Annotated in this window: 55 protein-coding genes and 4 tRNA genes (2 of these 59 only partly in view); 28 read left to right on the plus strand and 31 right to left on the minus strand. The window is 52.6% G+C overall.

Features of this window, described 5'->3' with window-relative positions; all coding sequences use genetic code 11:
- The 10 genes from OGV89_RS11150 to mltB all read right to left on the minus strand — a co-directional run.
- Positions 1 to 49: transfer RNA gene (locus OGV89_RS11150), tRNA-Arg, on the minus strand (it extends 77 nt beyond the left edge of the window).
- Between the two features lie 39 nt (positions 50 to 88).
- A tRNA-Arg gene (locus OGV89_RS11155) sits at positions 89 to 165 on the minus strand.
- A gap of 90 nt (positions 166 to 255) precedes the next feature.
- Positions 256 to 332, minus strand: a tRNA-Arg gene (locus OGV89_RS11160).
- A gap of 3 nt (positions 333 to 335) precedes the next feature.
- Positions 336 to 428, minus strand: a tRNA-Ser gene (locus tag OGV89_RS11165).
- Between the two features lie 341 nt (positions 429 to 769).
- Positions 770 to 955, minus strand: a complete 186-nt coding sequence (gene csrA, locus OGV89_RS11170) for a carbon storage regulator CsrA (protein ID WP_000906486.1) — start codon at positions 953 to 955, stop codon at positions 770 to 772.
- 237 nt (positions 956 to 1,192) lie between these two features.
- The gene (gene alaS, locus OGV89_RS11175; RefSeq protein ID WP_016150875.1) at positions 1,193 to 3,820 is read right to left on the minus strand and encodes an alanine--tRNA ligase; all 2,628 of its coding nucleotides are present in this window, start codon (positions 3,818 to 3,820) and stop codon (positions 1,193 to 1,195) included.
- A 128-nt stretch (positions 3,821 to 3,948) separates the two neighbouring features.
- Positions 3,949 to 4,449, minus strand: coding sequence for a recombination regulator RecX (recX, locus tag OGV89_RS11180; RefSeq protein ID WP_286558643.1), 501 nt, complete (start codon positions 4,447 to 4,449; stop codon positions 3,949 to 3,951).
- An 86-nt stretch (positions 4,450 to 4,535) separates the two neighbouring features.
- Positions 4,536 to 5,600 carry a recombinase RecA gene (gene recA / locus OGV89_RS11185; RefSeq protein ID WP_003037330.1) on the minus strand — a complete coding sequence of 355 codons (1,065 nt, stop codon included), beginning with the start codon at positions 5,598 to 5,600 and terminating at the stop codon, positions 4,536 to 4,538.
- A 92-nt stretch (positions 5,601 to 5,692) separates the two neighbouring features.
- Positions 5,693 to 6,190, minus strand: a complete 498-nt coding sequence (pncC, locus tag OGV89_RS11190; protein WP_016150876.1) for a nicotinamide-nucleotide amidase — start codon at positions 6,188 to 6,190, stop codon at positions 5,693 to 5,695.
- A gap of 192 nt (positions 6,191 to 6,382) precedes the next feature.
- Positions 6,383 to 7,462: a lytic murein transglycosylase B gene (gene mltB, locus OGV89_RS11195; RefSeq protein WP_003037336.1), complete on the minus strand. Its 1,080-nt coding sequence runs from the start codon at positions 7,460 to 7,462 to the stop codon at positions 6,383 to 6,385.
- Between the two features lie 265 nt (positions 7,463 to 7,727).
- Between mltB and srlA the strand changes: the two genes are divergently transcribed.
- From srlA to gutQ, 7 genes are all read left to right on the plus strand, one after another.
- Entirely contained in the window at positions 7,728 to 8,291 is a 564-nt protein-coding gene (gene srlA, locus OGV89_RS11200) for a PTS glucitol/sorbitol transporter subunit IIC (RefSeq protein WP_003037339.1), read from the plus strand.
- Complete coding sequence (gene srlE, locus OGV89_RS11205; RefSeq protein WP_048217212.1) at positions 8,288 to 9,259, plus strand: PTS glucitol/sorbitol transporter subunit IIB; 972 nt, start codon at positions 8,288 to 8,290, stop codon at positions 9,257 to 9,259. The genes srlA and srlE overlap by 4 nt, the downstream gene beginning before the upstream one ends.
- A 13-nt stretch (positions 9,260 to 9,272) precedes the next feature.
- Entirely contained in the window at positions 9,273 to 9,635 is a 363-nt protein-coding gene (gene srlB, locus OGV89_RS11210; RefSeq protein ID WP_003846051.1) for a PTS glucitol/sorbitol transporter subunit IIA, read from the plus strand.
- A gap of 17 nt (positions 9,636 to 9,652) precedes the next feature.
- Positions 9,653 to 10,432 carry a sorbitol-6-phosphate dehydrogenase gene (gene srlD, locus OGV89_RS11215; protein WP_003037345.1) on the plus strand — a complete coding sequence of 260 codons (780 nt, stop codon included), beginning with the start codon at positions 9,653 to 9,655 and terminating at the stop codon, positions 10,430 to 10,432.
- A gap of 55 nt (positions 10,433 to 10,487) precedes the next feature.
- On the plus strand, positions 10,488 to 10,847 hold the full coding sequence (gene gutM / locus OGV89_RS11220) for a transcriptional regulator GutM (RefSeq protein ID WP_171862144.1): 360 nt from the start codon (positions 10,488 to 10,490) through the stop codon (positions 10,845 to 10,847).
- A 137-nt stretch (positions 10,848 to 10,984) separates the two neighbouring features.
- A complete protein-coding gene (srlR, locus tag OGV89_RS11225) occupies positions 10,985 to 11,758 on the plus strand; it encodes a glucitol operon DNA-binding transcriptional repressor SrlR (protein ID WP_003037350.1) in 774 nt (257 codons plus the stop codon).
- Positions 11,751 to 12,716, plus strand: a complete 966-nt coding sequence (gene gutQ / locus OGV89_RS11230) for an arabinose-5-phosphate isomerase GutQ (protein WP_003037353.1) — start codon at positions 11,751 to 11,753, stop codon at positions 12,714 to 12,716. Before srlR ends, gutQ begins: the two co-directional genes overlap by 8 nt.
- Here gutQ and norR read toward each other — a convergent pair.
- The gene (norR, locus tag OGV89_RS11235) at positions 12,713 to 14,233 is read right to left on the minus strand and encodes a nitric oxide reductase transcriptional regulator NorR (RefSeq protein WP_286558646.1); all 1,521 of its coding nucleotides are present in this window, start codon (positions 14,231 to 14,233) and stop codon (positions 12,713 to 12,715) included. The two genes, gutQ and norR, sit on opposite strands and share 4 nt — an antisense overlap.
- Before the next feature lie 188 nt (positions 14,234 to 14,421).
- On the opposite strand from norR, the gene norV reads away from it, so the two are divergent.
- The gene (norV, locus tag OGV89_RS11240) at positions 14,422 to 15,870 is read left to right on the plus strand and encodes an anaerobic nitric oxide reductase flavorubredoxin (RefSeq protein ID WP_286558647.1); all 1,449 of its coding nucleotides are present in this window, start codon (positions 14,422 to 14,424) and stop codon (positions 15,868 to 15,870) included.
- The gene (gene norW, locus OGV89_RS11245; protein ID WP_172750189.1) at positions 15,867 to 17,000 is read left to right on the plus strand and encodes an NADH:flavorubredoxin reductase NorW; all 1,134 of its coding nucleotides are present in this window, start codon (positions 15,867 to 15,869) and stop codon (positions 16,998 to 17,000) included. Before norV ends, norW begins: the two co-directional genes overlap by 4 nt.
- 161 nt (positions 17,001 to 17,161) lie before the next feature.
- Here the strand turns inward: norW and hypF are convergent, their stop codons facing one another.
- From hypF to OGV89_RS11260, 3 genes are all read right to left on the minus strand, one after another.
- A complete protein-coding gene (hypF, locus tag OGV89_RS11250; protein WP_286558650.1) occupies positions 17,162 to 19,402 on the minus strand; it encodes a carbamoyltransferase HypF in 2,241 nt (746 codons plus the stop codon).
- Between the two features lie 143 nt (positions 19,403 to 19,545).
- Positions 19,546 to 20,091, minus strand: a complete 546-nt coding sequence (gene hydN / locus OGV89_RS11255; RefSeq protein WP_003037366.1) for an electron transport protein HydN — start codon at positions 20,089 to 20,091, stop codon at positions 19,546 to 19,548.
- A gap of 145 nt (positions 20,092 to 20,236) precedes the next feature.
- Positions 20,237 to 21,250 (minus strand): LacI family DNA-binding transcriptional regulator, encoded by a 1,014-nt coding sequence (locus tag OGV89_RS11260; protein ID WP_049002952.1) that lies wholly within the window; start codon positions 21,248 to 21,250, stop codon positions 20,237 to 20,239.
- A gap of 264 nt (positions 21,251 to 21,514) precedes the next feature.
- Here OGV89_RS11260 and ascF point away from each other — a divergent pair, with 264 nt between their 5' ends.
- The 3 genes from ascF to OGV89_RS11275 all read left to right on the plus strand — a co-directional run bounded on the left by ascF (position 21,515) and on the right by OGV89_RS11275 (position 24,828).
- Positions 21,515 to 22,969, plus strand: coding sequence for a PTS cellobiose/arbutin/salicin transporter subunit IIBC (gene ascF / locus OGV89_RS11265; protein ID WP_061549719.1), 1,455 nt, complete (start codon positions 21,515 to 21,517; stop codon positions 22,967 to 22,969).
- A gap of 22 nt (positions 22,970 to 22,991) precedes the next feature.
- Positions 22,992 to 24,416 carry a 6-phospho-beta-glucosidase gene (locus OGV89_RS11270; RefSeq protein WP_032938383.1) on the plus strand — a complete coding sequence of 475 codons (1,425 nt, stop codon included), beginning with the start codon at positions 22,992 to 22,994 and terminating at the stop codon, positions 24,414 to 24,416.
- A 172-nt stretch (positions 24,417 to 24,588) separates the two neighbouring features.
- Positions 24,589 to 24,828, plus strand: coding sequence for a SymE family type I addiction module toxin (locus OGV89_RS11275; RefSeq protein WP_003037379.1), 240 nt, complete (start codon positions 24,589 to 24,591; stop codon positions 24,826 to 24,828).
- A gap of 56 nt (positions 24,829 to 24,884) precedes the next feature.
- On the opposite strand, the gene hycI is transcribed toward OGV89_RS11275, so the two are convergent.
- The 9 genes from hycI to hycA form a co-directional block, all read right to left on the minus strand.
- Positions 24,885 to 25,355 (minus strand): hydrogenase maturation peptidase HycI, encoded by a 471-nt coding sequence (hycI, locus tag OGV89_RS11280; protein WP_003037382.1) that lies wholly within the window; start codon positions 25,353 to 25,355, stop codon positions 24,885 to 24,887.
- Positions 25,348 to 25,758, minus strand: a complete 411-nt coding sequence (locus tag OGV89_RS11285; protein ID WP_003037385.1) for a formate hydrogenlyase maturation HycH family protein — start codon at positions 25,756 to 25,758, stop codon at positions 25,348 to 25,350. Before OGV89_RS11285 ends, hycI begins: the two co-directional genes overlap by 8 nt.
- Positions 25,755 to 26,522, minus strand: a complete 768-nt coding sequence (gene hycG, locus OGV89_RS11290; RefSeq protein WP_003037388.1) for a formate hydrogenlyase subunit HycG — start codon at positions 26,520 to 26,522, stop codon at positions 25,755 to 25,757. The genes OGV89_RS11285 and hycG overlap by 4 nt, the downstream gene beginning before the upstream one ends.
- The gene (hycF, locus tag OGV89_RS11295; protein WP_003846595.1) at positions 26,522 to 27,064 is read right to left on the minus strand and encodes a formate hydrogenlyase subunit HycF; all 543 of its coding nucleotides are present in this window, start codon (positions 27,062 to 27,064) and stop codon (positions 26,522 to 26,524) included. The genes hycG and hycF overlap by 1 nt, the downstream gene beginning before the upstream one ends.
- Before the next feature lie 9 nt (positions 27,065 to 27,073).
- A complete protein-coding gene (hycE, locus tag OGV89_RS11300; RefSeq protein ID WP_003037393.1) occupies positions 27,074 to 28,783 on the minus strand; it encodes a formate hydrogenlyase subunit HycE in 1,710 nt (569 codons plus the stop codon).
- Between the two features lie 17 nt (positions 28,784 to 28,800).
- Complete coding sequence (locus tag OGV89_RS11305) at positions 28,801 to 29,724, minus strand: respiratory chain complex I subunit 1 family protein (RefSeq protein ID WP_003825914.1); 924 nt, start codon at positions 29,722 to 29,724, stop codon at positions 28,801 to 28,803.
- Positions 29,725 to 29,726: 2 nt separating this feature from the next.
- Positions 29,727 to 31,553, minus strand: coding sequence for a formate hydrogenlyase subunit 3 (hycC, locus tag OGV89_RS11310; protein ID WP_016150886.1), 1,827 nt, complete (start codon positions 31,551 to 31,553; stop codon positions 29,727 to 29,729).
- The gene (hycB, locus tag OGV89_RS11315) at positions 31,550 to 32,161 is read right to left on the minus strand and encodes a formate hydrogenlyase subunit HycB (RefSeq protein WP_003037401.1); all 612 of its coding nucleotides are present in this window, start codon (positions 32,159 to 32,161) and stop codon (positions 31,550 to 31,552) included. Before hycB ends, hycC begins: the two co-directional genes overlap by 4 nt.
- Positions 32,162 to 32,304: 143 nt before the next feature.
- A complete protein-coding gene (gene hycA, locus OGV89_RS11320) occupies positions 32,305 to 32,763 on the minus strand; it encodes a formate hydrogenlyase regulator HycA (RefSeq protein WP_003840271.1) in 459 nt (152 codons plus the stop codon).
- A 198-nt stretch (positions 32,764 to 32,961) separates the two neighbouring features.
- On the opposite strand from hycA, the gene hypA reads away from it, so the two are divergent.
- The 6 genes from hypA to flhA all read left to right on the plus strand — a co-directional run bounded on the left by hypA (position 32,962) and on the right by flhA (position 38,907).
- Positions 32,962 to 33,333 (plus strand): hydrogenase maturation nickel metallochaperone HypA, encoded by a 372-nt coding sequence (hypA, locus tag OGV89_RS11325; protein ID WP_003037406.1) that lies wholly within the window; start codon positions 32,962 to 32,964, stop codon positions 33,331 to 33,333.
- Between the two features lie 103 nt (positions 33,334 to 33,436).
- Positions 33,437 to 34,309 (plus strand): hydrogenase nickel incorporation protein HypB, encoded by an 873-nt coding sequence (hypB, locus tag OGV89_RS11330; protein WP_003037409.1) that lies wholly within the window; start codon positions 33,437 to 33,439, stop codon positions 34,307 to 34,309.
- Positions 34,300 to 34,572, plus strand: a complete 273-nt coding sequence (gene hypC, locus OGV89_RS11335) for a hydrogenase 3 maturation protein HypC (protein WP_003037411.1) — start codon at positions 34,300 to 34,302, stop codon at positions 34,570 to 34,572. Before hypB ends, hypC begins: the two co-directional genes overlap by 10 nt.
- A complete protein-coding gene (gene hypD, locus OGV89_RS11340; protein ID WP_003037413.1) occupies positions 34,573 to 35,694 on the plus strand; it encodes a hydrogenase formation protein HypD in 1,122 nt (373 codons plus the stop codon).
- Entirely contained in the window at positions 35,691 to 36,701 is a 1,011-nt protein-coding gene (gene hypE, locus OGV89_RS11345; protein WP_003037416.1) for a hydrogenase expression/formation protein HypE, read from the plus strand. The genes hypD and hypE overlap by 4 nt, the downstream gene beginning before the upstream one ends.
- 127 nt (positions 36,702 to 36,828) lie before the next feature.
- Complete coding sequence (gene flhA, locus OGV89_RS11350) at positions 36,829 to 38,907, plus strand: formate hydrogenlyase transcriptional activator FlhA (protein WP_003840276.1); 2,079 nt, start codon at positions 36,829 to 36,831, stop codon at positions 38,905 to 38,907.
- A 39-nt stretch (positions 38,908 to 38,946) separates the two neighbouring features.
- Here flhA and OGV89_RS11355 read toward each other — a convergent pair whose 3' ends face one another.
- From OGV89_RS11355 to dcuC, 3 genes are all read right to left on the minus strand, one after another.
- The gene (locus OGV89_RS11355; protein ID WP_003846586.1) at positions 38,947 to 39,291 is read right to left on the minus strand and encodes a nitrous oxide-stimulated promoter family protein; all 345 of its coding nucleotides are present in this window, start codon (positions 39,289 to 39,291) and stop codon (positions 38,947 to 38,949) included.
- Between the two features lie 84 nt (positions 39,292 to 39,375).
- Positions 39,376 to 41,070 carry an NAD-dependent malic enzyme gene (locus OGV89_RS11360; RefSeq protein WP_003846585.1) on the minus strand — a complete coding sequence of 565 codons (1,695 nt, stop codon included), beginning with the start codon at positions 41,068 to 41,070 and terminating at the stop codon, positions 39,376 to 39,378.
- Positions 41,071 to 41,122: 52 nt separating this feature from the next.
- A complete protein-coding gene (gene dcuC, locus OGV89_RS11365) occupies positions 41,123 to 42,490 on the minus strand; it encodes a C4-dicarboxylate transporter DcuC (protein ID WP_003846583.1) in 1,368 nt (455 codons plus the stop codon).
- A 353-nt stretch (positions 42,491 to 42,843) separates the two neighbouring features.
- Between dcuC and OGV89_RS11370 the strand changes: the two genes are divergently transcribed.
- Positions 42,844 to 43,737, plus strand: coding sequence for a MurR/RpiR family transcriptional regulator (locus OGV89_RS11370; RefSeq protein ID WP_003846582.1), 894 nt, complete (start codon positions 42,844 to 42,846; stop codon positions 43,735 to 43,737).
- Between the two features lie 46 nt (positions 43,738 to 43,783).
- Here OGV89_RS11370 and OGV89_RS11375 read toward each other — a convergent pair whose 3' ends face one another.
- Positions 43,784 to 45,154, minus strand: coding sequence for a class-II fumarase/aspartase family protein (locus OGV89_RS11375; protein ID WP_003840287.1), 1,371 nt, complete (start codon positions 45,152 to 45,154; stop codon positions 43,784 to 43,786).
- A gap of 405 nt (positions 45,155 to 45,559) precedes the next feature.
- Between OGV89_RS11375 and OGV89_RS11380 the strand changes: the two genes are divergently transcribed.
- From OGV89_RS11380 to sitD, 6 genes are all read left to right on the plus strand, one after another.
- The gene (locus OGV89_RS11380; protein ID WP_016150891.1) at positions 45,560 to 46,600 is read left to right on the plus strand and encodes a porin; all 1,041 of its coding nucleotides are present in this window, start codon (positions 45,560 to 45,562) and stop codon (positions 46,598 to 46,600) included.
- Between the two features lie 10 nt (positions 46,601 to 46,610).
- Positions 46,611 to 47,384, plus strand: a complete 774-nt coding sequence (locus OGV89_RS11385; protein ID WP_003846577.1) for an SGNH/GDSL hydrolase family protein — start codon at positions 46,611 to 46,613, stop codon at positions 47,382 to 47,384.
- 180 nt (positions 47,385 to 47,564) lie between these two features.
- Positions 47,565 to 48,482: a metal ABC transporter substrate-binding protein gene (locus OGV89_RS11390; protein WP_003846575.1), complete on the plus strand. Its 918-nt coding sequence runs from the start codon at positions 47,565 to 47,567 to the stop codon at positions 48,480 to 48,482.
- The gene (gene sitB / locus OGV89_RS11395) at positions 48,479 to 49,294 is read left to right on the plus strand and encodes an iron/manganese ABC transporter ATP-binding protein SitB (protein WP_003846572.1); all 816 of its coding nucleotides are present in this window, start codon (positions 48,479 to 48,481) and stop codon (positions 49,292 to 49,294) included. Before OGV89_RS11390 ends, sitB begins: the two co-directional genes overlap by 4 nt.
- A gap of 2 nt (positions 49,295 to 49,296) precedes the next feature.
- Positions 49,297 to 50,154 carry an iron/manganese ABC transporter permease subunit SitC gene (gene sitC, locus OGV89_RS11400; protein ID WP_008785642.1) on the plus strand — a complete coding sequence of 286 codons (858 nt, stop codon included), beginning with the start codon at positions 49,297 to 49,299 and terminating at the stop codon, positions 50,152 to 50,154.
- Positions 50,151 to 50,999, plus strand: coding sequence for an iron/manganese ABC transporter permease subunit SitD (gene sitD / locus OGV89_RS11405; RefSeq protein ID WP_106107635.1), 849 nt, complete (start codon positions 50,151 to 50,153; stop codon positions 50,997 to 50,999). Before sitC ends, sitD begins: the two co-directional genes overlap by 4 nt.
- Before the next feature lie 18 nt (positions 51,000 to 51,017).
- Here sitD and OGV89_RS11410 read toward each other — a convergent pair whose 3' ends face one another.
- Both OGV89_RS11410 and OGV89_RS11415 read right to left on the minus strand, forming a co-directional pair.
- Positions 51,018 to 51,905, minus strand: a complete 888-nt coding sequence (locus tag OGV89_RS11410; protein WP_286558655.1) for an EAL domain-containing protein — start codon at positions 51,903 to 51,905, stop codon at positions 51,018 to 51,020.
- Between the two features lie 91 nt (positions 51,906 to 51,996).
- Complete coding sequence (locus OGV89_RS11415; RefSeq protein ID WP_003846564.1) at positions 51,997 to 52,599, minus strand: helix-turn-helix domain-containing protein; 603 nt, start codon at positions 52,597 to 52,599, stop codon at positions 51,997 to 51,999.
- A gap of 454 nt (positions 52,600 to 53,053) precedes the next feature.
- Here OGV89_RS11415 and OGV89_RS11420 point away from each other — a divergent pair, with 454 nt between their 5' ends.
- The 3 genes from OGV89_RS11420 to mutS all read left to right on the plus strand — a co-directional run bounded on the left by OGV89_RS11420 (position 53,054) and on the right by mutS (position 57,134).
- A complete protein-coding gene (locus tag OGV89_RS11420) occupies positions 53,054 to 53,848 on the plus strand; it encodes a winged helix-turn-helix domain-containing protein (protein WP_193339197.1) in 795 nt (264 codons plus the stop codon).
- On the plus strand, positions 53,848 to 54,360 hold the full coding sequence (locus OGV89_RS11425; protein ID WP_003846560.1) for a YqeJ family protein: 513 nt from the start codon (positions 53,848 to 53,850) through the stop codon (positions 54,358 to 54,360). The genes OGV89_RS11420 and OGV89_RS11425 overlap by 1 nt, the downstream gene beginning before the upstream one ends.
- Positions 54,361 to 54,566: 206 nt before the next feature.
- The gene (mutS, locus tag OGV89_RS11430) at positions 54,567 to 57,134 is read left to right on the plus strand and encodes a DNA mismatch repair protein MutS (RefSeq protein WP_054528732.1); all 2,568 of its coding nucleotides are present in this window, start codon (positions 54,567 to 54,569) and stop codon (positions 57,132 to 57,134) included.
- Positions 57,135 to 57,243: 109 nt separating this feature from the next.
- Here the strand turns inward: mutS and OGV89_RS11435 are convergent, their stop codons facing one another.
- Together OGV89_RS11435 and OGV89_RS11440 are read right to left on the minus strand one after the other, a co-directional pair.
- Complete coding sequence (locus tag OGV89_RS11435) at positions 57,244 to 57,396, minus strand: Hok/Gef family protein (protein ID WP_003846557.1); 153 nt, start codon at positions 57,394 to 57,396, stop codon at positions 57,244 to 57,246.
- A 240-nt stretch (positions 57,397 to 57,636) separates the two neighbouring features.
- On the minus strand, positions 57,637 to 57,671 hold the 3' portion of the coding sequence (locus OGV89_RS11440) for a non-oxidative hydroxyarylic acid decarboxylases subunit D (protein ID WP_003846555.1). 202 nt of this gene lie beyond the right edge of the window; 35 of the gene's 237 nt are visible here — the last part of the coding sequence; its start codon lies beyond the right edge, outside the window; the stop codon is at positions 57,637 to 57,639.

Consider the following 57,671-nt stretch of genomic DNA (forward strand, 5'->3'; position numbering starts at 1 on the left):
GACCGCTCGGTTCGTAGCCGAGTACTCTATCCAGCTGAGCTACGGATGCATCGGGAATTGCTGTTTACTACTGATACTGCGAAGAAGATGGTGCATCCGGGAGGATTCGAACCTCCGACCGCTCGGTTCGTAGCCGAGTACTCTATCCAGCTGAGCTACGGATGCATCAGGAAAACTTACTTACTGCAGATTTGATATCGCTGCTAAAGTGATATCGATTTCCGTAACAACGCTAATGCGTTATTGCAGAGAAGATGGTGCATCCGGGAGGATTCGAACCTCCGACCGCTCGGTTCGTAGCCGAGTACTCTATCCAGCTGAGCTACGGATGCAAATGGCGGTGAGGCGGGGATTCGAACCCCGGATGCAGCTTTTGACCGCATACTCCCTTAGCAGGGGAGCGCCTTCAGCCTCTCGGCCACCTCACCAACACGCCTCTTGCGAGTGCTTCGAAGAACTTGTTTCTGCTCATCGTCGCTGCGTGGCGCACATATTACTTTCTGGGACTTATAAGTCAAACAATTTTTCCAGAGCTTTTATCGTTTGCACATTTCACGCGCAATTAGTCTGCAAAAACGGCAAAAAGAGTGTTTTATCAACAGATAAATTGGCAATTTCCTGAAGCAGTGAACAAACGGAAACTTCGTCGGGAAAGGCATTACGCCCAGTAGAATCGAAAAAATGGGGAGGACGAAGAAGAAAAGAGAAGAGAAGAAAAAGGGTGACTCAATCAGGTTGCGCCTCACCAGAAAGGTGAGACGCGAAAACCTTAGTAACTGGACTGCTGGGATTTTTCAGCCTGGATACGCTGGTAGATCTCTTCACGATGGACAGAAACTTCTTTCGGGGCGTTTACGCCAATGCGCACCTGGTTGCCCTTCACCCCTAAAACTGTCACGGTGACCTCATCGCCTATCATGAGGGTCTCACCAACTCGACGAGTCAGAATCAGCATTCTTTGCTCCTTGAAAGATTAAAAGAGTCGGGTCTCTCTGTATCCCGGCATTATCCATCATATAACGCCAAAAAGTAAGCGATGACAAACACCTAAGTGTAAGCAGTCACGGCATCACATTCTGTTAAACCTAAGTTTAGCCGATATACACAACTTCAACCTGACTTTATCATTGTCGATAGCGTTGATTCGCATGCCGTAACTTAGGGTTTCGGCATGCGCTGACGCTTATAGTTATTACAGTTTTGCGCTGACCCAGCCTTTCACACTGGCTAACGCTGCAGGCAGAGCCGCTGCATCCGTACCACCGGCTTGCGCCATGTCCGGACGACCGCCACCCTTACCGCCGACCTGCTGAGCGACCATTCCAACCAGTTCCCCTGCTTTCACGCGATCTGTCACGTCCTTAGACACACCCGCAATCAGAGAAACCTTACCTTCCACTACCGTTGCCAGAACGATAACGGTAGACCCCAGTTGATTTTTCAGATCATCAACCATGGTACGCAACATTTTCGGCTCAACGTCCGCGAGTTCACTGACCAGCAGCTTCACACCGTTGATATCAACCGCTTTGCTGGAAAGATTTGCACTCTCCTGCGCCGCAGCCTGTTCCTTCAATTGCTGCAATTCTTTTTCCAGTTGACGTGTACGCTCCAGCACGGAACGAACTTTGTCAGCGATATTCTGGCTATCGCCTTTCAGCAGCTGCGCAACATCGCTTAAGCGATCGCTCTCAGCATGCACGGTTTGGATAGCGCCTTCACCGGTTACCGCTTCGATACGACGAACGCCTGCCGCAGTACCTGACTCGGACACTATGCGGAACAGACCGATATCACCCGTACGGCTGGCGTGAGTACCGCCACACAGTTCGGTAGAGAAATCACCCATGCTCAGAACGCGCACATGGTCGTCATATTTCTCGCCAAACAGCGCCATTGCGCCTTTGGCTTTTGCCGCTTCGAGATCCATGATGTTCGTTTCAATCGGCAAGTTGCGACGGATTTGCGCATTCACCAGATCTTCAACAGCACGGATTTCAGCAGGCTTCATCGCTTCGGTATGAGAGAAGTCGAAGCGCAGCAGTTTATCGTTAACCAGCGAGCCTTTCTGTGCCACATGTGTGCCCAGAACCTGGCGCAGCGCCGCGTGCATCAGATGCGTTGCGGAGTGGTTCAGGCGAATACGCGCACGACGTGCTTCATCCACATCAGCCTGTACTGCATCACCAATTTTCAGAGAACCCGCAGACAGCTTGCCAATGTGACCAATGGCCTGGCCATATTTCTGTGTGTCGCTAACGGCAAACGCAAAACCTGCGCCTTTCAGTTCACCCTTATCGCCAACCTGACCACCAGACTCCGCATAGAACGGCGTCTGATCCAGTACGACAACAGCGTCCTGACCAGCGTTAATTGCGTCTACCGCTTTACCATCAACAAACAGCGCGGTGACTTTGCCGTTCAGTTCCAGCTGCTCGTAGCCTTTAAATTCAGAAGCGCCATCAACACGAATCATTGCATTGTAGTCTGCGCCAAAACCGCTGGCTTCACGCGCACGACGGCGCTGTTCTTCCATTGCAGCTTCAAAGCCAGCTTCATCAACCTTAATGTTACGCTCGCGGCAAACGTCTGCCGTCAGGTCAACAGGGAAACCGTAAGTGTCATACAGACGGAATGCGGTTTCGCCGTCCAGCGTATCGCCAGACAGTTTTGCCAGTTCTTCATCCAGCAGCGCCAGACCACGCTCCAGAGTACGTGCAAACTGCTCTTCTTCGGTTTTCAGAACCTGCTCAACCATAGCCTGCTGACGCTTCAGTTCTTCACCTGCAGAGCCCATGACGTCCACCAACGGACCAACCAGCTTGTAGAAGAAGGTATCCTTCGCGCCCAGCATGTTGCCATGACGTACCGCGCGACGAATGATACGGCGCAACACATAGCCACGGTTTTCATTCGACGGCACAACGCCATCAGCAATCAGGAACGCACAGGAACGGATATGGTCGGCGATAACGCGCAGCGACTTGTTGCTCAGATCGGTCGCGCCGGTGACTTTCGCCACGGACTCAATCAGTGAACGGAACAGGTCGATTTCATAGTTGGAGTTAACGTGTTGCAGCACGGCCGCAATACGCTCCAGACCCATACCGGTATCCACGGACGGTTTCGGCAGCGGTTCCATGGTGCCGTCAGCCTGACGGTTGAACTGCATGAAGACGATGTTCCAAATCTCAATGTAGCGATCGCCATCTTCTTCTGCGCTTCCCGGAGGCCCACCCCAGATATGGTCGCCGTGGTCGTAGAAAATTTCGGTGCATGGACCGCAAGGACCGGTATCACCCATCTGCCAGAAGTTGTCGGACGCATAAGCCGCACCTTTGTTATCACCGATGCGGATGATACGTTCGCGCGGAATACCGACTTCTTTTTCCCAGATTTCATAGGCTTCATCGTCAGTTTCATAGACGGTGACCCACAGACGCTCTTTTGGCAGGGCAAACCAGTTTTCACCGGTCAGCAGTTCCCATGCATATTGAATAGCATCGTGTTTGAAGTAATCGCCGAAGCTGAAGTTGCCCAGCATTTCGAAGAAAGTGTGGTGACGTGCAGTGTAACCGACGTTTTCCAGGTCATTGTGCTTACCACCCGCACGTACACAACGCTGCGAGGTGGTTGCGCGGGAATAATTACGCTTGTCGAGGCCAAGGAAAACATCCTTGAACTGGTTCATCCCGGCGTTGGTAAACAACAAAGTAGGGTCATTGTTCGGTACCAGGGAGCTGCTGGCAACTACCTGGTGTCCTTTACTATGGAAAAAATCGAGAAACGCCTGACGGATCTCAGCGGTGCTCTTGCTCATAATTATCCTGAAGAAATCAAGCTAACGAAATGTCATTACCAGCATCGGCAAGCAAACTGCGCCTCTGGCAATCGAAAAGTGGGAATAAGATAAGTTTTCTTTACTGGGAAGTAAAATCCCGTATGCGGTCAATCGTCAAAATTTCGCCATATTGCCTGAATATCTTCCATCAGATAGCCGCGATAGAGCAAAAAACGCTGGACCTTTACCTTATCTGAAAAATCGACAGGTAAAGATTCACCGTACTTCCGAATGGCCTGCTCACGCGCAAGCACTGCCCAGTCAATTTCGCACTCACGCATGGCCCGCTCGATAGCTTCACGCATGATCCCTTTTTGGTTTAATTCCTGGCGCACCCGGGCTGGCCCATAACCTTTGCGGCTACGGCTGGCGATAAACTGCTGCACGAAGCGATCATCATCCAGATAACGACTTTCAATACACCAGGCGATGACCTTGTCGTAATCCTCCGGCGTGGCATCAATTTCTTCTGGTCCATTTTTCCCCATCACCGGAGCGGCCAGCTTGCGCCGCAGTTCCTGCTCGCTGTGATCGCGCATCGCCAGAATACGTACGGCGCGGTCAAGCAGTCGGGAATAAGCGGAACGGCGGGAAGTTGCTTCTGTCATAGTAAGCCTTCAGAAATGAAAAAGGGCTGCATGATATGCAGCCCTTTACTATATGCGATTCAAAACATGCGATTCAAAACAGATTATCAGAAATCTTCGTTCGTTTCTTTTACGTCTTCGCCGCTGTCATCAACGGAGAAATCAGGCGTTGAATCCTGGTTATTGAGCAGTAGCTCACGTAATTTCTTCTCAATTTCTTTCGCAGTTGCCGGGTTTTCTTTCAGCCAGTTGGTCGCATTCGCTTTACCCTGACCGATTTTCTCACCGTTGTAGCTGTACCATGCACCAGCTTTTTCAATCAGCTTCTCTTTCACGCCCAGGTCAACCAGTTCGCCGTAGAAGTTGATGCCTTCACCGTAAAGGATTTGGAATTCAGCCTGTTTGAACGGCGCTGCAATTTTATTTTTCACAACCTTAACGCGGGTTTCGCTGCCAACCACGTTGTCACCTTCTTTCACCGCACCAATACGACGGATATCCAGACGAACAGACGCATAGAATTTCAGGGCGTTACCACCGGTGGTGGTTTCCGGGTTACCGAACATAACGCCAATCTTCATACGGATCTGGTTGATGAAAATCAGCAGCGTGTTGGACTGCTTCAGGTTACCGGCCAGCTTACGCATCGCCTGGCTCATCATACGCGCCGCAAGGCCCATGTGAGAGTCGCCAATCTCGCCTTCGATTTCTGCCTTCGGCGTCAATGCGGCAACGGAGTCGACAACGATAACGTCAACCGCACCGGAGCGCGCCAGTGCATCACAGATTTCCAGCGCTTGTTCACCGGTATCCGGCTGAGAACACAGCAGGTTATCGATATCAACGCCAAGCTTACGGGCATAGACCGGGTCCAGTGCGTGTTCTGCATCGATAAATGCACAGGTTTTACCTTCACGCTGCGCAGCGGCAATAACCTGCAGGGTCAGCGTTGTTTTACCGGAGGATTCAGGCCCGTAGATTTCGACGATACGGCCCATTGGCAAACCGCCCGCGCCCAATGCAATATCCAGAGAAAGCGAACCGGTGGAGATAGTTTCCACATCCATGGAACGGTCTTCACCCAGGCGCATGATGGAGCCTTTACCGAATTGCTTTTCGATCTGACCCAGCGCTGCCGCCAACGCTTTCTGTTTGTTTTCGTCGATAGCCATTAATTACTCCTGTCATGCCGCTTTCGGGTTAAACCGCGAAACGTGATAGATAATGTTCTGTTGAGGCAATTATACTGTATGCTCATACAGTATCAAGTATTTTGTAGAAATTGTTGCCACAGGATTTGTAACGCGTAGGCGGTCGCCTGTCGACGGACCGCATCGCGATCGCCGCTAAAGCATTCCCGGCGGGTAATCCCCTCGCCGCTCGCGCTGGCAAAGGCAAACCATACCGTTCCCACAGGTTTTTCTTCGCTACCGCCATCCGGCCCCGCAATACCGCTTATCGAAACAGCGAAATGCGCACGGGCGGCTTTTAACGCGCCTATCGCCATCTCCACCACCACAGGCTCACTCACCGCGCCATGCTGGGCCAGCGTCTCTTCGCGCACGCCAATCATCTGCGCTTTGGCTTCATTGCTGTAGGTCACAAACCCGCGTTCAAACCAGGCGGAGCTTCCGGCAATATCCGTAATCGCTTTGGCTACCCAGCCGCCGGTGCAGGATTCCGCCGTCGTCACGGTTGCCCCGCGCGCTTTCAGCGCCAGGCCAACCTGCTCGCTTAACTGCATCAGTTCACTGTCGGTCATTTCAGCCTCTGTCAGTTAAAAAAATATGCCGGACAAGATAGCACTTTCATGACCAATGTGGGGATGGGGAGAACGTTTTACGAGGGGGATTCCAAAAATTGCTCCGTTGCACAAATAAGGCCTGCCGGATGGCGATGCCAGGACATCTTATCCGGCCTACCAGAGATATCTTCCGGTAGGCCGGTGGAGCGATTACTGTACGCGCGCCAGCGCCACCGCCTGACCTAACTGCCAGACTGCCATCGCGTAATGCGTGCTGTGGTTATAGCGGGTAATCGTGTAGAAGTTCGGCAGTCCGTACCAGTACTGATAACCCGTGCCAATATCCAGGCGCAGCAGGCTGGCCTGCTGATGATTCCCCAACGACTGCTGCGGCGTCAGACCCGCGGCAGCAAGCTGAGAAATGCTGTACTGGGTTTTAAAGCCGTTCGCAAGCCCAGGTGCCTGACCATTTGCCGGAACCGCGACCGTATCGCCTTTCACCCAGCCGTGGCCCTTGAAGTAGTTCGCCACACTACCGATGGCATCAACCGGATCCCACAGGTTAATGTGTCCATCGCCATTGAAATCAACGGCATATTGTTTATAGGAAGACGGCATAAACTGGCCGTAGCCCATTGCCCCCGCGAAAGAACCTTTCAAATCGAGCGGATCGTCGCTTTCATCTCGCGCCATCAGCAGGAAGGTTTCCAGTTCACCAGAGAAGTATTCCGCACGACGAGGATAGTTAAACGACAGCGTCGCCAGCGCATCCAGAATCCGCGTTTTACCCATCACGCGGCCCCAGCGAGTCTCTACACCAATAATACCGACAATAATTTCCGGCGGAACTCCGTAGACCTGCCACGCACGGTTCAGCGCATCTTCATATTGATTCCAGAAAGCCACGCCGTTTTGCACGTTGTCAGGTGTGATGAACTGTTTGCGATAGCGCAGCCATGCGCCGTTAGGTCCGGCTGGCGGTTGAGTCGTCGGTGCCTGGCGGTCCATCAAACGCAATACCGAGTCCAGACGCTTGGCCTGCGACAGGATCTCCTGCAGCTGCTGGCGGTCGAAGCCGTGCTTGTTCACCATTTTCTCGATGAACTGCTGCGCGTTCGGATTATTGGCAAAATCGCCGCCCGTTTGCATGACGTTGTGCTGTGGCTCAAGCAGGAAGCCGCCGGATGGCGCACCCGTAGTCGTTTGAGTCTCTGAAGGTTTAGGTTTGCTGCTACAGGCAGCGAGCAGTACGAAAAGGGGGAGTAACGCTACATAACGACGCTTGAACATGAGACATCCATTAAACAAATTCAGCCTGGGAGAAGTATGGTAAAGCATCCTCCGCCATACAAGGAAGCGGTAGTCGCTCTCCTTCACAGAATTTACATCCCCTTTCATCTCTGACCATCACATTTGCGAGCTTTCACGCAAAAACTTTCAAATTAAAATATTTATCTTTTGTTTTGAGATCAAAATAACACTTTTATATCTTTCAATCTGATTAAAATCAGCCACCGTTTGGCAAGATAACTAAAAATCCCTACAGGAGAGAATAATGATCGACACCATCACACTCGGTGCTGAGTGGTTTATCGGGCTGTTCCAGAAAGGCGGAGAAGTGTTTACCGGCATGGTGACCGGTATTCTGCCACTGCTGATCAGTCTGCTGGTCATCATGAATGCGCTGATTAACTTTATCGGTCAGCAGCGTATTGAACGTTTTGCCCAGCGTTGCGCCGGAAACCCGCTATCCCGCTATTTGCTACTGCCGTGCATCGGCACATTTGTATTTTGTAACCCAATGACGCTGAGTCTGGGTCGCTTTATGCCAGAAAAATACAAGCCCAGTTACTACGCCGCCGCGTCTTACAGTTGCCATTCCATGAACGGCTTATTCCCGCACATCAATCCCGGCGAACTGTTTGTCTATCTGGGGATCGCCAGCGGACTGACCACGCTGGGGCTTCCGCTTGGCCCACTGGCGGTGAGCTATTTGCTGGTCGGTCTGGTGACCAACTTCTTCCGTGGCTGGGTGACCGATTTCACCACCACTATCTTCGAGAAAAAAATGGGCATTCAACTTGAGCAGAAGGTACATCTGGCGGGAGCAACATCATGACACGTATTCGTATTGAAAAAGGCACCGGCGGCTGGGGTGGCCCGCTTGAACTGGATGCCGTTCCGGGCAAGAAAATTGTCTATATCACCGCAGGAACTCGCCCCGCGATCGTCGACAGGATAGCAAACCTGACCGGCTGGCAGGCCGTTGATGGCTTCAAAGAGGGCGAGCCGCCGGAGAGCGAAATTGGTGTGGCGATCATCGACTGCGGCGGCACGCTGCGCTGTGGGATCTACCCTAAACGCCGTATACCGACGGTGAATATTCACGCTACGGGTAAATCTGGCCCACTGGCTCAGTATATTGTCGAAGATATCTATGTCTCTGGCGTAAAAGAAGAAAACATTACCGTTGTCGGCGAAGCGTCCGCCACGCCAACGCCCGCAAGCAGCAGCATGGGACGCGATTACGACACCAGCAAGAAAATTACCGAGCAAAGTGATGGTCTGTTGGCAAAAGTCGGAATGGGCATGGGTTCAGCCGTTGCGGTTCTGTTCCAGGCCGGGCGCGACACCATCGATACCGTCCTGAAAACTATTTTGCCATTTATGGCGTTCGTCTCAGCACTGATCGGCATCATTATGGCTTCGGGTCTGGGAGACTGGATCGCCCATGGACTCGCACCATTGGCCAGCCATCCGCTGGGACTGGTCACGCTGGCACTGATCTGCTCTTTCCCACTGCTTTCGCCTTTCCTCGGCCCCGGTGCGGTCATCGCCCAGGTTATCGGAGTGCTGATCGGTGTACAGATTGGTTTGGGGAATATTCCCCCACATCTGGCGCTACCTGCCCTGTTCGCCATTAACGCCCAGGCCGCATGTGACTTTATTCCTGTCGGGTTGTCGCTGGCCGAAGCGCGTCAGGACACGGTCCGCGTCGGCGTGCCATCCGTTCTGGTGAGCCGCTTTCTGACCGGCGCGCCAACCGTTCTCATCGCCTGGTTTGTTTCCGGCTTTATTTACCAATAAGAGGCACTCAAAAATGACCGTGATTTATCAAACCACCATCACCCGTATCGGCCAGAGCGCCCCGGATGCATTGTGCGACCAGATGCTGATTACCTTTCGTGAAGGCGCGCCCGCGGATATCGAGGAGTTTTGCTTCATCCATTGCCACGGCGAGCTGAACGGTTCGTTGCAAGCTGGGATCCAGTTTGAACTAGGCCAGCATCACTACCCGGTCACCGCCGTTGGCAGCGTGGCGGAACAAAACTTACGTGAACTCGGGCATATCACTCTGCGCTTTGACGGACTGAGTGAAGCGGAATTCCCCGGTACCGTACACGTTGCAGGTCCCGTACCGGACGGTATCGCGCCGGGCTGTATTTTGAAGTTTGTTGCTTAAGATTGAAGGAGATAAAGATGAATCAGGTTGCCGTTGTCATTGGTGGAGGCCAGACCCTTGGGGCATTCCTTTGCCGTGGGCTTGCGACAGAAGGATACCGCGTCGCGGTGGTGGATATTCAAAGCGATAAAGCCGCCAACGTGGCGCAGGAAATTAACGCCGAGTTTGGCGAAGGTACAGCCTACGGTTTTGGCGCAGATGCCACCAGCGAACAGAGCGTGCTGGCGCTGTCGCGCGGAGTGGATGAAATATTCGGTCGTGTTGATCTGCTGGTTTACAGCGCGGGTATCGCTAAAGCCGCGTTTATCAGCGACTTTCAGCTTGGGGATTTCGACCGCTCGCTGCAGGTCAATCTGGTTGGCTACTTTCTCTGTGCACGTGAATTCTCACGCCTGATGATCCGCGATGGCGTGCAGGGACGCATTATCCAGATCAACTCCAAATCAGGGAAAGTGGGCAGCAAACACAATTCAGGCTACAGTGCGGCAAAATTTGGCGGCGTGGGCTTAACCCAGTCACTGGCGCTGGATCTGGCGGAATACGGCATTACCGTGCATTCACTGATGCTCGGCAATCTGTTGAAATCACCGATGTTCCAGTCGTTATTACCGCAATATGCAACCAAACTTGGCCTTAAGCCAGATGAAGTTGAGCAGTACTACATTGATAAGGTTCCGCTTAAACGCGGCTGCGATTATCAGGACGTGCTAAACATGCTGCTGTTTTACGCCAGTCCGAAAGCCTCTTACTGTACCGGGCAGTCCATCAACGTCACCGGCGGTCAGGTGATGTTTTAATGTTGAATTGCCGGATGGCGTCTGCGCTTATCCGGCAAAATCAAAGGAGTACATAATGGTTTCCGCACTGATTACCGTCGCCGCTATCGCCTGGTGCCTGCAACTGACGCTTGGTGGCTGGCAAATATCCCGCTTTAACCGGGCGTTTGATAGGCTTTGCCAACAGGGTCGGGTTGGTGTTGGTCGCTCCGGTGGGCGTTTTAAACCGCGCGTGGTAGTGGCCATCGCGCTGAATGAGCAGCAGCGGGTGACCGACACGTTATTTATGAAAGGTCTTACGGTATTCGCCAGACCCGGCAAAATTGCCACGATAACCGGCAAACATCTTGATGATTTACAGCCTGATGTGATCTTTCCCCATGATCCGTTAGCGCAGAATGCACTATCATTGGCGCTTAAACTGAAACATGGGTAATTTCGTTGTGAATGCTAATAGCTTGCGAAATTATCATTTTGCAACCTATACCCCAAATAATTCGAGTTGCAGGAAGACCAACGCACATGCAGCTTGAAGTATGACGGGTAAATACATAAGTCAGGGTAATCACGCCTATGAAACCTCGTCAGCGTCAGGCTGCCATATTGGAGCACCTGCAAAAGCAGGGAAAATGCTCGGTTGAAGAACTGGCCCACTACTTTGACACGACTGGCACGACCATTCGCAAAGACCTGGTCATTCTGGAGAACGCCGGAACCGTCATTCGTACCTATGGCGGCGTGGTATTAAATAAAGACGAATCCGACCCGCCAATCGATCACAAAACGCTAATTAATACGCATAAAAAAGAGCAGATTGCCGAAGCTGCCGTCCGTTTTATACACGATGGCGACTCTATTATTTTGGATGCAGGCAGCACCGTACTGCAGATGGTGCCGATGCTCACACGCTTTAGCAACATCACCGTTATGACCAACAGCCTGCACATTGTTAACGCCCTTTCGGAGCTGGACAACGAGCAAACCATCCTGATGCCGGGCGGGACCTTTCGCAAAAAATCTGCGTCATTTCACGGTCAGCTGGCAGAAAACGCCTTTGAGCAGTTCAGCTTTGATAAACTCTTCATGGGAACCGACGGCATTGACCTCAATGCCGGCGTGACCACTTTTAATGAGGTGTTTAGCGTCAGTAAAGCGATGTGTAATGCCGCTCGCGAAGTGATTCTGATGGCTGACTCGTCAAAATTTGGGCGCAAAAGTCCTAATGTTGTATGCAGTCTGGAAAGCGTCGACAAGCTGATTACCGATGCGGGTATCGACCCTGCATTTCGTCAGGCGCTGGAAGCAAAAGGGATTGAAGTGATCATAACCGGAGAAACCAATGAGTGATGCACTACTGAACGCGGGCCGTCAGACGTTAATGCTGGAACTACAGGAAGCCAGCCGTTTGCCTGAGCGACTGGGCGATGATTTTGTCCGCGCCGCCAATACTATCATCCACTGTGAAGGCAAAGTCATTGTCTCCGGTATCGGTAAATCAGGTCATATTGGCAAAAAAATTGCGGCGACCCTCGCCAGTACCGGCACGCCTGCCTTTTTTGTGCATCCGGCGGAAGCGCTGCACGGTGACTTAGGGATGATCGAAAGCCGTGATGTCATGCTGTTTATCTCCTACTCCGGCGGTGCGAAAGAGCTGGATCTCATCATTCCGCGCCTGGAAGACAAATCCGTCGCCCTGCTGGCAATGACCGGAAAACCGACCTCACCGTTGGGCCTGGCCGCCAAAGCCGTGCTGGATATTTCCGTTGAGCGCGAAGCCTGTCCGATGCGCCTGGCACCGACGTCCAGTACCGTAAATACGTTGATGATGGGCGATGCGCTGGCAATCGCCGTAATGCAGGCGCGCGGCTTTAACGAGGAAGATTTTGCCCGCTCGCATCCGGCAGGTGCGCTGGGCGCTCGTCTGTTAAATAAAGTGCATCATCTGATGCGCCGTGACGATGCCATCCCGCAGGTGACGCTTACCACCAGCGTCATGGACGCGATGCTGGAGCTCAGCCGCACGGGTCTTGGCCTGGTCGCGGTCTGCGACGACCAGTCACTGGTGAAAGGGGTCTTTACCGACGGCGACCTGCGCCGCTGGCTGGTTGGCGGCGGAGCGCTCACCACTCAGGTTAGCGAAGCAATGACCCAGAATGGCATTACGCTGCAGGCGCAGAGCCGCGCGATTGACGCCAAAGAGATCCTGATGAAGCGCAAAATCACTGCCGCCCCGGTGGTCGATGAAAACGGTAAACTCACCGGTGCTATCAACCTGCAGGATTTCTATCAGGCCGGTATTATCTAATCCTTCAACCCCAGACGCTTCGCCAGCCGGTGCAGGTTGGCGACGTCTGTTTCCAGCGCCCGCGCACTTGCCGCCCAACTATGGTTATTTTGTGCCAGCGCCCGGCGGATCATCTCCCGCTGGAACGACTCTGTTGCTTCACGCAGGTTGTGATGCTGTGGGATCTCCGCAACAACTTCCGCCGCCGGTGTTACTGGCGCTTCATCCTGCAGGGAAAAATGCTGCGCCTCCAGCACCACTTCATCCCCTGCCCTGGTCGCCCTTGCCAGAACGACCGCCCGGTGAATGGCATGTTCCAGCTCGCGCACATTCCCGGGCCAGGCGTAGCTCAACAGATGACTACGCGCAGCGGGGCTTAACACCACGCGGGACAGTCCCAGCCGCAGCCGACATTGCTCGCAAAAATAGCCTGCCAGCAGCACCACGTCTTCGCCGCGTTCACGAAGAGGCGGTACCGAAAGGGGAAAGACGCTCAGCCGGTGGAACAAATCCGCACGGAAATTCCCGGCCAACACCTCTTCGCGTAAATCACGGTTCGTCGCCGCCAGCACTCGCACATCCACGCGCAAGCTGCGATCGTCACCCACGCGCTGAATATCGCCGTACTGCAATACGCGCAGCAGCTTAGCCTGTAGCGCCAGCGAGAGTTCACCTATCTCATCGAGAAATAGCGTCCCATTGTCGGCCATTTCAAACTTACCGCTACGATTGCTGATAGCCCCGGTAAACGCGCCTTTTACGTGACCAAACAGTTCGCTTTCGGCAACGCTTTCCGGCAACGCCGCGCAGTTCAGATACACCAGTGGATTCACCGCGCGCGGCGAACCTTCATGGATAGCTTTAGCCACCAGCTCCTTCCCGGTCCCTGTTTCGCCGCTAATCAGCACGTTGAGATCGGACCCCGCCACAATCTCAATCTCTTTTTTCAACTGCATCATATTGGGCGACAGGCCAATCATCTGGGTTTCCGTCACCTGCTCAAAGTTGGTTGACGAACCTGGCAGCATATTCTGGCTTTCCAGCTGTTCAATCAGCAACGCATTGCTCAATGCGCCAGCCGCCAGCGCGGCAATCAGCCTAAGCTCCTCATCGCTGAAAACATCGAACTGATCGGGCTCCATGCCATCCAGGGTTAACGCACCAATCAAATTTTGACCGGCGAACAACGGCAGCCCAATACAGGCATGCACCTTCAAACTCTCCTGCCCCGGAATCAGACCATCATACGGATCTGGCAAATCGCTGTCGGCAGGGAAACGAACCACGTCCCCGGCGCGGGCAATCGCCTCCAGACGCGGATGCCCTTCCAGAGTAAAGCGTCTGCCGAGAACATCCTGCGCCAGCCCATCGATCGCCAGCGGAATAAACTGTCGCGACTCGTAGCGCAGCAGTGCCGACGCGTCGCACTCCAGCACCTGACGCAAGGTGGTTATCAGTCGTTGAAAACGATCCTGATGCCCAATACCGCTTTGTAATTCAATGGCGATGCCCGCCAGCACGTCTACGGAAAAGCTCATGGCTACCTCATTGTCATTTTGACAATTCATATTGTCATATTGACAATAAAACATATAGTCATTTTGACTACCACCTTATAGGTGGTAAAACAACTAACCCTTTAAAATCAAACAAATAAAAAGTTGGCACGCAACCTGCAATTAGCAAAACATCTTTTTTGAAAAACGCTGAATTAATTGAGGTTGTTATGTCTATTCTGGTTAAAAATAACATTCATTGGGTTGGCCAACGTGACTGGGAAGTGCGTGATTTCCACGGAACTGAATACAAAACGCTGCGCGGCAGCAGCTACAACAGCTATCTCATCCGTGAAGAAAAAAATGTCCTGATCGATACAGTAGACCACAAGTTTAGCCGTGAATTCGTGCAGAACCTGCGCAGTGAAATTGACCTCGCGGATATCGACTACATCATCATTAACCACGCTGAAGAAGACCATGCCGGGGCGCTGACCGAGCTGATGTCCTGCATCCCGGACACGCCGATTTACTGTACCGCCAACGCCATTGACTCTATCAACGGGCACCACCATCACCCGGAATGGAACTTTAACGTAGTGAAAACCGGTGATTCGCTGGACATTGGTAACGGCAAGCAACTGATCTTCGTTGAAACGCCGATGCTGCACTGGCCGGACAGTATGATGACCTACATGACCGGCGATGCGGTGCTGTTCAGTAACGACGCCTTCGGTCAGCACTACTGCGACGAACGTCTGTTTAACGACGAAGTTGACCAGACTGAACTGTTCGAACAGTGCCAGCGTTACTACGCCAACATCCTGACGCCATTCAGCCGTCTGGTTACACCGAAAATTACTGAGATCCTCGGCTTCAACCTGCCGGTCGATATGATTGCCACTTCCCATGGTGTGGTATGGCGCGACAACCCGACACAAATCGTGGAAATGTACCTGAAATGGGCGGCGGATTATCAGGAAGACCGCATCACCATTTTCTACGACACCATGTCCAACAACACCCGCATGATGGCGGACGCGATTGCCCAGGGCATCAACGAAGTCGACCCGAATGTAGCGGTAAAAATCTTTAACGTCGCCCGTAGCGACAAAAACGAAGTTTTGACCAACGTCTTCCGCTCTAAAGGCGTGCTGGTCGGGACTTCCACAATGAACAACGTGATGATGCCGAAAATCGCCGGTCTGGTGGAAGAGATGACCGGCCTGCGTTTTCGTAACAAGCGTGCCAGCGCCTTTGGTTCACACGGCTGGAGCGGCGGTGCAGTAGACCGTTTGTCCACGCGTTTGCAGGATGCAGGTTTCGAGATGTCACTGAGCCTGAAAGCGAAATGGCGTCCGGACCTGGATGCACTGGAACTGTGCCGCCAGCACGGCCGTGAAATCGCGCGTCAGTGGGCGCTGGCTCCATTGCCGGAAACAACCGTGAAAGCCGTCGCCCAGGAAGAAGCCTGTGCATGTGCCGCTGCGGTTGCCGCCGATCTTGGTCCAAGCATGCAGTGCAGCGTGTGCCAGTGGATTTACGATCCGGCGAAAGGCGAACCGTTGCAGGACGTTGCACCGGGTACGCCATGGAGCGAAGTTCCGGACAACTTCCTGTGCCCGGAATGCTCACTAGGTAAAGACGTCTTCGACGTACTGGCAACGGAGGCAAAATGAGTCACGGCATTGTCATCATTGGTTCGGGCTTCGCCGCCCGCCAGTTAGTCAAAAATATCCGTAAGCAGGATGCGAATGTTCCGCTGACCTTAATTGCCGCGGACAGCATGGATGAGTACAACAAGCCCGATCTCAGCCATGTTATCAGTCAGTCACAGCGTGCAGACGACCTCACCCGCCAGTCGGCGGGGGAGTTTGCCGAACAGTTTAATTTGCGCCTGTTTCCACATACCTGGGTAACCGACATCGACGCCGATACCCACGTAGTGAAAAGTCAGGACAAGCAGTGGCAGTACGACAAGCTGGTGCTGGCGACGGGCGCTTCAGCCTTTGTACCGCCGGTTACCGGACGTGAGTTAATGCTCACGTTAAACAGCCAACAAGAGTATCGCGCTTGTGAAACGCAACTGCGTGACGCCCAGCGGGTGCTGATTGTCGGCGGCGGCTTGATTGGTAGTGAACTGGCGATGGATTTTTGTCGTGCCGGTAAAGCGGTAACGCTTATTGACAACGCCGCCAGCATTCTGGCTTCGCTGATGCCGCCGGAAGTCAGCAGTCGCTTACAGCATCGTCTGACCGATATGGGCGTACACCTGCTGCTGAAATCACAGCTCCAGAGTCTGGAGAAAACCAGCACCGGTATTCGCGCCACGCTCGATCGTAGCCGCAACGTAGAAGTCGATGCGGTGATTGCCGCCACCGGCCTGCGCCCGGAAACCGCACTGGCGCGTCGCGCCGGATTGAACATCAATCGTGGCGTCTGCGTCGACAGCTACCTGCAAACCAGCCACCCGGACATTTATGCTCTCGGCGACTGTGCGGAGATTAACGGTCAGGTGCTCCCGTTCCTGCAGCCGATTCAGCTGAGCGCCATGTATCTGGCGAAAAACCTGCTCGGCGGCAATGCGCCATTGAAACTGCCAGCCATGCTGGTAAAAGTCAAAACGCCAGAACTGCCTTTACATTTGGCCGGGGAAACCCAGCGCCGCGATCTGAACTGGCACATCGCCGCCGATGCACAGGGGATGGTCGCAAGAGGGATGAACGACGAAGGCCAGCTGTGTGCGTTTGTCGTCAGTGAAGACCGCATGAAAGAGGCCTTTGCGCTGCTGAAAACGTTGCCCGTGTAAGTCTGTGATGCCGGATGGCGCCACTTCGCGTCTTATCCGGCCTACGACTTTGCCCGGCAACGCTGCTACTGATTTATTAACCTCACGCACATGGATGTGCGTTGCCACTTGTCGGTATGCCCCGACATGTTTTTCTTGCCCCGCCAGTCCCGGGGCTTTTTTTATTTTTGCGTCAACACCCGCGCCGCGGCAATCACGCCCTGCCCCAATGACAACCCGCCGTCGCCCGCCGGTAAACGCTGCGGGAACAGTAAGGTAAAATCACGCAGATAAAACGCCAGACGGGCCGACAATAAGCGGTTATGCATCACGCCACCGCTGAATACTAACGTTTTAATTCCGCGCGCTTCGGCCTGCTCACGCATCAGCGTGGCAAAACCACACGCCAGCGCGTCGTGAAACGCCCACGCTCTTTCTGCAGGGTCGGTCTGCCAGGTCAGCCATTGCTGCCAAAAAATCGCTAAGTCCAGTTGATTGCCATTAAGCGGCACCGTAACAGGGTGATCAACGCCTGCACACTGCGATGCCAGCGTCTCCAGCGCACAGGCCGCCTCACCTTCATAACTCAACGATTCCGGCGCACAATGCAACGCGGCGGCAACCGCATCAAACAGTCGTCCGCACGACGATGCCAGCGGGGCATTGATTCCCCGCTCGATGGCGCGCGCCAGTACGTTCCAGTTTTGATGCTGTAGCCCCGATGTTTCCGGGTAACGCTGCCAGTCAGGAACAAAACGCAGGCACTGCGCGAGCAGATTGCGCCATGGCTGTTTTGCCGCTAAATCGCCACCCGCCAGCGCTACCGCCGGTAAGCCGCCAAGGTGTTCGCATTCACTATAGTTGACCCGCAGACATTCGCCGCCCCACAGTTCGCCATTTTCCCCCATACCAATGCCGTCCAGCGTCAGAGCAATCACATCGCCGCCATCGAGCGGCCAGCCGTGCTCGGCAAGACATGCAGCGGCATGCGCATGGTGATGCAGTACCGTTTCGGTTGGCAGATTCATTTCGCTGGCCCACTGGCTGGAAACATAGCCAGGGTGGGCATCATGCACGATACGCTGTGGCGTAAAATCATAAATATTCTGGATCAGGCGTAGCGCATCACGCCACTGTTGCTGAATGCCGTCATCGCTGAGATCGCCTAAATGCTGGCTGATAACTGCCTGTTCGCCACGCACCAGGCAGAAGGTATTTTTCAGATCTGCACCTAAGCACAGCATCGGCGGCACGTCGCGAAATCCTGGCGGCAGCGCAACCGCATCCGGCACGTACCCCCGGGAACGACGCAGCATTTCCCCGCTATCACGCACCACGGAGTCATCCATCCGCTGCACAATTTCGCGGTTATGCAGCAGGAAACCATCAGCAATCGCACTTAAATCTTCCAGCGCCTGGGCGTTGGTAATGGCCGGAGGCCTGCCGCTGAGGTTGCCGGAGGTCATCACCAGTGGACAATTCATCTCTTGTAAGAGCAAATGCTGCAACGGATTCGCGGGCAGCATGACGCCCACTTCCGTTAACCCTGGCGCAATGCCCTCGCTCAATGCAGCGACATAGCATTTCTGCACCAGCACGATCGGCGCAGCAGGTGTAGTCAGCAAACGACGAGCAGGTTCGGGCAGTCCGTCATCACCTGGCAGCATTACCGCCAGCGGTTTCGCCGGACGGTGTTTACGCAGCCTGAGCAGCGCGACAGCGTCATCATTGCGCGCATCGCACACCAGATGAAACCCACCAATGCCTTTAACCGCCACAATACCGCCTGCTTTCAGTCGCGATACCACCGCCTGCAGCGCCTCTTCTTTCTCTGCCCGCTCATCCGTGCTGAACCACTCAAGATGAGGGCCGCACGCCGGACAGGCAACGGGCTGGGCATGGAAGCGACGATCATACGGGTCACGATACTCTTTGTCGCATTGCGCACAGAGTGGGAACGACGCCATCACGGTGAACGGGCGGTCATAGGGCATGGCGCGGATAATCGTAAAGCGTGGACCACAGTGGGTGCAGTTGATAAAGGGGTATCGGTAGCGACGTTCGCCGGGGGTGTTCATTTCAACAAGGCATTCGGGACAGGTCGCGGCATCCGGAACGATTTGCGTATTCATCGTACCGCCAGCACTTTGACGAATCGAGAAATCGGCAGGCTGCTGCGTCCAGGCGAATGCTTCGCTCTCAACGCTGTCAATGCGCGCCAGCGGTGGGCAGTGTTGATGTAACTGCGCAATAAATACCGCCGGATCTTCCTGTAAGCGCACAACCACACCGTCACCGTCGTTACACACATCGCCATGCAGTTGTAACCGCTGCGCCAGTTGCCAGACGTAGGGGCGAAATCCGACGCCCTGTACTTTGCCGCGAATACGCAACTGTACGCCGGAGTGGTTGTTTATTGTCATTAGATTATTCTCGCAGTCATCAATCCCGGTTAGCCTGATGGCGCGATGCTTATCAGGCCTACGGGGATGCGAACAGTAGGCCGGATAAGGCGAAGCCGCCATCCGGCATAAGTACTACCGTATTTTACGCGGATTTTCAGATATCAGAACAGCAAAGATGCGGTGGAATCCAGCGCCGCGCGACGGCGTTTTTCCGCGCTAAGTTGCTCAAGCTTATTGCGATCTACATAAATCAGCGCGTGAGTCGGGCACACTTCCATACAGGCAGGACCGGCCTCGCGATGGTGGCACAGGTCGCACTTATTGGCTTCAGCTTTTTCTGCACGGACGTTCAGACCCGCGCCGCTGTTACGCACAACCGGACGCACGACCACTTCCATTGCGCCGTAAGGACAAGCCACAACGCAAGTTTTACAGCCAATGCAGCGTTCCTGCATTACGTGAACAAAACCTTTATCACGGCTGATCGCACCGTTCGGGCAGACGTTAGCGCACGGCGCGTCTTCACACTGGCGGCACAGCGTCGCCGTGGAGACATTAACGCCTTTGATGACGTGAATGCGGGGTAAAAAAGTTTCAGGGGTCAGCGATGCGCAGTCCTGGTTATCCTGATGGGATACCACGCAGGCCACTTCACAGGTACGGCAACCAATGCATTTATTGGCGTCTGCAATGATGAAACGGTTCATCAATTTCTCCAGCAATGACAGAATATCTGCCGAAGCATTCACAAATCGTGCCAGAATTTAATTTGCTGTTATTAAAGGAATTTTATTTTGAAAAACGCAAGAAGGGCGTGTCATCGTCACTAGTGACGATGACAAATGACAGCCGTCAGCGCGAAGCGGGCGGCGCAACTGAGTCGCGCTGGATGAGTTCACCGGTGAAGGTCTTTGACGGCCTGAACGCCCCGTCACCCAACATAAAGATCAGACGCCCAATCGTTTCCTGAATCATTTCTGTTACCGGAATTTTAACGCTGGAAAGCGCCGGAATAGTGTATGCCGCGAGGGCGATATCATCAAAACCAATCACCGACACCTGTGCGGGAACGCTCACGCCTTGCTCGTGCAACTGCTTCATCGCGCCGATCGCCATATCGTCATTACTGGCCACCAGCGCGGTAAAATTGACATTGCGCGAAAGCAAAGTATCCACACCCGCTGCGCCGCAGGCTGGCGTCCATTTCCCTTTAACAATCAGATCATTATTTAGCGCGATACCATGATGTGCCAGCGCGTCTTTATAACCTGAAAGTCGCTCCAAGCCTGTTGGAGAATCCATCGAGCCGGTAATAAAACCAATCTCTTTATGCCCGGCGGCAATGAGCTGAGTAACGGCGTTAAAGCTGGTCTGCTTTTGATCACACCATACGCTGTGGCTACTGTTTTTCCGCAGGCGTCGATTAAGCACCATAATCGGCTGGCTGTGGGCATCGATGATATCGTCTATCTCATCCACGCTGAGAAAACGCGGATAAATCATAATCGCGTCACAGCGCAGGTCGAGCAGGTACTGGATCGCCTGGCGCTCTTCCTCAGCGCTGTGCTTACCGTCAGCCAGTAACAGCTGGCGTCCTTTATCTTCCGCCATCCGCGCGGTATGAAACAGCAGCTCGCTGAAATAGACGCCGTGATAAAGGGTATTTGTTACCACCAGGCCCAGCGTCTGCGTGGTTTTCGCCGCCAGACTGCGCGCCAGCAAGTTTGGGCGGTAACCACTCTCTTCAATGGCCTGAAACACGCGGTCTTTGGTCTCCTGGCTGACGTAGCCGTTCCCGGAAAGCACCCGGGAAACTGTCGCTTTCGACACCCCGGCACGCTTCGCCACCTCCAGCATCGTGGTCATATTACTCATCCCTATTCTCTCAATGTGACGCAGTGTACTGCACCGTTTCGCCGCTGTCCTTGCTGCTAAATCGCAGACGCTGACATCTGGTGATCGTAGTCACAATTACAAAAAATGATCAAATTTAAATCTTGCTCATTACTTATATTTTAAACATGATTTTGTGGAACCGGTTTCCTATCTGCGTTTCATAACCCAGAAAAGCGACCCAACGTAAACGGATAAAACATAACGTACCCTACTGATAAAACAGGATTAAATCCGATGTCCAAGAATTATGCAGCGCTGGCGCGCTCCGTTGTGACGGCTCTGGGAGGCGTCGACAACATCACAGCAGTGACCCACTGTATGACCCGTTTGCGTTTCGTTATCAAAGATGACTCGCAGGTCGACAGCGCGACGCTGAAAACGCTTTCTGGCGTACTTGGCGTGGTGCGTAGCGATAACCAGTGCCAGGTGATCATCGGCAACACCGTTTCGCAGGCGTATCGCGAAGTGGTCAGCCTGTTGCCTGCCAATATGCAGCCTGCTGAGCCGCAAACCAACCCCCGACTGACGCTGAAGCGGATTGGCGCGGGGATCCTCGACGCGCTGATCGGCACCATGTCGCCGTTGATCCCGGCAATTATCGGCGGATCAATGCTCAAGCTGCTGGCAATGATCCTCGAAATGACCGGCGTGCTGGAGAAAGGATCGTCCACGCTCACCATTCTGACCGTTATCGGTGACGGCGCATTTTTCTTCCTGCCGCTGATGGTCGCCGCGTCGGCCGCTATCAAATTCAAAACCAACATGTCGCTGGCAATCGCCATCGCGGGCGTACTGGTGCATCCCAGCTTCATCGATCTGATGGCGAAGGCTGCGCAGGGTGAGCACGTTGAGTTTGCCCTAATCCCGGTGACGGCAGTGAAATACACCTACACGGTGATCCCGGCGCTGGTGATGACCTGGTGCCTGTCATACATCGAACGTTGGGTCGATCGCATCACTCCTGCGGTAACCAAAAACTTCCTTAAACCAATGCTAATCGTGCTGATCGCCGCGCCGCTCGCCATTGTCATCATTGGCCCGATCGGTATCTGGATCGGTAGCGCAATTTCAGCGCTGGTCTATACCATTCACGGCTATCTCGGCTGGCTGTCGGTGGCCATTATGGGCGCACTGTGGCCGCTGCTGGTAATGACCGGTATGCACCGTGTCTTTACGCCAACCATTATTCAAACCATTGCCGAAACCGGAAAAGAAGGCATGGTGATGCCGTCAGAAATCGGCGCCAACTTGTCGTTAGGTGGTTCATCGCTGGCAGTAGCATGGAAAACCAAAAACCCGGAACTGCGTCAGACGGCGTTAGCGGCAGCCGCCTCCGCCATCATGGCGGGGATTTCCGAACCTGCGCTTTATGGCGTAGCGATCCGCCTGAAACGACCACTAATTGCAAGTCTTATCAGCGGTTTTATCTGCGGTGCCGTTGCCGGAATGGCCGGACTTGCAAGCCACTCCATGGCAGCTCCTGGCCTGTTCACCAGCGTCCAGTTTTTCGATCCGGCCAATCCGATGACTATCGTTTGGGTATTTGGCGTGATGGCGCTGGCGGTAGTGCTTTCCTTTGTATTAACGCTGATTCTTGGCTTTGAAGATATCCCTGTCGAAGATGCAGCCGCGCAGGCCAGAAAAAACCAGGCCGCACAACCGGGCAATATCAATGGAGCCAGCATTTGACTGGTATGAACTGAGGTTAATTATGTCTGTTTTTCCGCAAGGATTTTTATGGGGCGGCGCACTGGCCGCCAACCAGTCTGAAGGGGCATACCGGGAAGGCGGCAAAGGACTGACTACCGTCGATATGATCCCCCACGGCACACATCGGATGCCCGTCAAGCTGGGTCAGGAAAAGCGCTTTGCGCTGTGGGATAACGAATTTTATCCTAGCCATCAGGCGATCGACTTTTATCATCGCTATAAAGAAGATATCGCGCTGATGGCCGAAATGGGTTTTACGGTATTTCGTACTTCCATTGCCTGGAGCCGTCTCTACCCTAACGGCGATGAGCTGACGCCGAATAAAGAGGGCATCGCGTTTTACCAGAGCGTGTTTGCCGAGTGTAAAAAATACGGTATTGAGCCATTAGTCACGCTGTGTCACTTCGATGTGCCAATGCATCTGGTCACCGAGTACGGCTCCTGGCGTAACCGCAAAATGGTTGAGTTCTTTACCCGCTACGCCCGTACCTGCTTCGAGGCCTTTGACGGTCTGGTGAAGTACTGGCTGACGTTCAACGAAATCAACATTATGCTGCACAGCCCCTTTTCAGGCGCCGGGCTGGTATTTGAAGAAGGTGAAAATCAGGATCAGGTGAAATATCAGTCCGCTCACCACGAACTGATAGCCAGCGCCCTGGCGACTAAAATAGCCCATGAAATTAATCCGCAAAACCATGTCGGTTGTATGCTGGCTGGCGGTAATTTTTATCCTTATTCCTGTAAACCAGAAGATGTGTGGACCGCGCTGGAAAAAGACCGCGAAAACCTGTTCTTTATTGATGTGCAGGCGCGCGGGGCCTACCCGGCTTATTCTGCCCGCGTGTTTCGCGAAAAAGGCGTGGTCATAGAAAAAGCCCCAGAAGATGACGACATCCTGAAAAACACCGTCGATTTCGTCTCGTTCAGCTATTACGCATCGCGCTGCGCCTCGGCGGAAATGAACACCGGCAATACCAGCGCCGCCAACGTGGTGAAGTCGCTGCGTAATCCGTATATTGCGGCCAGCGAATGGGGCTGGGGCATCGATCCGCTTGGTCTGCGCATCACCATGAATATGATGTATGACCGCTACCAGAAACCGCTATTTCTGGTGGAGAACGGGCTGGGAGCGAAGGATGAAATCGATGCCAATGGTGAGATCAATGACGACTATCGCATTAGCTATTTACGCGAACATATTCGCGCCATGGCAGACGCGATTGAAGATGGCGTGCCCCTGATGGGTTACACCACCTGGGGCTGTATCGATCTGGTTTCTGCCTCAACCGGTGAGATGAGCAAACGCTACGGTTTTGTGTATGTGGACCGCGATGACGCGGGCAACGGCACGCTGACGCGCACCCGTAAGAAATCATTCTGGTGGTACAAAAAAGTGATCGCCAGCAACGGCGCCGATCTGGCATAACAGATCTGCCGGAGGGGGTTACAGTCTTCCGGCAGAATTACATATTTTCATTTCATTTATTACATTCCAGATGTGGAATCGTCCTTCCAGTTTCAGGTTTGCCCTCATCCTTTTTTACTGGCATTTTATTCAGTAGTTTTTAATCCTGGCCGTTCACCACAAGGAAGCGTGCATGTTTGATAAAAAGGGTAAATCAGCAGAGGTAATCACCAAACCGGTACGTCGCTTGAAAGTCAGCTATGTCAGAAAACGCCATGAAGATCCAAAAACGGGTTACACGCGACGAATCAGTCGGCACGCCTCGCTCACGCTGAACGGCGACTGGCTGGAACAAGCTGGATTTCCGACCGGTACAGCAGTGAATGTATCAGTGATGCAGGGGAAATTAATTATTGAGCAGGCAATTGAATGACGAGGATACACTGGGAAAACAGGCCGGATGTCGTTCACATCCGGCACTGATACGGTTTACTCTTCTGGCGCTTCCAGCTCGGAGAATCCACCGTGTCCTTCCCAACCGGCTAATCGCTGATAGACGGTATCAACAGCATCTTTGATCGGCTGTGTCATCGGGTAGTAAAAACCGACGATGTCCGGTTGAATGCCGAGGAAAATCACCTCACCAACGTCGTCTTTCAGCTGATCGACCAGGTAATTCAGCGGCATGTTATGGGTGGTCATCATGAACATCTCGGCAATGTCATCGGGATCGATAATGCGGATTTCACCTGGGTTCAGCCCCATATCGGTAGCATCAACAATCAACAAACGTTGCGGACGCAGTTCACGGATCGCGACAATGTCATTTTCCGGCGCGCTTCCGCCGTCGATGACAACCCAGTTGCCTTGAGGATTTGCAGCACACATTTCAGCCAGCAGCGGGCCCGCGCCGTCATCGCCCATCATGCTGTTACCCACACATAATAAAACGTCAGTCACGGTGTCTCCTCACCATCAGATAGATGGCGCTTTCCTGGTGTATGTCGTGCAGCATGCTAAGCATCAGCTTGCTCCACTCCTGCTGCTGCGGGGTCTGTACGGCACGCGCATCATCGAACGCGCGTGCCAGCATTTGCACATGGTTGAAATCGATAACGATCTCGCCGTATTTCGGCACACCTTCCATTTTCCGGCGAGCTTCGCTTCCCTCAGCAAGGGTAGCAATCCATGCCAGATATTCGTCCCATGGACAAGTTAACGCCGCTTCCAGGCAATCGATGATCCCAAGGTGGTGACCAATCGCCAGGCTGTAATAGACAACCTGCTGCGCCTCAGCGGGCGTCGCATCGTTCTCATCAATAAACTTACGGCTCAGTTGACTGAACACCACCGTTTCACTCATCGGATACGCGCCTCTTCGACAACATGGTTAAGATGCGTGACGATCTCGGTCAGACGCGGATCGTTTTCCGCCTCCAGCCAGCGCGCCACCTGATGCTCGCCCTGCCCTAACTGCGTCATATAGTCATCAGCAATCTGGCGACCGTAGCGGTATCCCGCCAGACGGCGAGCCTCGCGATCCACCTTCACTCGCAGCGGCTGAACCATATCCGGATGCAGAATTTCGGCGGGCTGTTCGTCCAGTTCACCCGGCGCACGCGCGTGAATTTTTTGTTCCAGCAGACCCAGCGCCATTGCAAAACCATACAGCGTGGCTGCAGGCGTTGGCGGGCAGCCAGGGATATAGACATCCACCGGTACGATTTTGTCCGTGCCGCCCCATACGCAGTATAAGTCGTGGAAAATACCGCCGCTGTTACCGCAAGCACCGTAAGAGATACAAATTTTCGGGTCTGGCGCAGACTGCCAGGCGCGTAGCGCCGGAGAGCGCATGGCACGGGTTACCGCGCCGGTAAACAGCAGGATATCCGCATGACGCGGGGACGGTACCACTTTGATGCCAAAACGTTCGGCGTCAAACAGCGGAGAAAGCGTGGCGAAGATTTCGATTTCGCAACCGTTGCAGCCGCCGCAGTCCACACGGTAAACGTACGCTGAACGCTTGATGCTTTTTAGCAGCGACGCTTTCATGCTGGCAATGGATTCATCCACCGTCATCGGTACCGGAATACCGTTGGCGTCACGTGGGCCTAATAAATTGCTCATCAGCTGGCCTCTTTCATATGGCGAGTCAGTTCAATACGATCAGACGGCACCAGGCATTTCTGGCGCTTACAGTCCGGGCAGGTCTCAAAGCTTTCACGGTGGTTTTCCGCGCGGCTATCACCGTTGTGCTTAAGCAGCGCAATGGCGTAATCAATCTCTTTTTGTACCGCAAACGGACGGTTACATACGCGGCAGTTACACAGCGCAAAGCGGGACTGCTGCAGGAAATCCTCTTTCTTCCACACCGCCAGCTCATACTCCTGCGACAGCTTGATTGCCGCCGTCGGGCAAACTTCTTCGCAACGGGCGCAGAAGATGCAGCGACCGAGGTTGAACTGCCACGCCAACTCATTGGTGACCAGATCGGTTTCGACCGTCAGCGCGTTCGACGGGCACGCATTCACACAGGCCGCACAGCCGATGCACTGCTGCGGATTATGTTCCGGTTTGCCACGGAAGTTTTTATCGACCGCGATCGGCTCCAGCGGATACGACGACGTCGGTGCCCCGGTTTTGATGACTTTTTTGATAAAGGTAAACATGGCGATTCCTTATTTCAGCGGCGAGTTTTTACGCTCGATGCTGTAGCGCTCAAGTTCTTTGTACGGCACGACTTTGCTCTTCTTCTTACGTACATCGACCACGGTCATACGGTCAGTACAGGAGTAGCAAGGATCGAGGCTACCGATAATCAGCGGCGCATCGGAAACGGTATTACCACGCAGCATGTAGCGCAGCGTCGGCCAGTTGGCGTAGGTCGCCGCACGGCAGCGCCAGCGATACAGTTTCTGGTTGTCGCCGGTCATGCTCCAGTGAATGTCATCTCCGCGCGGCGCTTCAGCAAAGCCCAGTGCGAAACGGTGAGGAATGTAGGTAAAGCCTTCCACCATCAGCGGGCCGCCCGGCAGGTTATCAAGACCAAAGTCGATCATATTCAGTGCGGTGTAGACTTCATTAATACGAACTTTCAGACGAGAAATAACGTCGCAGCCTTGCTCGCTATGAACTTCCATCGGCAGCAGACCATAGCCGACAAACGGGTGATCGGCGCGGGTGTCACGCGCGTGGCCGCTGGCGCGAACCATCGGGCCGACGTTACTGAAGTCACGGGCAATTTCCGGATCCAGACGACCAATACCAACGGTACGCTGTTCCATATTCGGCGTACTGAGCAGCATATCGACCAGTTCCTGCACGTCACGACGCATCTGCTGCGCCAGTTGACGGGTCTGGATCATATCTTCTTTCAGCAGATCACGACGGATACCGCCGATCAGGTTCAGACCGTAAGTTTTACGTGCCCCGGTGAGGATCTCCGCCATCTTCATCGACGTTTCACGCACGCGGAAGAACTGCATAAAGCCGGAGTCAAAACCGGTGAAGTGACAGGCCAGGCCGAGGTTCAGCAGGTGCGAGTGCAGACGCTCAACTTCCAGTAGAATGGCACGGATCATCTGCGCACGTTCCGGCACCACGATGCCCATCGCATTCTCAACGGAGGTGGTATAGGCGGTGCTATGCGCAAAGCCGCAGATACCACACACGCGATCTGACAGGAACGTCACTTCGTTGTAACCCATACGGGTTTCCGCCAGTTTCTCCATGCCGCGGTGGACATAGAACAGACGGTAGTCGGCATCAATAATGTTCTCGCCGTCCACGAACAGGCGGAAGTGACCGGGTTCATCGGAGGTGACGTGCAACGGGCCAATCGGCACCACGTTATTTTTCTTGTCGCCCAGTTCGTTGATGAACTCGTAGGTTTCAGCATCGGTAGTCGGCGCCGGGCGCTGACGATAATCCATGCTGTCTTTACGCAGCGGATAGAGTTCGTCCGGCCAGTCATCGGGCAGTACCAGACGACGCTCATCCGGCAAACCTACCGGGATCAAACCGTACATATCGCGCACTTCGCGCTCGCCCCAGACCGCAGCCGGAACGCGCGGCGTGACGGACGGGAACTCCAGCTTATTGGCATCGACTTCAACGCGGACGGTTATCCAGCATTTGGTGCCCTGCTCCATCGACATCACATAATAAACAGCGTAATGGCCGCACAGCTGGCGTTCGTCGTTACCAAACAACACGGACAACCAGCCGCCCTGTTTGTAGTACAGGAACTCCACCACTTCCGGCAGGTAGTTCACCTTGACGGTGATCGTCAGCTGATCTTTGGTCTGCCAGGCTTCATCCAGCACCACGCCCGGAAAGGCCTGATGCAGCGCAGCGAGATATTGTTGACCTAATTTTTCTTCAGACATGCTCAAACTCTCTTAAATCACGCCACCAGCAAGGAGACGAACGCTAAAAACGCAAACCCAAAACCGGCCCAGGTCACGCGTGAAGTGGCGCAAAAACGCAGACGCGCCATGCTGTTTTCGAACAGGGCGATGACCAGCACGCCGAGGACCAGCTTGACGACGGCAATCACCAGCGCCAACAGCAGCCCACCCGCGGTGAAGGTTTCCATCTGTCCCCACGGCAGGAACACACCAACGAACATTTGCAGAACGACCAGTTGCTTGAGGCTAATGCCCCATTTCAGCACGGCAAAACCGCTGCCGCTGTATTCAGTCAATGGACCTTCCTGCAGCTCTTGCTCTGCTTCTGCCAGATCGAATGGCAGTTTGCCCATTTCGATAAAGGTGGCGAAAGCACAGGCGCACAGTGCCAGAATCAGCGGGATGCTGCGCGCAGCAGGCCAGTGGTAAATGGTATCGGCGATATTGCTGATATGGGTTGAACCCGCAACCTGTGCCGCTACCCACAGCCCCAGCAACAGGATAGGTTCAACCAGCACGCCGAGCATCGCTTCACGGCTGGCACCAATGGCGGTAAACGGGCTACCGGTATCCAGTCCCGCGATAGAGAAGAAAAAACGGGCAATGGCGAACAGGTAAATTAAGGTGATCAGATCGCCCAGTTGCGGCAGCGGTGAGCCAACGGTCACTACCGGTAGCGCAGTGGCGATAGTCAGCATCACGCCCACCATCACAAACGGCGTCAAGCGGAAGACCCAACTGGAATCCGCAGGCGCAATGCTCTGACGGCCCAGCAGTTTGATAATGTCGCGGTATTCCTGCAAAACGCCCGGACCGCGGCGATTGTGCAAACGCGCGCGCGCCACGCGGGTAACGCCGGACAGCAGCGGCGCAACGGCAAACAGCACCAGCGCCTGAATTAACGGATATAAAACACTCATTTTCAGGCTCCTCGTGAAACCACAATCACCACCAGCACCGCCAGCTCAATCAGCGCCAGGCGACGGAACAGCACCGGCGCAGCCGCATTCTGCCAGCCCGGAACCAGTGATACCGGATTCAACCACTTACGCAGTTTGAGTACCGGGGCAAAGGCTTCTTTCACCGGCATGGCAAAACCGTGCGCGGTAATGACCATTGACTGCTCGTGATCGTAACCACACACCCATGCCGCACCGCGTGAACGCGACGGCAGACGGTTGCCTTTGAAAATTGCCATGATGATGAACGGCAGCAGCGGACATGCGATCAGCAGCAGCGTGATCATTGGCTGAGAAACGGTGGTGTTCGCAGTTTCCAGCGGCAGCGGAACGGCAGATGAGATCATCGGCAGCAGCCACGGCGCAGCCACGCCGCCAATCACACAGCAGATAGCCAGCGCAACGACGCTCACGCCCATCAGGATTGGTGCGCAGCAGGCGTTTTCAGCTTCCTTCGTGCGCGGTGCACCAAGGAACGTTACGCCATAGACTTTCGCCATACACATCACCGCCAGCGCGCCGGTAATTGCCAGCCCAACCGCCAGCAACGGCCCTAACAGACGACCGACAAACGCCCCGCTGTTACCCAGCTTGAAGAAGGATTGATAGATAACCCACTCACCGGCAAAACCGTTCAGCGGCGGCAGCGCGGCCATCGCCATCAGGCCAACCAACATCGCCAGAGAGATAACCGGCATGCGTTTGCCGATACCGCCCAGTTTTTCGATATCACGATGACCGGTACGGAACCAGATGCTGCCTGCGCCCAGGAACAGAACGCTTTTGAACAGGCTGTGGTTTACCAGGTGGTACAGACCGCCGGTCAAACCCAGCGCAATCAGCGCCGGTTGATTCAGGGAAATCCCGGTCACGCCAGCGCCTAGCCCCAGCAGAATAATGCCGATGTTTTCCAGCGTGTGGTACGCCAGCAGGCGCTGGATATTGTGTTCCATCAGCGCATACAGACCGCCAACAAATGCGGTGATCATGCCCAACACCAGCAGCGTAACCCCCCACCACAGCGGTGCATTACCGCCCAGCAGCGACAGGGAGAGAATACCCAGTAGACCAACCTTCATGACGACGGTAGAGAACAGTGCCGCAGCCGGTGCGCTGGCATTGGCGTGTGCCTGTGGCACCCAACCATGCAGAGGAATAATCCCGGCCAGCAGGCCAAAACCTGCCACGCCCAGCAGCCAGATGTCAGACCCGAGCGGCAGCTCCTGGGTGCGCAGGTCTAGCAGACGCAGCTCCAGAGTGCCGTAACGTTGCCACACAAGGTAGCAGGCAACCGCCAGCAGCAGCGTACCAATACGCCCCAGCGCAAACCACAGTTTGCCTTCTTTACTGCATCCGGTGAGGAACACGGCACACAGCGCCATGATTTCCGCCATCACCACCAGCGTACCGAGGTTGCTGGCAACCACCGCACATACCGCCGCGGCCATCAGCAGATTCACCAGCAGGCCGTTAGCTTTCACCTGCGGATGACGATGCCAGTCAATGTTGTACAGGCTGACAAACAGGCCGCACAGTCCCAGCGTAATCAGCCAGATAGCATTCAGCGGAGTAATTTGCAGACTGTGCCCAATAAACGGCATCACGCCGCTCACCGCCAGCGCATTAGTCAGAACGGTAAAACCAGCGGCTGCCGTACACAAGCTGCCGACCGCACCGCCAACTCCAGCAATCCAGCCGCTCAGCGATTTATGAAATGAAAACAGAAATGCCAGAACCGCAGCCGCTGTAAACCAGGCCACGCCGCTGTTAATCAGTGAAATTGCGCTCATTTTGCATCCCCACTCTGAGCCTGCTGAAACAAGGTGAGATCGCCGAAATCGGTATTGAAAGTCAGCTCACGCTTACGTTTGCTGGCGCGGGCGATATCCATGTTGCTCACCAGGTGCAGGGCTTTGGTCGGACACATGCGCACGCAGGCCGGACCAAGCTCATCAAAACTGCACAGATCGCATTTCACCGCGATGGCACGAACGCCAGGAACCCAGTCCAACAGCGAACTCACGCGAGCAGGCGCTGGCGGAGCCGGAGGCGCTTTTGGCGTATTGGCGTTTGCCGGGATATGCAGCGGACGGCTACCGGAAAACTCTATCGCGCCAAACGGACAAGCGATCCCGCACAGTTTGCAGCTTACGCACAGGCTTTCATTCAGCTGTACGGCGCCATCAACGCGGTTAATGGCATTAACCGGACACACGGTGGCGCAAGGCGCATCTTCACACTGGTGGCAAAGCTGCGGCGCGGATTCTTTTTCATTTAACATCACTTTCAGGCGCGGCATTGACTGCAGGCCATGCTGGCGATGTGTCTCTGAGCAGGCGGCTTCACAGGTGTGGCAGCCAATACAAAGAGTGGAGTCAGCAATTACAAAACGATTCACCAGGCATTCCTCAGGTGATAGTCATTTTTGACGAAAACATGTCTGCAAAATGTCATTTCGACATTTTTCGACATGCCCATTCCCTAAAACATCGTGACGCAGTATGTAAACCGCATCATGACAAAGTGGACAGCACCTGAGGCTTAAGCCGGGCTATGTCCCTCAACCAGTTGGCTTAAATTCACCGGCATATTGTTCTCAACCGCGGTGTACAGGCTGTCGTAGACGGTGGCGATTTTCTCGAGATAGTGCTCCAGTACCTGTTCGCGATCGCGGTTGCTGAAACGCTCATCGACTTGACCGTCGATGGTCAACTGTGCCTGTGCAATCAGTTGCTTATCATCACCATCTTTTGTTTCGACGTAGTACTCGATGGTGTGGCTATTGAAGCCATCCGCCAGCGTGACGTAGATAGTGAAGTGTTCAAAAAGGACAAAGCAGAGATCTTTGTCCGGCGCACAGCTCATTGCATGATGCAAACGCGCTTTCGACAGGGTGATCCCCTGAACCAGCGAGTTACAGTAAATACGCCACTGGTCCTGTAGGCGACGATGCCGTTCAGCGATGTAATCGGCTTTTTCGCTTATTTCCCAAATAGTCATGTCAGGTTACCCGTTTAGCAGAGATGAACAGCCTTAAGCACATTTCATGCCAAAATTAAATTTATTAATTTTCATATAGATAAAAAATTAAAGGCGGGTGACGACATGTCATTTCGTCATTGTCGTCATTGTCACGAATGAAAAAAATCAACCTGGCATGCTTATTGCTTTTGATACGGCAACTTCACAGGAGGCGGTATGCACGAAATAACCCTCTGCCAACGGGCACTGGAATTGATTGAACAACAGGCCACGCAACACGGTGCTCAGCGAGTAACTGGGGTCTGGCTCAAAATTGGCGCATTTTCTTGCGTAGAAACCAGCGCTCTCTCCTTTTGTTTTGATCTGGTATGCCGCGGGACCCTTGCAGAAGGTTGTAAACTCCACCTCGAAGAACAAGAAGCCGAATGTTGGTGCGAATCTTGTCAACAATACGTCACATTACTGACGCAACGCGTGCGCCGATGTCCGCAATGCAACAGCGATATGCTGAGAATTGTGGCCGATGACGGCTTACAGATTCGACGTATTGAAATAGATCAGACTCCAGCGCCGGATGGCGACGCTTAAGCGTTTTATCCAGCCTACAGAAAGAGCTCGTTTGTAGGCCGGATAAGGCAACGCAGTCATCCGGCAACAGATGTATCGCAAGTAAAAAGATCAGGAGTGAGCGATGTGTACGACATGTGGTTGCGCTGAAGGCAACCTATATATAGAGGGTGATGAGCATAATCCCCACTCGGCGTTTCGCAGCGCGCCATTTGCCCCAGCGGCTCGTCCAGCGCTGAATATTACCGGTGTGAAGACCTCAAATTTCACACCGAGCCAGACCGAAGAAGGCGATTTGCACTACGGTCACGGTGAGGCAGGAACCCACGCACCAGGTATGAGCCAACGCCGTATGCTGGAAGTGGAAATTGACGTACTGGACAAAAACAACCGCCTGGCCGAGCGCAACCGTGCCCGCTTTGCGGCCCGTCAGCATCTGGTGCTGAACCTTGTTTCAAGCCCGGGCTCCGGTAAAACCACGCTGCTGACCGAAACGCTGATGAAGCTGAAGGATAGCGTGCCGTGCGCCGTTATTGAAGGTGACCAGCAGACGGTGAACGATGCTGCCCGTATTCGCGCCACAGGCACGCCCGCCATTCAGGTCAACACCGGTAAAGGTTGCCACCTTGACGCACAAATGATTGCTGACGCCGCGCCGCGTTTGCCGCTTGACGATAACGGCATTCTGTTCATTGAGAACGTCGGCAACCTGGTCTGCCCGGCCAGCTTCGACCTCGGCGAGCGCCATAAAGTGGCCGTGCTTTCCGTCACCGAAGGTGAAGACAAACCGCTGAAATATCCACATATGTTTGCCGCCGCATCACTGATGCTGCTCAACAAAGTGGATCTGCTACCGTACCTCAATTTTGACGTTGAAAAATGCATCGCCAGCGCCCGGGAAGTGAACCCGGGAATTGAGATTATCCTGATTTCCGCCACCAGTGGTGAAGGGATGGATCAATGGCTCTCCTGGCTGGAGACGCAGCGATGTGCATAGGTGTTCCGGGTCAAATCCGCACCATTGATGGCAACCAGGCCAAAGTCGACGTTTGCGGTATTCAGCGCGACGTCGACCTGACGCTGGTCGGTAGCTGTGATGAGCATGGCCAACCGCGCCTCGGCCAGTGGGTACTGGTCCACGTCGGTTTTGCCATGAGCATCATTAATGAAGCTGAAGCGCGCGATACGCTCGACGCGCTGCAAAACATGTTTGACGTTGAGCCGGATGTCGGCGCGTTGCTGTACGGCGAGGAAAAATAAATGCGTTTTGTTGACGAATACCGCGCACCAGAGCAGGTGATGCAACTGATAGAGCACCTGTCTGAACGTGCCGCCCACCTCCCCTACACGGCTGAACGCCCACTGCGCATCATGGAAGTTTGTGGTGGTCATACCCACGCTATCTTCAAATTCGGCCTCGACCAGTTGCTACCGGAAAACGTGGAGTTTATTCATGGTCCGGGTTGCCCGGTTTGCGTTCTGCCGATGGGTAGAATCGACAGCTGTGTAGAAATCGCCAGCCATCCAGAAGTGATTTTCTGCACCTTTGGTGATGCGATGCGCGTCCCGGGTAAGCAAGGCTCCCTGCTGCAAGCCAAGGCGCGAGGTGCGGATATCCGTATCGTCTATTCACCGATGGATGCGCTGAAGCTGGCACAGGAAAACCCAACGCGTAAGGTGGTGTTCTTTGGTCTGGGTTTTGAAACCACAATGCCAACGACCGCTATCACTCTGCAACAAGCAAAGCAGCGTGACGTGCAGAACTTTTACTTTTTCTGCCAGCACATCACGCTTATCCCTACGCTGCGCAGCCTGCTGGAACAGCCGGACAACGGTATTGACGCCTTTTTAGCACCAGGCCACGTCAGCATGGTGATTGGCACTGATGCTTATAATTTCATTGCTTCAGACTTCCATCGTCCGTTAGTGGTCGCCGGTTTTGAACCGCTCGATCTCCTGCAAGGCGTGGTGATGTTAATTGAGCAGAAAATTGCCGCGCACAGCCAGGTAGAAAACCAGTACCGCCGCGTGGTGCCGGATGCCGGTAACGCGTTAGCGCAACAGGCCATCGCCGAGGTGTTCTGCGTCAATGGCGACAGCGAATGGCGCGGTCTGGGCGTTATCGAATCCTCTGGCGTTCACCTTACGCCTGACTATCAGCGCTTTGATGCCGAAGCCCATTTCCAGCCAGCGCCGCAGCAGGTGTATGACGATCCGCGCGCGCGTTGTGGGGAAGTGCTGACGGGCAGATGTAAACCACATCAGTGCCCATTATTTGGCAAAACGTGTAACCCGGAGACCGCTTTTGGCGCCCTGATGGTCTCCTCTGAAGGCGCATGTGCCGCCTGGTATCAGTATCGTCAGCAGGAGTGTGAAGCATGAGCAGCGTACAACTCGCCCACGGTAGCGGCGGTCAGGCTATGCAGCAGTTGATCAACAGTCTGTTTATGGAGGCATTCGCGAATCCGTGGCTGGCGGAACAAGAAGATCAGGCACGTCTGGAACTGGCGCAACTGGTCGCTGAAGGCGATCGTCTGGCGTTTTCAACCGACAGCTATGTTATCGATCCGTTGTTCTTCCCGGGCGGTAATATCGGCAAGCTGGCTATCTGTGGTACGGCTAACGACGTGGCGGTCAGCGGCGCGATCCCGCGCTATCTCTCCTGCGGTTTTATCCTCGAAGAAGGTTTACCAATGGAGACGCTGAAAACCGTCGTTAACAGCATGGCGGCAACCGCGCGCGAAGCGGGTATCGCCATCGTCACCGGCGACACCAAGGTTGTACAGCGCGGCGCGGCGGACAAGCTTTTTATCAACACCGCCGGAATGGGTGCGATCCCCGCCAACATTCACTGGGGCGCACAGACCCTGAGCGTGGGCGATGTGCTGCTGGTCAGCGGTACGCTTGGCGATCACGGCGCAACTATCCTTAACCTGCGCGAACAGTTGGGTCTTGATGGCGAACTGGTCAGCGACTGCGCGGTATTGACGCCGCTTATCCAGACGCTACGTGATATTCCCGGCGTCAAGGCGCTGCGTGACGCCACCCGTGGCGGCGTGAATGCAGTAACGCATGAATTTGCCGCATCATGCGGGTTTGGTATTGAGCTGTCTGAAGCGGCCCTGCCCGTGAAGCCCGCTGTGCGTGGCGTTTGCGAACTGCTGGGACTGGATGCGCTCAACTTTGCTAACGAAGGTAAGCTGGTGATTGCCGTTGAGCGTCAGGCCGCTGAAACGGCGCTTGCCGCGCTGCGCGCGCATCCATTAGGACGCGATGCCGCAATGATTGGCGAAGTGGTAGAACGCAAAGGTGTGCGTCTGGCCGGACTTTACGGCGTGAAACGAACCCTCGATTTACCACACGCCGAACCATTACCTCGTATATGCTAACTGCCCATTAGCAGCAACGTGTAGGCCGGATAAGCGAAATCGCTATCCGGCAATAATTTACGACTTATACCTATAATTCATTTACCGTTTTCGCACCGTTCTGCGGTGCTTTTCCTGGAAAAGCAATATGTCGTATACACCGATGAGTGACCTCGGACAGCAAGGCCTGTTCGATATTACTCGTACATTATTACAGCAGCCCGATCTCCCGTCTCTTAGCGAGGCGCTTTCGCAGCTGGTCAAGCGTTCAGCGCTGGCCGACTGTGCGGCTATTGTCTTATGGCAGGCACAAACGCAGCGTGCGCGTTATTTTGCGACGCGTGAAAATGGTAAACCCATCGATTATGAAGACGAAACGGTACTGGCTCATGGCCCGGTACGCCGTATTTTGTCTCGCCCCGATGCGCTGCACTGCAACTATCACGAGTTTACGGAAACCTGGCCACAGCTGGCCTCTGGCGGACTGTATTCTGAATTTGGCCACTACTGCCTGCTGCCGCTGGCGGCGGATGGGCGTATCTTTGGCGGTTGCGAGTTCATCCGTAATGAAGATCGTCCATGGAGTGAAAAAGAATATAACCGTCTACAGACCTTCACCCAAATAGTCGGCGTCGTTGCTGAACAAATTCAAAGCAGGGTCAGCAACAACGTCGATTACGATCTGTTGTGCCGCGAGCGTGATAACTTTCGCATCCTGGTCGCCATCACCAATGCGGTACTCTCCCGCCTGGACATTGACGAACTGGTCAGCGAAGTCGCCAAAGAGATCCATCACTACTTCGACATTGATGCCATCAGCATCGTGTTACGCAGCGATCGTAAAAACAAGCTCAGCATTTATTCCACCCACTATCTGGATGAACATCATCCAGCGCACGAACAAAGTGAAGTGGATGAAGCAGGTACGCTTTCCGAACGCGTGTTCAAAAGCAAAGAGATGCTGCTGATTAATCTGAGCGAACGCGATACGCTCGCTCCTTACGAACGGATGCTATTCGAAACCTGGGGCAACCAGCTACAAACCCTGTGTCTGTTACCGCTGATGTCGGGCAATACGATGCTCGGCGTACTCAAGCTGGCACAGTGCGAAGAGAAAGTTTTCACTACCGCTAACCTCAAGCTATTGCGCCAAATTGCCGAGCGTGTGGCAATTGCCGTGGATAACGCGCTTGCGTATCAGGAGATTCACCGCCTGAAAGAACGTCTGGTAGATGAAAACCTGGCGCTGACTGAACAACTCAACAATGTAGAGAGTGAGTTCGGCGAAATCATTGGCCGCAGCGAAGCGATGTACAGCGTACTCAAGCAGGTCGAAATGGTGGCGCAAAGCGACAGCACCGTCCTGATTCTGGGTGAGACCGGAACGGGTAAAGAGCTGATCGCACGGGCCATTCACAACCTGAGCGGACGTAACGCCCGTCGGATGGTGAAGATGAACTGCGCGGCAATGCCTGCCGGATTACTGGAAAGCGATCTGTTTGGTCATGAGCGTGGCGCGTTTACCGGTGCCAGCACGCAGCGGATTGGTCGTTTCGAACTGGCCGATAAAAGCTCGCTGTTCCTCGACGAAGTGGGCGACATGCCACTGGAGCTACAGCCTAAGCTGCTGCGCGTTTTGCAGGAGCAGGAGTTTGAACGTCTGGGCAGCAATAAACTGATCCAGACCGACGTACGCTTGATCGCCGCCACTAACCGCGATCTGAAAAAGATGGTAGCCGATCGCGAGTTTCGTAACGATCTCTACTATCGACTGAACGTCTTCCCGATCCATCTGCCGCCGCTGCGTGAGCGCCCGGAAGATATTCCGCTGCTGGTAAAAGCCTTTACCTTTAAAATTGCTCGCCGGATGGGGCGCAATATCGACAGCATTCCCGCCGAGGCGCTGCGTACGCTGAGCAGCATGGAGTGGCCGGGCAACGTGCGCGAGCTGGAAAACGTGGTAGAACGTGCGGTTCTGCTTACCCGAGGCAACGTACTGCAACTGTCCCTGCCGGATATTGCCCCTTTGATGCCGTCTACGCCTCCGGTGGCAACCGAAGTCGCACAGGACGGCGAAGATGAATACCAGTTGATCATGCGCGTTCTGAAAGAGACCAACGGTGTGGTTGCCGGACCTAAAGGCGCGGCACAACGGCTGGGGCTGAAACGCACCACGTTACTCTCGCGTATGAAACGCCTGGGCATTGATAAGGATGCGCTGGTTTAACGGTTCGCCCGATAGCGCCACGCTTATCGGGCATCTGAATTACTTCTTACGCTGGTATTTCTCTGGCAATTCCGGGACAGGGCGTTTGTCATCAATCAGATGACGCACGGTCAGAATCGGATGACGCCAGAGCATTCTTGGCCCAGCCCAACGCATAATTTGCTTCATCTCTTCGCGTTTGGCAGATTGATAGCAGTGCACCGGACACTGCTTACAGGCCGGTTTTTCCTCACCAAAGACGCACTTATTGAGGCGTTTTTGCGCATAGGCAAACAACGCATCGTAATGCCCCGGCTCGTCTGAAGCCTGCGGACACTGGCGCTCGTAGAGTGAGATCATTCTCTGGATCGTCATTTTTTCACGTGCAATACGTTTGCCGGACATAATGCCTCCACAATTAAGTTGCATAAATAATACACCTTAACCATAGAGGCAACCAATAGCCGTTAACAATTCCAGGAAGAATGACTAAATTGCCCGGCGTTTATAAGGACGGTAGTGCGGTAGCCAAAAGTTATCGTTGATGCTCTGCAGCAACACCTCGTCGCTTATCTTCTCTGCCACACCGGACTGCTGTGCCGCCTTACCGACCTCAAAAGCAATGCTGCGAGTCACGTCGCAGATTGTCCCAATCTCCGGCAACAGAGCGCCTTCCCCGTTACGAACCAGCGGAGAAGCATCGGCCAGTGCGCAGCTTGCCGCCATCAGCATAGCGTCTGTTATGCGCGTCGCACCACTGGCGATAGCCCCCAGACCGATAGCCGGGAAAACATACACGTTATTACATTGCGCAACCGGAATGGAGCGCCCATTAAATTCAACTGCATCACAGGGGCTGCCGGTCGCGATGATGGCCTGTCCCCTGGTCCAGCGAACAATATCTTCTGGCCGCGCTTCCATTCTCGAGGTGGGATTCGACAGCGGCATAACAATCGGGTGATCGCAGTATTGATACATCGTGCTAATCACCTCCTGCGAGAACAATCCGGCCTGGCCCGACACACCCAGCATCACCGTGGGTTTGACATTATGAATCACCTCCAGTAATGACGGCGCCTGCCCCTCATACTGCCAGTCAGATAAGGCCTCGGGAGGTTGTGCCAGCGGTTGCTGGAAATCCGCTAAAGCATGATTGGTGGTCATCACCAGACCGTCGCGATCCACCATAAAAATTGTCCGTCTGGCTTCAGACTGGCTCATCCCTTCACTGATGCGACAGGCAATGATATGCCGGGCTATGCCACATCCGGCTGCGCCCGCTCCCACAATCACGATCGGTTGCTTGCAGAAATCGCGGCCGCTGCCACGACATGCGGCAAGTAAGGTCGCCAGAGCTACCGACGCAGTGCCCTGAATGTCATCATTAAAGCAGCACAGATCATCGCGATAACGCTCCAGCAGAGGCACTGCGGTATGTTGAGCGAAGTCTTCAAACTGCAGCAAAACGTCAGGCCAGCGCCGTTTTACGGCCGCAATAAACATGCCAATAAATGCGAAGTAGTCTTCACCGGTGATACGCGGATGACGCCAGCCGATATAGCGCGGATCGTCCAGCAGTCGCGTATTGTTCGTCCCGACATCCAGTAGAATGGGGAGCGTATTAGCCGGATTTACCCCGCCACATACGGTATAGAGCGACAGTTTTCCGATAGGGATCCCCATACCGCCTACGCCCTGGTCACCCAGTCCCAGAATGCGTTCGCCATCTGTAACGACGATGACCTTGATATTGTGCCGTGGATTATCATGCAAAATATCGTCAATACGATCGCGATCGGGCCATGAAATAAAGACGCCACGCGCACGACGATATATCCAGGAGAATTTTTCGCAAGCGGCCCCGACTACCGGGGTATAAACGATGGGCAGCATCTCCGGCAGATGCTTTTTCAGCAGGTAATAAAATAACGTTTCGTTGGTATCCTGAATATTACGCAGATAAATATGTCGAGCGTTGTGGGATTCAGCCTCAAGATATTGTTGATACGCCCGCTCGGCTTGTTCATCAATATTCTCAATGGCGCAAGGCAGTAGTCCACTCAGATTAAAGTCATGTCTTTCTTGCTGCGTGAAGCTACTTCCCTTGTTCAATAACGGAGACTCAAGCAGTAACTTCCCCGTAAACGGGACGTATAAAACATCGTTTGTCACGTTGCCATCCATAAATTACAACCAGATAAAAAAATAAGAGCCTGCATTAACAGGCTCTCGGGATTCAAATCAGGACATAGTTGGCAACCAGCATCGCCGCGATACCGGCCAGCGCTGGAAGCAGCGTTCTTCTGACGATCATAAACGGTGAACATTCCCCTGCTTTGCTTACCGCAATAATGATGCCAGCCACAGGAGACATTGAGCGCCCCATTCCCGCCATCAACTGCATTGGCAGAATCATATTGACAGCGCTCTCACCAAATTTTGCCGCAATGGAGGGAGCCAGGCCGGAGAAAGAGAAAAAGGCGGCTACGCCAGAGCCTGTCAGGACGGCGGTGACGCCCACCAGCGCGGTCATCACCAGCGTCATACTGGTAAAACCCAGGCCTGCGTTTTGCACTGACTGCAACAGGTAGTCCACCGCGCCAATTTTCTGCAGCCCCTGGGCATAGATATCCGCACACACCAACAAGGAAACAATACTGGTAAACATGCTGCCCATGCCTTTGAAAAAGACCTGTAACCCTTTACAGCAGTTTTTGAAATCTCGGGTAGCCACCAGTTCGAAGAAAAACGCGACGACCGCGCCAAGGATCATTGCCGTGACCACGTCAATTTTGATGGATTTGATCACCAAAGGGCTAAAGACCAGCACCAGTGCTACAGGCAGGACCGGTAACAACGCGTAAATAGCGGGTGCCTTGCGGCCCTCTTCTTCTGCTTGCGCGACGCTTTGCTCGCCTGATATGAAGCCATCCTTTTTGTCGAAATACTTCGCGGTGAAGTAAATCACTACAGCAACGGCCAACATCACCACCACCGCCACCGGCATCTGGTAATGAGCGAAGTAGATAGCGCTTTCCATGCCAGCATGCTTGGCCGCCAGATTCGCAGTACCAACCGCAGGCCCTAGATCCATAAATGCGCACAGACCGATCATCGCGGCTGCAGAAGCTTTACTGACCCCAAGACGAACCAGTACCGGGAAGAATGTCACCAGCAGCAACATCGCCAGCCCCGCCGCACTTGAAATTGCCACGTGCAGAAGCTGTGCGCAGATGTACCCCAACGCGAGGATCAGGTAAGGCGCTTTAATCACCTGTAGCGGACGAATGCACATATTCACCATCGCATTCGACGCTTTGATGTGATCCATATAGCTGGCAAATCCACCCGCCGCCATGATGATAAGACCAATACCCGCAATTTGTGTGGTCAGCGATTCTTTGGCAAAGCTAAAGATGTCCAGCCAGGTTGACCCCGTGGATTTCGCTTTATCATAGAGAATGCTGTTTTCAGGATAAAACAATACGGTAATGGTCAATAATGCCAGTCCAGCGAGTAATAAAACAGTTTGCGGCTGATAGTTTTTTACAATTAACCATGCTGCAATAACTGTTATCACTATTGCTATAATAAACGCTGTCATAATAACAATTCCTATGCCATACAAATTTGGTAGGGTTACCCGTCATATCATCATTGCTTATGTAGGATAGTAAAAAAGCGCCTCCATATATAAGCAGTTATAATATGTACGTAAATTTATCGTATTACACACTCAAATATTGAGATTTAATTGTAATGGGTTGTGTGGTTATAAAATACGGGAAAGATATTTTCCCACCCCTTTTTGTGAGTAAGATCGCAACTTATATGAGTATGGTCATATCTTCCAGGAAGAGCTGGATGCGGGTTTCCAGGATATTCATTCAATGATTGACGTCGAAAGCGTATTACCCTATAACAACGTTGATATTCAACAGCAATCGGGTGTTATCCATGTATAATAAAAACACATTAAGTCTGGATGAGTATAACTTACTTACTCTTAATATGGGTGTTCTAACTGAATCTGAGTGCCGACTTAATGAGTACATTAATAAACACTTCAATGAACTGCCTTACCATGGCATTGTTGATCTCTCGCAAAATGCGATGGTAAGCAAAGCAACTATTGGCCGATTTTTAAATAAAATGGGGTTTACGGGTTATGCTGCTTTCCGCAAGGCATTAGACATCACGCTGTCAAAAAATAAAATATCCGCACCGTTTGAGAAAAACATCAAACTGCGTAACAATCCTGGGATTACCACTGAAAGTATCGTTACCGATTTCACCTACAAAGTATCAGAATTATTTAATCAATTTAAAAATAATATCGATATTGAGAGCCTTAATGCATTTATCGATCTGGTGCTGAACAACAAACGTCATATTTATGTCGTCGGCCCTTCATCGTCTCATGCCATGGCAACGCATTTTTGTACACTGCTAAAGTACTTCCGCAGTAACATCTCCCTGTTACCGACGGACATCAGCGAACTCCCCAAATGTCTCGTCAACATTGAGGAAGGAGATGTCCTGATTGTTTTCTCTTACTATCGATTTAACCGGGTCGCCCTCAATATTGCAAGATGGTTCAGAAAAAAGAATGCCGCCGTAGTGTTGGTGACCAACTCAGAGGCGAACCCTTACGGTAAGTTCTGCGATCTGCAGTTTGTTCTCCCAAGCGACGTACATTCCATTTTTCAAAGCCGTATTCTTGGCTTCTTTTTTATCGAACTCATTCTACATCTGGCTTATGAGAAAGGAGATAGCGAGGGGAATTTTGCCCAACTGGAAGAATTATTCGTCTTTTTCGAAACATTTTCGGCATCGTCCCACAATACTTAGTGCCACCAACCGCCAGGAGAGCTATCCCTCCCGGCGACATGACGAATCAGGCAATATCTGCGGTTTTCACGCGATCGAACTCAGCGATAGTCTCAGCGATTAACGCGTCGTTAGCCCCGATATATGACAGCGGCTCGCAGGCGGCAGCAATTTCCGCCCCAGATAATGACGCGCGGATTTCCGGGCTAGCCTGTACGATCTCCATGAAGCTGTACTCGCCGGTTGCATGCTTCAGCAGATTTTTCACCAGGTTATAGGCGGACTCTCTGCCAATTTTGGCGGCAAGCTTCATCGTCAGCGACTCAGACATAATAAAGTGCTTTGAGCAGTCAAAATTAGCGCGCATCTTATCTTCATTAACAATGAGATGCGAAAGCAGATTCTTTGCGCGTGTCAGGCTGGTCGATAACGCATTAGAGGCCTCCGGGAGGATCGTCCAGTTTAATACCCGCATTGAGGCAGCTCGTACATCCTGTTGATCCAGCATTGCTGGCGCGCCGGAAGCATACATCCACCCCATTCTTGCCAACGTTTGCACCATATTACTGGCGCGTGGATTAACTTTGTGTGGCATGGTGCTGGATCCGCCACCGCCCTCTCCTTCGAGTACTTCTGCAATCGGCGTGCGTCCCATGGTTTCGACATCGTTGGCCAGACGACACAGCGTGCCGTGAACAAGAGCAAAAAACTGCACAACCTCAACAACCGCATCCTGGCTGGCATTATTAATCCCGCAGGGCACGTTCAGACCCAACGCTAACATCAGCCGCTGGCGCGTTTCCATTCCCTGCTTACCTACAGAAGCCAGATTCCCCACCGCACCGCCAAAAAGTCCGGTTACGGCACGCGGATACAGCTGCTGTAGTCGTGTCAGGTGGCGGTTTATCTCCGCCAGATAACTGCAAACATGAAGCCCCCACGTCGTTGCAGAGGCATCCACCGAATTGGTACGCGCAACCATTACCGTACGCGCGTGTCGTAACGCCATCGCTTTCATGGCTTCGCCAACATCAAGCAATTGCTCACGCAATAGCCGCAGCGTTTGCTGCAATCTCATCGCCATGCCTGAGTCGAGTAAATCCTGAGTGGTGCATCCCCAATGCAGAAACTGACTGACCAGCGGTGTTCCGCTGGCGGAGATCTGATCGATCAGCGGCTTTATCGCCATGCCGACCGTTTGTGTTTCCTGCGCCAAGGCTGGCCAGTCTATCTGTATTTCCCGACAGGTTTGTTCAATTTCAACGGCTGCTTGTTCAGGAATAATTCCCAACTCACTTTGCACTCGAGCGACCGCCGCCTCAAAACGCAACCAACAACGCAGCAGATTGTCGTCAGACCATATTTCCCGCATCTTATCCTGAGTGAACAATGATGAATAAAGGTCAGAATCAAATACCGTTGTTTGCTTCCCGTACATACAGCGCCTCTCCGGCTAGTGAATGCGTGATAATAGAAAATTTGATTAATCAATTTTGCGGGATTTGTCTGCCAAATTATAGGGGAAAATAGTATTCCCACCTCAATAGTAATCATGAGAATACAACATTCCCATTTTCAGCTTTTCTACCCAGTAGAAATGAGACGTACTTCACAGTAATTTTCATGATCATATATTGTAGAGCCGTAACATTTTAAAAGCCCCATAATTAAATATTAGAGCCATTAATACAATAGTAAAAACAGAGATATTTATGCGTGAATAATCACATTTTATCACGAGAAAAAATGATTCCCATATCACTACCATTCCTTTTTCACGAACAATTATCCCGCTGTAAACTTTATTTATGGTCAGGAAATCAATGCTGGTTTGAGGGATGATATGAAGCTAAAAAATTATTCACTAATATTACTAATGGGTATGAGTTCCTCGGCGTTCGCCTTAAATGTGTATAATAAAGATGGAAATACGCTGGACATCTATGGCCGCGTTGAGGGTAAAATCGCGAGTGGTCAGAATTCATTTGCTGGCAGTGAAAGCCGAAGCGATTTGGGTGGACGTATAGGTATTTATCTCACGCGAGATTTGGATATTCTGCCAGAGACCAAAATCGTGGGGCGCCTGGAATGGCAGGTGCGTACCGAAAAAAATGATAACAATACCGGTGAAAGCGATATGGAGGCCCGATATTCCTATGTCGGCCTGTCAAATAAAACATGGGGTGAACTGATCACCGGGAGAACCAAAAACCCGTTGTATCAGGTAATGAAAATGACCGATAAATACAAAAATTTCACCCCTAATATCTACAGCTATGGCATTACAACCATTGATGATTCGTACCAGTTCAACCGACAGGACGGCACCGTTCAGTGGAACGCTAAATTTGCCGGCAATGAGATTCAGCTGGCATGGGTCTCCGGTAACGGCAACAGTGATAACGAAGCTCTGGATTACGGCGCGATGGCCAGCTATCGCAAGTCTTTCAAATTTGGCGACTTTAGGATTACACCTGCGATAGCGGCCAGCCGTTATAAACGACAGGACGGCGTAGTGACCACCGATGGACGTAATCAAAACGATCAAATCATGGGAGGATTACAACTCAGTTATAAAGCCTATGAAGTCGCAGTAACCGCATTACGTACGTCTATCTCTCGCGATAACAAAAGCGATAATAATTACAAAGGGATGGATTCGCTCATTTCCTACAACTTTGGCACCGTCAAGGTTCTTACCGGATATAGCTTTTTAAATGAAGATGGTAAAGATATTGCTGAAAAAGAAGACTGGCGTGCTGAAGCGCAATTAACATTGGCTAAAGACACGTGGTTATCATTTACTTACGATAAAGAGTTCGCAAGTAAGAACAAAAAGACCAATGATGATGCGCTTATCGTTGGGCTCCGTTATGATTTCTAAGAGATAAAAAATGAAAAAAATAACATTACTTGCCGCAGCGACGACTTTCGCATTAAGTAGTATCTGTGTTCACGCGGATACGTTATTAGCGCCTTCCGCACATGCGAAAATGGATGGTGAGAATAAAATTGTCGCGCTTTATGGTAACTCTTTCACTTTCTATAACAATAATATTAATACCCGCCTGCGGGATTTGACGCAGTCCTTACTGCCTGATCACGCCAAAGGCTATAAATATCGGGGGATCACGATTTCCAGCGGTCATTTAGGCTGGCAAATTGAGAATATGCGCTATCAGAACAAGCTACAGAAATGGGATGTCGTCGTCCTGCAGGGAAACTCAACAGAAACGATTTCAAAGAAAGAAAGTACCCGGCAAAACTTCGTGGACTCTGCAACCCAAATGGCCGAAATGGCGCATAAAGCCGGTGCAAAAGTCGTCTATTTCATGACCTGGCCGAAAAAAGACAAACCCGAAGATAGCCAAAAACTGGCAGATGCTTATCTCTCGATTGCGCAAAAAACGGGGGGATATGTGGCTCCGGTAGGCCTGGCTTTCGAGAAAGCACGTAAAACGCACCCAGAAATTAACCTGTATTATCAAGATGGTGTACACCCTTCGATTTCTGGAACGTATCTCGCCGCCTGTGTATTTTTCGCTACTCTGTATAACCAGTCTCCGGTCGGCGGTGCGCTTCCTATTGATACAGACATGAGCCCTGGCGACGCCAAAGCCTTGCAGCAAGTGGCCTGGGAAACCGTCACTGAGTTCCAGAAGCCATAATCATCGGGTTAGTCTTCCCCCACACGCCGACAATCGTGTCGGCGTAAACGCATTATCCTCATCCATTCCTTAGCGCCCTACGCAAATAAGAATTATTTTCATTTATTTATGCCATGTGCTATATAACATAGCAAAGGCTATATTCGATGATAAATTAACCATTTTGTTGTGAGGGATACTATGCCGCATCTGCCCCATCTGAAATCGTTTCTCCTTGCCAGCGTAATCACGGCGCTGACGCTGTCTCCTGCCTGGGCGAAAGAAAAATTTAAGGTAGTAACCACCTTTACGGTGATTGCCGATATGGCGAGCAATGTGGCGGGAGATGCAGCAGAGGTCAGTTCCATCACCAAACCTGGCGCAGAAATTCACGAATATCAACCAACCCCAGGTGATATTAAACGAGCGCAAGGCGCACAGCTTATTCTCTCCAACGGTCTTAACCTCGAACTATGGTTTGCCCGCTTCTACCAAAATTTGTCCGGCGTACCAGAAGTGATGGTCTCAAACGGCGTCCAGCCAATGGGTATCAGCGAAGGGCCGTACAACGGCAAACCGAACCCGCATGCCTGGATGTCAGCGGAGAACGCACTCATCTACGTGGATAACATTCGCGATGCGCTGATGAAATACGATCCAGACAATGCCGCCACTTACCAGAAAAATGCGGAGAATTATAAAGCGAAAATCCAGCAGACCCTGGCGCCGCTGCATGCTGAACTGGTAAAACTCCCCGCCGACAAACGCTGGCTGGTCACCAGTGAAGGCGCATTCTCCTACCTGGCACGTGATAACAGCCTGAAAGAGCTGTATCTGTGGCCGATCAATGCCGATCAGCAAGGTACGCCGAAGCAGGTACGCAAGGTAATCGATGCGATCAGAGAGCATCATATCCCAACGGTATTTAGCGAAAGCACCGTGTCCGACAAACCAGCGCGTCAGGTTGCCCGTGAATCTGGCGCGTATTACGGCGGCGTGCTGTATGTCGATTCGCTCAGCGCTGCCGATGGTCCGGTACCGACCTATCTGGATTTACTGCGCGTAACGACAGAAACCATCGTCAGCGGCATCAACGACGGGTTAAGGAGCCAAAAATGAGTCAATCTGCGATTACCGTGAATCAGGTTACGGTGACGTATCGCAACGGGCACACCGCATTGCGGGATGCCACTTTTCAGGTTCCGGGCGGCTCAATTGCCGCTCTGGTCGGCGTAAACGGGTCGGGAAAATCAACGCTTTTTAAAGCGCTGATGGGTTTTGTCCGCCTGGCGCAAGGGGAAATCTCAATTCTGCAACAGCCGGTAAATAAGGCGCTCAAACAGAATCTTATCGCCTATGTCCCTCAGTCAGAAGAGGTGGACTGGTCGTTTCCAGTACTGGTGGAAGATGTGGTGATGATGGGACGCTTTGGCCATATGGGCTGGCTGCGTCGACCAAAACAGATCGACCACGCCTGCGTGGATGCGGCACTGGCGCGGGTTGATATGCTGGACTATCGCCATCGTCAGATAGGTGAACTTTCTGGCGGGCAGAAAAAACGCGTCTTTCTGGCACGCGCCATTGCACAGGACGGACAGGTTATTTTACTGGATGAACCCTTCACCGGCGTGGATGTAAAAACCGAGGCCCGGATCATCGACCTGCTGCGTGAGCTGCGTGATGAGGGTCGAACCATGCTGGTCTCTACCCATAATCTGGGATCCGTCACCGAGTTTTGTGATTACACGGTGATGATTAAGGGCACGGTGCTGGCAAGTGGCCCCACCGATACCACCTTTACCCCCGAGAATCTCGAGCTGGCATTTAGCGGCGTACTGCGTCACGTTGCGCTGAGCGGCGGCGAACAACACGTGATTACCGACGATGAACGCCCGTTTATTTCGCGACGCGCGGCAAGCGAGGGGGAATAATCATGAACTGGCTGACAGAGCCGTTTGGTTACCAATATATGCTCAACGCCATGTGGGTCTCGGCGATGGTCGGAGGCCTGTGCGCGTTTCTCTCCTGCTATCTGATGCTAAAAGGCTGGTCGCTGATCGGCGATGCGCTGTCGCACTCTATTGTTCCGGGCGTGGCAGGCGCTTATATGTTAGGGCTTCCCTTCGCACTGGGCGCATTTCTTTCCGGCGGCCTGGCGGCGGGCAGTATGCTGTTTCTTAATCAGCGTTCGCGCCTGAAGGAAGATGCGATTATCGGACTGATTTTTTCGTCTTTTTTCGGTATCGGGCTTTTTATGGTGTCGCTCAATCCGATGTCAGTGAACATTCAGACCATTATTCTCGGCAACGTGCTGGCGATTGCACCGGAAGATATTCTGCAACTGGCCATCATCGGGGTTATCTCGCTGACTATCCTGTTTTTGAAGTGGAAAGATCTGATGGTGGTCTTTTTTGATGAAAACCACGCGCGCTCTATCGGTTTGAATCCGGGCCGGTTGAAGCTGTTGTTTTTTACGCTGCTCTCCGTTTCAACGGTAGCCGCCCTGCAAACCGTCGGTGCATTTCTGGTGATTTGCCTGGTGGTTACGCCCGGAGCGACGGCCTGGCTGCTGACCGATCGTTTTCCACGCCTGCTCACCATCGCCGTAGCTATCGGCAGCCTGACCAGCTTTTTCGGCGCCTGGCTGAGCTACTGGCTGGACGGCGCAACCGGCGGAATTATCGTCGTTCTGCAAACATTGCTGTTCCTACTGGCATTTGTCTTCGCACCAAAACATGGTCTGCTGGCGAATCGCCGACGCGCCCGACTGGTGAACAAGGAGTCAGTATGATCTTAACAACGCTATTAGAACCCTTTCAGTTTAGCTTTATGGTCAATGCGCTGGTTATCTCCACCATTGTCGCCGTGCCCTGCGCGCTGCTGTCGGTATTTTTAGTTCTCAAAGGCTGGGCGCTGATGGGCGATGCCATGAGCCATGCGGTTTTTCCAGGGATCGTTCTGGCTTATATCGCAGGCATCCCGCTGGCAATTGGCGCATTTGTCGCTGGATTGTTCTGCGCGATAGCAACCGGATACCTCGACGATAACAGCCGCATTAAGCGCGACACCATCATGGGCATTGTTTTCTCCGGGATGTTCGGTGCGGGACTGGTGCTGTATGTTTCCATTCAGTCGGAAGTGCATCTGGATCATATTCTGTTCGGCGATATGCTCGGTATATCACTGACCGATATCATGCAAACAACGGCGATCGCTTTGGGGATCGCGCTTATCATTGGGCTTAAGTGGAAAGATCTGCTGCTGCATGCGTTCGACCCACATCAGGCCAAGGCCAGTGGGCTTAACACCGCCTTGCTGCACTACGGCCTGTTGTGCATGATCGCCCTGACGATTGTCGCCACGCTAAAATCGGTCGGGATTATTTTGTCGATTTCTTTACTGATTGCACCCGGCGCCATCGCGATCTTAATGACGCGAAAATTTTCTCACGCCTTGTGGCTGGCGGTGATTATGTCGGTCGTTACCTCGTTTATGGGCGTGTACCTGTCTTTTTTCATCGACAGTGCACCGGCCCCCACCATCGTCGTACTATTTTCACTGCTGTTTGTGATGACCTTTATTTATTCCACCCTGCGCGATCGCCGTTTAGAACGGCAACGCCTGCATGATGTATAAATAATGATCCATAATATATCAGCTAATGATTTTGATATTAAATAGCCTCCGCAGGAGGCTAGATTGCTCTAACGTGAGCAAGGGTTTTGGCTTGCCAATATGGTATCCCTGTAACCACCCGATATTCATCTGCTCCAGGCACATCTGGATTTCAGCATTTTCAACAAATTCGGCGACAACCTGCATATCTTTCATTGCCGCAACCTGGCAGAAAGATTCGATGATATAGTGACTAATCCTACATTTTGTAATCCCACGAACGAAAGACCCATCGATCTTCAAAATATCTGCTTCAATGCTCATCAGACGTTCATAGCTTGCAAACCCAGCCCCAAAGTCATCTATCGCGATCCGGCATCCCAACTGACGTAGTGAGCGTAGCGCTTCTACCGTTTGCTCTTTATCTGACAGGGTATCAGCCTCGGTTATCTCAAAAATAATCCGTTGCGGTATCACCATATATTCCCGCAACAACTCCGCGATCTTTGCAACCAAACCTGAACAGCATAACGTCACTGGCGCCAGGTTAATGGAAAAACAACTCAGCGGATGGTAGCGCATGTACTCCAGGGTGTTCTCAATAACCCAAAGATCGATATCAGGCGCTAACCCCGTGTCGCGAGCGACCGACAAAAAGTGGTCAGGGGAAATAAATTCCCCGCTCTCATTGTGCATGCGGATCAATATCTCATGATAAGGCTCTTCACCACGAGTGCTGACGATAGGCTGGGCCAGCAGGACAAAGGTGTTGTGATCCAACGCGTGCAGCAGTGCAGCGCGAATATCCGTTGTATCGGCAGTAGGGTTGCCAAACCATCGGCTATGCTGTGACTCGAGACTTTCCGGCCTGCCGTTGATCATTGGCGATATAACTTTTGTTATTATTGGAAGGAATATCATATTCATATCAAATTAATAAATAAATACTAATTTATAGATAAAAATGGACATTTCGTGTAGAGTGCAGTAAACACTTCAGACGATATCAATGTTAACTTTAATAGATAAACAAAGAGAGTTTTCCTCGATTCATAATTATTTTTCCGTCATTTACTAACTCCTGCAGTACTTTATGGATAGCACTGCGTGAGATATGATTTCGAGCGAGAATAAATGTATACACGGACGTTTTCTCACGTACCCCAGGATCCATCGCCCAGATATATTTTACGTGTTCAATAATCTGCTCACGTATAGTGCGGTGCGACTGCAACGCCTCACGCTGGAAATAACGTTGAAGATGATGCGTTAAGATATCAAACGCCTGCTTCCATAAGTTTTTGGCTGTAAACAGGAGATCGGCATTTTGTACGCTCATCGCCCACATTTCACAATCAGTATCACAACGTAAATAGTGGCCGGCCACTTCCGTACGCATTTGTGGCAGGCCGAGAATGGCAGGTGCAGAAATACTCACCGTGACTAAATCGTTTTCCACACGATAAACAGAGACAGTCCCTTTCTCCAGAAACAAGATATGTCCATCGGTCTTCAAATCAATACGCTGACGTTTTTTACGTAACGACAGCCAGGCATTATCCGACTTCTTCATTTCATCGCCAACGAGCACTACAGCATTTTCAATTTCTTTCTGGAACATGGGACTCTCTACCGCAAATTATGGCTTTGTCAAAAAGATGGTTAATTTTACTCAGCACTAAAAATAAATGTCAGCTCGCAAACAAGCTGACATTTATTCCCATCTACATCTACCACCGGCATTCCCTGGTGCGTTGACGCGTTAAGGTTCATGCTGTTTTCGCGTGGTGGTGTCAGGCAGTATATGGCGCTGTCCATAAAGAATTAATGGCAATCATCTTTGTCGACATTTTTTCATCTTTCTGTTCTTTTTATAGTGGCAAAAAAGATACAATCAATTGATTTCAATGAATTTTATTTTCATTAAAAAGTTATCATTCTTGTTATATCATGATACTAAATTGCAACACTTCTCGGTTCTCGCTGTGGGATTAGGTCCATGCTGGTGGTCTTTATAGGCTCAGTGGTATCATGACTAACCAACCATCTGACGCATCATCAAGAGTAGAGACAATATGTCTGAGACTGGCAATGTCAGTTATCTGATTGAAAATAGAATAATATTTACGCCAGCCACACAATGTCTGGTGCGGGTAGATCACCCCAATCAGCGGATAAAACTCAAACACTCAGCGTCGTTATGTCTTTTATTACTTATTCAACATCGCGGGCAAGTGGTTTCTCAAAACGAATTGCTGGAATTCGGTTGGGGTAAAAATCACCGCCAGGTAAGTTTCAACGCCTTTTATCAAAGTATTCTCTCGTTGCGTAAAAGCTTGCTGCAACTGGAGCTTGAACAACCGCTGATCACAACGATTCCCCGCAAAGGGCTGATCATTCAGGAAGAGTTTGATATTCAGGTCATTGATACACCGGAGAATAACTCTGCTTCTGCTGAAGAATCCTTAGCGCCATTAGCGCCAGATGCCACCATTGAGGAACTTTTGGCTGACACGCCGCGTCAACCTTTGATAACGACAGCAGAAACGATAATGTTGGCACTTACCCTGATAATTTGTGTGCTTATATTATATCCGTGGCAAGCCAGCGATGATTATTTCTCCGGCTATATCGCCGCGAGCAAAACACCAACAGACTGTCAGTATTATTTCAATAGCGATGCCAGTAACTTTTCCCGGCATACCGCGTTTATCGACAAAAACCCAGGATTGTGTCAGAGCCATAAATTTATTTATATCACAACCTATCCTGAGTCTAAGAAACTGTCCGCGCTGGTGTGTCGCTCGCCGATAAAAGCCAGGCAGGAAAACGCCTGTCAGCCGGTATATTACCCACGGTATGATAGCTAATGAATTTATATCCCCGAACCTCCCGCATCCAGACAGGTATTATCCTGCTGCTTTGTTTTGCTACGCTAATTCTTACTGTCATCTATCGGTACAGTAAGAACAATGGCGAGTTACAAGATCTTACCTGCCGCTCTGCCATCGAAATTGTACGCAATACAAGCTCGTTCCGAGGGATTATTGATATCAAAACCGGGGGCAGTAAAGGTATTGTTAATATTGATGGTATTATCAAAGATGCCGAAAATAATGAGCAGACCGTGCAACGCATGGTACTTTTTACACAATCCAGCTACGGCTCAAGCCCGGTTTGGATTTCACAGAAAATCCAAATTTCCAATCGCGAAACGGCTCCCGCCAGCCTTATTCAGGAACTCCTCCCCGACTTTTTCCTGACCAACACCAGCGTATCCAACGTCGATTTTTTTGCGCTGAACAGCGAGACATACCTGATTACCAAAGAGGGGATCCCCTATCTGTATTGCCAGAATTATGCTTTGCCGGAAAATGAATAATCAATAAGCGTTCTGGCGGCAAAACCTACGGATGAATCTCAGCCGTTGTCGGTGATAAGATAGACCATTCAGGCCGAGCCAACGCTCGTCGTTACTGCCCTTCAGGCGGCTTTCGAATGACAAATTTGTGGGTTTATGTGAGTTTCCAGGGGCTCACGTGAGACTGCCCAGGTACCCCAAAAGATTAAAAAAAGAGCAAAAGCGATATGAAAGAGTCACTTGATACGGACTTCACGAACCACACCCCGATGATGCAGCAGTATCTCAAGCTGAAAGCCCAGCATCCGGAGATACTGTTGTTTTACCGCATGGGCGACTTTTACGAACTGTTTTATGACGATGCGAAACGCGCGTCTCAGCTGCTTGATATCTCCCTGACCAAACGCGGTGCATCTGCTGGCGAGCCAATCCCGATGGCGGGCATTCCTCACCATGCGGTCGAGAACTACCTCGCAAAGCTGGTCAATCAGGGGGAATCTGTCGCTATTTGTGAGCAAATCGGCGATCCGGCAACCAGCAAAGGTCCGGTTGAGCGCAAAGTGGTGCGTATCGTCACGCCTGGCACCATCAGTGATGAAGCGCTGTTGCAAGAACGCCAGGACAACCTGCTGGCCGCTATCTGGCAAGACAGTAAAGGTTACGGCTATGCCACGCTGGATATCAGCTCCGGGCGTTTTCGCGTCAGCGAACCGGCCGACCGCGAGACCATGGCCGCAGAATTGCAGCGCACCAATCCCGCTGAACTGCTGTATGCCGAAGATTTCGCTGAAACCTCACTGATTGAGGGGCGTCGCGGATTACGTCGTCGCCCACTATGGGAATTTGAAATCGATACTGCTCGCCAGCAGCTAAACTTGCAGTTTGGCACGCGGGATCTGATTGGTTTTGGCGTGGAAAACGCCCCGCGCGGATTATGTGCTGCTGGCTGTCTGCTGCAATACGTAAAAGATACCCAGCGCACCTCACTGCCGCATATTCGTTCCATCACCATGGAACGTCAACAGGACAGCATCATTATGGATGCCGCCACGCGCCGCAATCTGGAAATTACCCAGAACCTGGCGGGCGGCGTTGAAAACACACTGGCTTCAGTACTCGACTGCACCGTGACGCCGATGGGCAGCCGTATGCTCAAGCGCTGGCTGCATATGCCGGTCCGTGACACCAAAGTCCTTACCGAGCGTCAACAGACTATCGGCGCGCTACAGGATTCCACCAGTGAATTGCAACCCGTGCTGCGTCAGGTCGGCGATCTGGAACGTATCCTGGCGCGTTTGGCCCTGCGTACTGCGCGTCCGCGCGATCTGGCCCGTATGCGTCATGCCTTCCAGCAATTACCGGAACTGCGCGCGCAACTGGAAAGTGTAGACAGTGCCCCCGTGCAGATGCTGCGCGAGAAAATGGGTGAGTTTGCAGAGCTGCGTGAACTGCTGGAACGCGCCGTTGTGGAAGCTCCGCCAGTGCTGGTTCGCGACGGTGGCGTCATCGCCCCGGGCTATAACGAAGAACTGGACGAATGGCGAGCGCTGGCTGATGGCGCAACTGACTATCTGGACAGACTGGAAATCCGTGAGCGCGAGCGCACCGGTCTGGATACGCTGAAGGTTGGGTTTAACGCCGTTCATGGCTACTACATTCAGATCAGTCGCGGGCAGAGCCATCTGGCGCCGATTAACTATGTGCGCCGCCAGACGCTGAAAAACGCAGAACGCTACATTATTCCGGAACTGAAAGAGTACGAAGACAAAGTTCTGACGTCAAAAGGTAAAGCACTGGCGCTGGAAAAACAGCTGTACGATGAGCTGTTCGACATGCTGTTGCCGCATCTGGCTGATTTGCAACAGAGCGCCAGCGCGCTGGCGGAGCTGGACGTACTGGTCAACCTTGCAGAACGCGCTTATACCCTGAATTACACCTGCCCGACCTTCACCGATAAACCCGGCATTCGTATTACTGAGGGACGTCATCCGGTGGTTGAACAGGTGCTAACCGAGCCGTTTATCGCCAACCCGCTTAACCTCTCGCCTCAGCGACGGATGCTGATCATCACCGGTCCGAATATGGGGGGTAAAAGTACCTATATGCGCCAGACCGCGTTGATTGCGCTGTTGGCCTACATCGGCAGCTACGTTCCAGCGCAGAAAGTGGAAATAGGCCCGATCGATCGGATCTTTACCCGCGTGGGCGCGGCGGATGATCTGGCATCCGGTCGTTCTACCTTTATGGTAGAAATGACCGAAACCGCCAACATTCTGCATAACGCCACCGAGAACAGCCTGGTACTGATGGATGAGATTGGACGCGGCACCTCCACCTACGACGGCCTGTCGCTGGCATGGGCGTGCGCGGAAAATCTGGCCAATAAAATCAAAGCATTAACGTTGTTTGCCACCCACTACTTCGAACTGACTCAGTTACCGGAAAAAATGGAGGGCGTCGCGAATGTGCATCTGGATGCGTTAGAGCACGGCGATACCATCGCCTTCATGCACAGCGTACAGGATGGTGCAGCGAGCAAGAGCTATGGTCTGGCAGTAGCAGCCCTGGCTGGCGTGCCGAAAGAGGTTATTAAACGCGCGCGGCAAAAACTGCGCGAACTGGAAAGCATTGCGCCAAACGTTGCTGCGACCCAAGTCGATGGAACACAGATGTCGCTGCTTTCAGTGCCTGAAGAAACCTCGCCCGCCGTTGAAGCGCTGGAAAACCTCGACCCGGATTCACTAACGCCTCGCCAGGCGCTGGAGTGGATCTACCGGTTGAAAAGTCTGGTGTAACGTTGTAATGCCCGATGGCGCTTTGCTTATCGGGCCTACGGCAACGCGAGAATGGGTGCAAGAGGACGAAACCGGACCATCAAAACGCGGGGTTTCCCCCGCGTTGTTGCTACTTCTTCGGTTCGTAAGCGAGAACAGCTTTAAACTCCATACCACGTTCTTTAATACTTAACTCGCACAACGAATCTCGTACCATTAACGTGAATCCCAGCACCGTGAAACACAGCACTACAATTGCCACAAGGGCATATTTTGTCAGCATGTCTTGCCTCCCTGCAAAGAAGAGACTAACATCCAAATGGTCTAGGTTTGTACGCTAGCCTCAGGTTGATAGAACTATCTCCTGGGGCTTTTGTCTTTCCGGGACCTTACAAATGCTCAAAGCCCAGAAAGCCTCAAGCACCCGCCGCTATTCTATTCCCGATGCCGCTGTAACAAATCAATTTATCAATACGTTACGAGTCTGCTCGCAAAAAAGACCCGGAATCCCGGGCCTTCAGTATTAGCGCTTACCTTCCGCCAGCAGCGGTGGAATAC

The sequence above is a fragment of the Citrobacter sp. Cf125 genome (assembly GCF_030333935.1).
Lineage (GTDB): Bacteria > Pseudomonadota > Gammaproteobacteria > Enterobacterales > Enterobacteriaceae > Citrobacter > Citrobacter freundii.

Coding starts and splice junctions, on each gene's coding strand:
- OGV89_RS11360 (WP_003846585.1), bottom strand. CDS start 41,070: ATGGATGGCAACGTGACAAACGATGTTTTATACGTCCCGTTTACGGGG.
- OGV89_RS11415 (WP_003846564.1), bottom strand. CDS start 52,599: ATGTTCCAGAAAGAAATTGAAAATGCTGTAGTGCTCGTTGGCGATGAA.
- hycC (WP_016150886.1), bottom strand. CDS start 31,553: ATGAGCGCAATTTCACTGATTAACAGCGGCGTGGCCTGGTTTACAGCG.
- OGV89_RS11285 (WP_003037385.1), bottom strand. CDS start 25,758: ATGAGTGAAACGGTGGTGTTCAGTCAACTGAGCCGTAAGTTTATTGAT.
- csrA (WP_000906486.1), bottom strand. CDS start 955: ATGCTGATTCTGACTCGTCGAGTTGGTGAGACCCTCATGATAGGCGAT.
- norV (WP_286558647.1), top strand. CDS start 14,422: ATGTCTATTCTGGTTAAAAATAACATTCATTGGGTTGGCCAACGTGAC.
- mltB (WP_003037336.1), bottom strand. CDS start 7,462: ATGTTCAAGCGTCGTTATGTAGCGTTACTCCCCCTTTTCGTACTGCTC.
- ascF (WP_061549719.1), top strand. CDS start 21,515: ATGTCCAAGAATTATGCAGCGCTGGCGCGCTCCGTTGTGACGGCTCTG.
- OGV89_RS11375 (WP_003840287.1), bottom strand. CDS start 45,154: ATGTACGGGAAGCAAACAACGGTATTTGATTCTGACCTTTATTCATCA.
- hycG (WP_003037388.1), bottom strand. CDS start 26,522: ATGAGCAATTTATTAGGCCCACGTGACGCCAACGGTATTCCGGTACCG.
- hycA (WP_003840271.1), bottom strand. CDS start 32,763: ATGACTATTTGGGAAATAAGCGAAAAAGCCGATTACATCGCTGAACGG.
- pncC (WP_016150876.1), bottom strand. CDS start 6,190: ATGACCGACAGTGAACTGATGCAGTTAAGCGAGCAGGTTGGCCTGGCG.
- OGV89_RS11380 (WP_016150891.1), top strand. CDS start 45,560: ATGAAGCTAAAAAATTATTCACTAATATTACTAATGGGTATGAGTTCC.
- flhA (WP_003840276.1), top strand. CDS start 36,829: ATGTCGTATACACCGATGAGTGACCTCGGACAGCAAGGCCTGTTCGAT.
- sitB (WP_003846572.1), top strand. CDS start 48,479: ATGAGTCAATCTGCGATTACCGTGAATCAGGTTACGGTGACGTATCGC.
- hycF (WP_003846595.1), bottom strand. CDS start 27,064: ATGTTTACCTTTATCAAAAAAGTCATCAAAACCGGGGCACCGACGTCG.
- hypD (WP_003037413.1), top strand. CDS start 34,573: ATGCGTTTTGTTGACGAATACCGCGCACCAGAGCAGGTGATGCAACTG.
- OGV89_RS11425 (WP_003846560.1), top strand. CDS start 53,848: ATGAATTTATATCCCCGAACCTCCCGCATCCAGACAGGTATTATCCTG.
- hypA (WP_003037406.1), top strand. CDS start 32,962: ATGCACGAAATAACCCTCTGCCAACGGGCACTGGAATTGATTGAACAA.
- OGV89_RS11275 (WP_003037379.1), top strand. CDS start 24,589: ATGTTTGATAAAAAGGGTAAATCAGCAGAGGTAATCACCAAACCGGTA.
- srlD (WP_003037345.1), top strand. CDS start 9,653: ATGAATCAGGTTGCCGTTGTCATTGGTGGAGGCCAGACCCTTGGGGCA.
- hycE (WP_003037393.1), bottom strand. CDS start 28,783: ATGTCTGAAGAAAAATTAGGTCAACAATATCTCGCTGCGCTGCATCAG.
- OGV89_RS11410 (WP_286558655.1), bottom strand. CDS start 51,905: ATGAATATGATATTCCTTCCAATAATAACAAAAGTTATATCGCCAATG.
- OGV89_RS11390 (WP_003846575.1), top strand. CDS start 47,565: ATGCCGCATCTGCCCCATCTGAAATCGTTTCTCCTTGCCAGCGTAATC.
- OGV89_RS11420 (WP_193339197.1), top strand. CDS start 53,054: ATGTCTGAGACTGGCAATGTCAGTTATCTGATTGAAAATAGAATAATA.
- hypC (WP_003037411.1), top strand. CDS start 34,300: ATGTGCATAGGTGTTCCGGGTCAAATCCGCACCATTGATGGCAACCAG.
- sitC (WP_008785642.1), top strand. CDS start 49,297: ATGAACTGGCTGACAGAGCCGTTTGGTTACCAATATATGCTCAACGCC.
- alaS (WP_016150875.1), bottom strand. CDS start 3,820: ATGAGCAAGAGCACCGCTGAGATCCGTCAGGCGTTTCTCGATTTTTTC.
- OGV89_RS11355 (WP_003846586.1), bottom strand. CDS start 39,291: ATGTCCGGCAAACGTATTGCACGTGAAAAAATGACGATCCAGAGAATG.
- gutM (WP_171862144.1), top strand. CDS start 10,488: ATGGTTTCCGCACTGATTACCGTCGCCGCTATCGCCTGGTGCCTGCAA.
- srlR (WP_003037350.1), top strand. CDS start 10,985: ATGAAACCTCGTCAGCGTCAGGCTGCCATATTGGAGCACCTGCAAAAG.
- norR (WP_286558646.1), bottom strand. CDS start 14,233: ATGAGCTTTTCCGTAGACGTGCTGGCGGGCATCGCCATTGAATTACAA.
- hypB (WP_003037409.1), top strand. CDS start 33,437: ATGTGTACGACATGTGGTTGCGCTGAAGGCAACCTATATATAGAGGGT.
- OGV89_RS11305 (WP_003825914.1), bottom strand. CDS start 29,724: ATGAGTGTTTTATATCCGTTAATTCAGGCGCTGGTGCTGTTTGCCGTT.
- OGV89_RS11435 (WP_003846557.1), bottom strand. CDS start 57,396: ATGCTGACAAAATATGCCCTTGTGGCAATTGTAGTGCTGTGTTTCACG.
- hypE (WP_003037416.1), top strand. CDS start 35,691: ATGAGCAGCGTACAACTCGCCCACGGTAGCGGCGGTCAGGCTATGCAG.
- gutQ (WP_003037353.1), top strand. CDS start 11,751: ATGAGTGATGCACTACTGAACGCGGGCCGTCAGACGTTAATGCTGGAA.
- OGV89_RS11385 (WP_003846577.1), top strand. CDS start 46,611: ATGAAAAAAATAACATTACTTGCCGCAGCGACGACTTTCGCATTAAGT.
- recX (WP_286558643.1), bottom strand. CDS start 4,449: ATGACAGAAGCAACTTCCCGCCGTTCCGCTTATTCCCGACTGCTTGAC.
- norW (WP_172750189.1), top strand. CDS start 15,867: ATGAGTCACGGCATTGTCATCATTGGTTCGGGCTTCGCCGCCCGCCAG.
- srlE (WP_048217212.1), top strand. CDS start 8,288: ATGACACGTATTCGTATTGAAAAAGGCACCGGCGGCTGGGGTGGCCCG.
- OGV89_RS11260 (WP_049002952.1), bottom strand. CDS start 21,250: ATGACCACGATGCTGGAGGTGGCGAAGCGTGCCGGGGTGTCGAAAGCG.
- recA (WP_003037330.1), bottom strand. CDS start 5,600: ATGGCTATCGACGAAAACAAACAGAAAGCGTTGGCGGCAGCGCTGGGT.
- OGV89_RS11370 (WP_003846582.1), top strand. CDS start 42,844: ATGTATAATAAAAACACATTAAGTCTGGATGAGTATAACTTACTTACT.
- sitD (WP_106107635.1), top strand. CDS start 50,151: ATGATCTTAACAACGCTATTAGAACCCTTTCAGTTTAGCTTTATGGTC.
- hydN (WP_003037366.1), bottom strand. CDS start 20,091: ATGAACCGTTTCATCATTGCAGACGCCAATAAATGCATTGGTTGCCGT.
- srlA (WP_003037339.1), top strand. CDS start 7,728: ATGATCGACACCATCACACTCGGTGCTGAGTGGTTTATCGGGCTGTTC.
- hypF (WP_286558650.1), bottom strand. CDS start 19,402: ATGACAATAAACAACCACTCCGGCGTACAGTTGCGTATTCGCGGCAAA.
- dcuC (WP_003846583.1), bottom strand. CDS start 42,490: ATGACAGCGTTTATTATAGCAATAGTGATAACAGTTATTGCAGCATGG.
- srlB (WP_003846051.1), top strand. CDS start 9,273: ATGACCGTGATTTATCAAACCACCATCACCCGTATCGGCCAGAGCGCC.
- mutS (WP_054528732.1), top strand. CDS start 54,567: ATGAAAGAGTCACTTGATACGGACTTCACGAACCACACCCCGATGATG.
- OGV89_RS11270 (WP_032938383.1), top strand. CDS start 22,992: ATGTCTGTTTTTCCGCAAGGATTTTTATGGGGCGGCGCACTGGCCGCC.